Source organism: Sporosarcina koreensis (assembly GCF_000826145.2).
GTDB classification, from domain to species: Bacteria; Bacillota; Bacilli; order Bacillales_A; family Planococcaceae; genus Sporosarcina; species Sporosarcina trichiuri.
The window spans coordinates 1543721-1601391 of sequence record NZ_LN651337.1 but is presented as its reverse complement, the minus strand read 5'-3'; the positions used below and the strand labels follow the sequence as shown (position 1 = coordinate 1601391).

Sequence of the window (57671 nt, the reverse complement as noted above, 5' to 3'; positions counted from 1 at the left end):
CGAGACATTCGCGGAAGACGAAGAATGGAGCCGCATCGAGCCCGGCGACGTGGCTGTCATGAGCGCGAAAGGGACCGATGCGCCGCTGAACGGCTCCGTCGATGCGGTCGACCAGGTGCCGGCGCAGAAGGACGAGTTCCTCGACGCTTACAAGAAACTGGCGGATAAACCCGTCACGAACCCGCTCGCCTACTACAAAGTGCAGCTGAATGCAGGCGGCGAGCAGATTCCCGCACCATTCGGCACGCATGTGAATACCGTCATCACGACGAACGCCGCCCAGAACGCAGCCGCGGTCCCGTCCAAATGGATGATGGGCACCGGAACGGAAGGCGCCTACGTCTGGCGTCTCGATGAAAACGGCTACGCTGCTGCCACGCAAGTGAATGCGCCGTTCGATTATCTGGACCGCACCGTTGTCACGGAAGGGGTCACAGCGGGCGACGTGGTCGTCTATGACAAAGCGATCCGTGACCAGGGAAGCGCTCCGCGCGTCTTCTTCCCGATGCCGGCGGACTTCCCGTCAAAAGCGGAATGGAAAGCGTTCGGCTGGAAAAACTACTTCAGCGTCCTGCTGCTCAAAAAAGAATATACCGGAAAGTGACAAAAGGCAGGGCTGTGGCAGCCCTGTCTTTTGTTATATCCAGTTTGCAAGTTTTATGACTAGCATCCGGAAAACGGGGTATAGAATGAGCAGAATGTACAACGGGTAAGGAAGTGGAACGATGGAAAGGGAACGGAAACAAGTCCAGCTGCTGCTCAACCAGCAGCCGAAACAGAAGAACAACCGGCTGCGCAAACAGACACGCAGCAGTAACTACATAACGACGGATGACTGCCACGATGACTACGTCGTCCTCGACTTCGAGACGACAGGCATGCGGGCAGGAGCTGATAAGATCCTTGAAGTCCTCGCCATCCGCTACCAGGACCATGAGGAGACGGACCGCTTTTCGACACTTGTGAATCCGCAGCGGCACATCCCGCTCGAGGTGACCCAGCGTACTGGGATATCCGCCGCGGACATCCGGACGGCACCAGTCATAGAAGAGATCATTGCAGATCTCGTGGCTTTCATCGGGGAACTGCCGATCGTCATCCATGACAGTTCATTCGAGATGGGGTTCCTCGAGTCACTGGCAGACTTCACCCCTCTGGATCTGCCGAAATACACAGTCGTCGATACGACACGCCTTGCCCGGAAAGTGGCGGCCCAGCTGACAGACCGCAAACAGATGGTGCAGCTGAAGACCCTGCTGACCGACAAACTGAATTCCATGAGCGGCCACACCGACTGCCTCGCCACCGCAGCGATCTACCAATATTGCTGCCGGGTCAATCAGCCTGAAGCCGCCGTCTGATCCCCACGCTTCCGCCAACGAAGCGTTTTTTTGTGGGGTTTTTTGGGGGGAATGGCCGAGCGCTCAAGCAAAGCGAGCACCGCTCAAGCCCAGCTCAGAACTGCTCAAGCAAAGCGAGAACCGCTCAAGCCCCAGCCCCAAACGCTCAAGCATCAGTGTCCTACGCTCAAGCAAGCATCGTCCTCCCCCCCAATCAGCGGATGGTTGCCCCCACCTATATACCTACAATATGGAACACCTACCATCTTCATAAGATCTATCATCTTCCATACAACCAATAGACTACTCCAAATGATCCCCGGCAATGCCGATTGGACGATTTTTCTGAAAAGTGACGTTTATTCCGAAATTCGGAGGAAACTGCCGTTCTCAAATCTACCGTTCTATGATATCTTCGTTCTGTCACTTAATTTCGTTAAGTCTGACAACTAATTCAATATAGGGGGTAGGAATTTGACCAACAAGAAATTCACCAGATTTCTCAGTACGTTCCTGACACTGGTCCTGGTACTCTCGCTTGTCCTGCCGTTTGCAGGCACTGCCGATGCAGCGCTCCTCAAACAGCCGTTCAAGCCGAACCCGCAAGATGAAAGCATTCTGCAGCAGAAAGCGGCGATTGCTCAGCAGACAAGCCTGCTGGAGGGAGATGCCCGTCTCCATAAGGATCTGGAAGGGCTTTCAGGAACCCAGAAAGTGCCTGTCATCATTCATCTGTCCGAAAAGTCGGTGGGCCTCGAGCAGGGGATCCAGAAACTGAACGGCAAGAAGATGACACAGGCGCAGAAGAACACGAAAAAGAAAAAGATCCAAGACCAGCAAGTCAGCGCAAAAAAGAAGATGGCGGTCAAAAACGTCAAATTCGATCAGCAATTCTCATACGATACAGTCCTCAACGGTCTCTCCGGCACTGTACAGGCCAATGACCTCGAGAAACTCCTGGACATCGACGAAGTCAAATACGTCGAGCCTGACACTACTATGTATGCACTCGAAGGCCTCGAAAAAGTCGAGCCATCCGTCGATGCACAAATGGACACCAGCATTCCATTCCTCGGAATCGATAAACTGTGGGCAGAAGGGATTGAAGGACAAGGCATCAAAGTCGCTGTCCTTGACACAGGAATCGATGCAGAACACCCGGATTTGAAAGCAGTCTACAAAGGCGGCAAGAACTTCGTCCCTCACACAGAAGGCGACTATGCACGGCCCCGCGCAGATGACGACGGATCGGAAACGTCTCCGCTCGACCGTCCATCGAACAAGCCTGAATTCAACGACAAAGGCAGCGCATTCTACACATCGCATGGCACGCACGTAGCCGGAACGATTGCCGCACAAGGCAACAATCCATACGGCATCAAAGGGATCGCACCGAAAGTCGACCTCTATTCGTACCGCGTCCTCGGCGCATACGGCAGCGGATCGACCGCCGGAATCATCAAAGCGATCGACACTGCGGTCATCGAAAACATGGATGTCATCAACCTGTCGCTCGGCGGCGGGGCGAACAATGAAGTCGATGGGGCCTCCTTCGCCATCAACAACGCGATGCTCGCAGGCACGATTTCCGTCATCGCAACAGGAAACTCCGGTCCGAACCGCGGTACGATGGGAACTCCGGCAACGTCACGTCTCGGCATCGGTGTCGGCAACACGACAAACCCGGAAACACATTACCAGGCCAGCATCAACATCACAGCCGGCGACTTCACGTACAGCAAAGTGAACGATCTCATGGCGACGACATTCGGCAAGGACGTGAAACAGCAGCTTTCGGGCAGCTACAAACTTGTCGCAGTCCCGGGCGTCGGTAAAGAAGCCGACTATGCCGGACTAGACGTCAAAGGTAAAATCGCACTCGTGTCCCGCGGCGAAATCGCATTTGTGGATAAAATCGAAGCAGCGAAGAAAAACGGTGCTGTCGGCGTCATCGTCCACAACTTCGCAGGCGGCACGAACGCACCTGGCAAATCCCAAACATTCCTAGGGGATGCGTTCGAATTCCTTCCGACATTCGACATGTCCGTCACAGACGGCGAAGCGATCCGCGCAGCACTCGCAGCAGCGGAAGGAACGATCACATTCGATCAGTTCACAAGCACGAAAACGACAGGCGACGACGTCAACGACTCAAGCTCACGCGGTCCATCCGTCCCGAACTTCGACATCAAGCCGGACGTCACTGCACCTGGAACGAACATCATGTCCACCATCCCGCAATACGGCAAAGACTTCCCGGATGCGGACTACAGCGAGTCGTATTCACGCAAAACCGGTACATCGATGGCCACTCCTCACGTTGCGGGTATCGCAGCGCTCGTGAAACAGGCAAACCCTGAGTGGAACGCATTCGATGTGAAAGTCGCACTTTCCAACACGGCAACACTGCTCGATACAAAGAAATATGATGTCTTCACACAAGGCGCAGGCCGTGTGGAAGCGTACAAAGCAGCACACGCTGACGTCCTTGCGTACGGCATCGACACAGCGAACAACGATGGTTCGGATGTCGAGAACCTGAAAGGGACAGTCACATTCGGCCCTCAGAAACTCGACAAAGATATCTCCGTCACGAAGCAGATCAAAGTCAAAGATCTGAAAGGCAAAGGCGGCGACTACACCGTTACCGTCGATATCACGAAGAAATTCGGCGATGCAAATGTAACTGTCGACAAGACAGCCTTCACCCTGAACGGTGAGCAAATGCTCAACGTCACGCTGACCGCTTCAAAAGCGGAGTCAAAAGCCGGCGATGAAATCCTCGGCTACATCCACATCAAAGGGAACGGCAAGGATCTGTCCCTGCCATTCGCAGCGGACTTCGGCGGCGCAGCCGCGGCAGCGGTCACAGATATGGAAATCACGGAAACCGATCTGTCCTTCAACGGTGATGGCGTGAAAGACGAAGCGATGCTTTACTTCACAATCACCGGCGATGTGAACTTCAACACGGTCGAACTGTGGAATATCATGGATCCGACAGGCGGCGAGTACAACGACGGCTACATCGGCTATCTGCATGCGGGCGCATCACTTGCAGCCGGCTCCTACCAGCTGCCGATCAAAGGCGAATACACGCCATGGGGCGGAACAGGCCAGCAGGACATCCCGGATGGCCTTTACACAATCGACTTCACAGGTGAGCCGGTTTCCGGAAATCCGAAAACGATCACAGCTGACGTCGGGCCGGTCGTCGTGAAATCATCTGCCGGCACGATCGAAGGATCGGTCGAAAACGGCAAAGCAGCAGGTAAGGTCATCGACAAGTACGTCGATTACCAGCGAGAACTCGTCAAATACGGCATGGGCTATGACCTCAACACGAAACTGTCTGCTTCGTATGAAGTGACAACTGACGGCAAGGCGGTCAACTCCGGCGCAGTGAAACTCGATCAGGACGGTAACTTCGCGTTCGATGTGCCGAACTTCGACAAGTACAAATCGAACGTTACAGTCAAGTACACGGACGCAGCAGGCAACAAAGCATCACAGGAAATCTACAAAGCGGAAGCACAGCCGGATACAATCTCCGTTTCTGTCGATAAAACCGCAATTGATCTGAAAGCAGGCGACACAGCGCAGATCCTCGTCACAGAAACAACAACGAAGCCGGACGGCACATCGACAGACCGTGACGTCACTGCGGAAGCTGATTTCGCGTCAAGCGATGCAGCAGTCGCAACAGTGGCGAACGGCAAAGTGACAGCAGTCGCAGCCGGCAAAGCGGACATCACCATCACATACGGTGACTTCACGCAGACGATCCCTGTCACCGTGACAGCAGACGCTCCGGCACAGGACGAAGTCACGTATGCACTCAACAAAAAGAACCTGTCCATCGGCGTCGGCCAGCAGGAACAGCTCCTCGTAACGGAAACGACAGTGAAAGCGGACGGTACGACAGTCAAGAAGGACATCACGCCGAACGTGAAATTCAACGTCGTCGATAATTCGATCGCAACCGTATCGAAAGGTCTCGTCACAGGGCACAAAGCAGGCAAAACACAAGTCCGCGTCATGATCCCGGGGCAGGACACACGGTTCGTCTACCTCGAAGTCAACGCAGCGGAACAGGATGTCGTGACGTATTCGGTGGATAAAAACACGCTCAAGCTCGGCGTCGGCCAGCAGGAGCAGATCACCGTCACAAAGACAACCGTGAAGCCGGACGGCACAGTCGTCGAACAGGACTTCACGCCGAACACAAGCTTCAACGTCGTCAACAATAAGATCGCGACTGTCCACAAAGGACTCGTCACAGCGCACAAAGCAGGCAAGACACAAGTCCGCGTCATGATCCCTGAACAGGACACGATCTTCGTCTATCTCGAAGTCGTGGCACCGAAGCAGGACATCGTGACCTACTCGGTCGACAAAACAGAAGTCAAAATGCAGGTGAACCAGCAGAAACAAATCAAAGTCACACAGAAGACGGTCAAGCCGGACGGCCAGATCATCGAGCGTGACGCAACAAACGACGCGAAATTCAGCGTCGTCAACAACAAGATTGCAACAGTCCACAAAGGCCTGATCAGCGCGCACCAGCCGGGCAAGACACAAGTGAAAGTCGACTACCCGAACGGGGAAACGACACTCGTGTACTTGACTGTCAAAGGCGAGCCGGCACCAGTCGTGACGTATGCGTTGGATAAAGACAGCGTGTCCCTGAAAGAAGGGGACACGGCGTCTGTCCAGCTGATCGAAACGACAACGAAAGCAGACGGCACGTCCACAACGAAAAGCGTAACGGATGACGCGGCATACCAGTCGAACAACCCATCCGTCGCCAAAGTTTTCAAAGGCAAGATCACTGCCATCGGTGCTGGAGATGCTGAAATCAGCGTCACACTCGGCGACTTCACGACAACTGTGAACGTCCACGTCGAAAAGCCGGCAGCGAAAGCGATGGTCGTGACAGAAGACACGATCGCAAGCTTCCTGAACGACAAGAAAGCGAAGGAGATCATTTTGGACGTACCGGCAGCTGACGGCACATTCGACGTCGAACTCGATGACAGCGTGCTGAAAGCGATCGAGAAATCCAAGAAATATCTCGTCTTCAAAACAGCGGACGCAGCGTTCACATTCGAAAAGGATGCAGTCGAAGTGCTCCGCAAGAACACGAACGGCAAAGCTGTCGTAACATTTGGCAAATCATCTTCCGCACAAGTGAAAGGTGCGAAGAGTGATATCTACACAATCGGCATCAACCAGGGCACAGCCGCTGCGAAAACAGCCATCAAGAAATTCGGCGAAGACATCCAAGTCGCCATCGCGGTGGATGACAGCGCGGATAAGAAATGGAAAAAAGGCTCCGTCCTCAACCTGGACACGAACAAAACATCCAAGTACAAAGTGAAAAAAGGCCAGGCCGAATTCGAAATCGAATCCGCCGGCAGCTATGTATTGCTGGATAAATAATGCTGGAAAAAGGGTGCCCGCGGGCACCCTTTTTGCATGGCAACCTGCCGACCGCTCCATTTCGCGACCTAAGCGCTCCATTCACTCGGCGAACCGATCAATTCTAATGCCGGACCGCTCCATTCCCCCAGCTGAGCGATCAATCCCGTCGCCGAACCGCTCCATTCGCCCGGTAAACCGCTCCATTCCCGCGGCTGCAATCCCGTCCCACACATCGAAATGGCCGCGACCATTCAAGCCCTCCCATGCGCAAAGACCAACACTAGCTTGTCGGGCTCCGCTGACGCTCCGCCTTTTCTGTCAGGGAGGGGAAGCGCAGTGGACAGCCGGGTTGAGCGACCGCTCCATTCCACTGGCCAAGCGATCAATTCCCCGAGCGAAGCGATCAATTCCACTGCCGAACCGATCCATTCGCCCGGTAAACCGCTCCATTCCACTGCCGAACCGCTCCATTCACCGACGCAACCCGCCCATTTCATCTGCACATTAAGTTAATAAAATCATCCAATGGTTGATTCTCCTCCGCGCAAGTCAACCAAAACGTCATTGAATCAGCCAACAAGTAACTTATACTGGAGATAACGAGAAAAAGGAGGACCCACCATGCTCCACATCAGCACAATCATTCACCGCGAACGGCAAAAACACGGCATCACCCAGGAAACCCTCGCCGCGCACTGCCAGGTTTCCAAAGCGTCGGTCTCCAAATGGGAAAAAGGGCTGAGCTATCCCGACATCACGCTGCTGCCGAAGATCGCCGCCTACTTCAACTTGACCGTCGACGAGCTGCTCGGCTATGAACAGACACTGTCCAAACAGGCGATCCAGACGCTGTACATCGGCTATTCCAAACGATTCGCACACGAGCCATTCGCCGACGTGTACCAGGATGTCCTCGAAGAAGTACGGCACGGCTATCGCGACGCCGGCCTGCTGCTGCAGATGAGCGTCCTCATGCTCAATCACTTCATCCTCACGGAAAACGGTCCTGCCGTCTTGACGACCATCAACACTTGGCTCGACCGCATCCGCACGCTGTCCGAAGACGTCTGGGTGCTGCGCCAGGCGAACTCGCTGCAGGCGACGGTCGCCTCCATGCAGGGTGACCCGGAAACGACACTCCGCCTGCTCGACGGCGTCATCCGGCCGAGCATCGGTGATGAAGCGCTGCTTGCGACCGCCTACGAACAGCTCGGGCAGACGGACGAAGCGATGCGAGCACTTCAGGTGATGATGTATCAGAATCTCCTGCAGCTCGTCGGTGCGGCGCCGCTCTATTTGAGGCTGTCCGCGGATGATCCCACGGTCTCCGCGGAAACGCTCCGCCGCACCGAAGGACTCATCGGCCTGTACGACCTGGAGAAACTGCATCCGAACGTCTGCCTGCAGTTCTACGCAGGCACCGCGCAGCTTGCGGCCATCCACGGCGACCGCCCGCAGATGTATGCGTATCTATCAAAATTTGTCCGCGTCTGCACGAAGTATCTGTTCCCGATCGATCTGCACGGCGACACGTACTTCAACCGGCTCGACAGCTGGCTCGAGGAACTCGACCTCGGCACGAATGCCCTGCGCAGCGACCGGCTCGTCAAACAGTCGCTGTTCGAAATCTTCGACGCCCCCTTCTTCGCGCCGTACCGGGACGACGAAGAAATGAAAGACTTACTCACCGAACTCCGTTTCGGACTGGAGGGAATCCAATGAACACCGATATCGACCTGCTCATCGAGTACTTGCCATTCCTCATCCCGCTCGTCATCCTGCAAGTCGGACTCGCGATCTTCTCGGCCGTCCACGTCATCCGCCACCCGCACTACCGGTTCGGCAATATGGTGATGTGGCTGCTCATCGTCGTCTTCATCCAGTTCCTCGGCCCGCTCGTCTATTTCACGATCGGAAGGGGAGACCAAGATGCTCGTTGAGATCAAGAACGTCACGAAAAAATTCGGCGATAGAACCGTCCTGGACAACATCGATCTCGTAATTCCCGAGCATACGATCTGCGGCTTCGTCGGTGCGAACGGCGCCGGCAAGACGACGCTCATGCACGGCATGCTCGGCCTCACCCCGCTGACATCCGGCACAATCACGATCGCCGGCACACCCGTCACATTCGGCCAGACCGCATCGAACGCCCACGTCGGCTACCTGCCTGACGTCCCGGAATTCTACCCGTACTACAGCGCCCGCGAGTACCTTGAACTGTGCGCCGTCATCACCGAGATGCCAAAACAGGAACGGAACACCCGCATCACCGAGCTGCTGGAACTCGTCGGCCTCGACACGAACAGCCCGATCCGAACCTACTCCCGGGGGATGAAACAACGGCTCGGCATCGCCCAGGCGCTGCTCAACCGGCCGAAGCTGCTCATCTGCGACGAACCGACGTCCGCCCTCGACCCGGCCGGCCGCGCCCAGATCCTGTCGATCCTGCAGGCGGCGAAACAGGACACGACCGTGTTCTTCTCGACGCACATCCTGTCCGACGCCGAGCAGATCTGCGACCGCATCGCCATGCTGCACGGCGGCAAAATCATCTTCGACGATGAACTCGCCCGGCTCGACCGCGAGACGAAGCACGAATTCGCCTTCACATTCGACGGCCCTTCTATAGAAGAGATCCATGCACAGCTCACAGACTTCCCGGCGGAAATGAAGATCGAACACGGTGCACTCATCGTCCGCCTGCCGGACGCAGCTGCCCGGATTTCATTCACAAAAGCGCTCGCAGACCGCGGTATCGCAACCAACACGATGCACCCGCACAAGAAAGCACTCGAAGATGTCGTTATGGAGGTGCTCAAATGACGCCCTGGTTCGGATTTCTGAAAAAAGAATGGACAGAAAGCGTGAAATCATACAAGCTGCTGCTCGTTGCGGTCATTTTCTCGATCCTCGGCGTGCTGAACCCGTTCACAGCGAAGATCATGCCCGCCGTCATGGAAAACCTGCTGCCGGAAGGGGCGGCGCTCGATCTGCCCGATCCGACGGCGCTCGACTCATGGATGCAGTTCTACAAAAACGTGCCGCAGATGGGGCTCGTCCTGTTCATTCTGCTGTTTTCGACGATGATGTCGAAGGAACTCGAGCGCGGCACCCTCACCATCCTGCTGACGAAAGGACTGCGCCGCAGCACCGTCCTCACCGCAAAATGGGTCACCGGCGCGGCGTACTGGACGTTCGGCCTGCTGCTGTCGGCCGGCATTACCTGGGCGTACACCGCCTATTACTGGGATCAATCCATCATCCGGCACCTGGCCCTCGCCATCGGCTGCATCTGGCTGTTCGGCCTGCTCCTGTTCACCGTCACGCTATGGGGCAGCACGCTGTTCGCGACAGGGTATGGCGGCCTGCTGACAGCGGCCGTTGCGGTCATCGTCCTGTTCCTGACGAGGCTGGTCCCCGACAGCGCTGACTGGAGCCCCATCGTGCTCATCAGTGATTCGGCCAGCCTGCTGACAGGGGAGGCCGCGCCCGGTGACTTCACCGGTCCGCTGCTCGTATCAGTCGGCTTGGTTGCCGTGCTGCTGGTGACAGCCGTTCTTCATTTCAATAAAAAAATCTTATAATCTCGAAACAAGCGTGAGACCCGGCATCGCGGGTATACTGAAAACAGTACACATTTCAGAAGGAGCGATGCCCTATGGACATCCACGAAAAAGCGATCCGGCTGCTGCAGCAGAAAGCCGAGCAGCCGAACCGCTCCCGCAAAACGACCTCGGCCAAATACAAGAAAAGCACGAAGACCGTCTCCGACTACGTCGTGCTCGACTTCGAAACGACCGGACTCCGTGCCGGTGCAGATAAAATCATCCAGATCGGTGCCATCCGCTACTTCAACCATTGGAAAGATGAAGAGATGGACGTGCTCATCAATCCGCAGCGCCACATCTCGCCGACCATCACCCGGCTCACCGGCATCTCGAACGAAATGGTCGCAGACGCACCGCTCATCGAAGACAAACTCGCTGACCTCGTCGATTTCATCGGCGACCTGCCCATCATCGCGCACAACGCCTCGTTCGACATGGGCTTCCTGTACGCACTCGACGGCAAAGCCGGCATCACCCTGCCCGCCTACACCGTCATCGACACTGTCAAAATCGCACGCCAGAAAATCAAAGACACGCCCAATCACAAACTCACCACCCTCACCCAATACCTGGAACTCGAACACGACGCCCACAACGCAATCGGCGACTGCCTCGCCACCGCCGCGATCTATCAGTATTGCACGAAATAACCAGAAGGAGTGCCGAACCGCTCAATTCGAGCGGCTAAGCGCTCCTTTCTTCTGCCGAAGCGCTCCATTCCGCGCGCAAACCGCTCCATTCGCCCGGCTAACCGCTCAATTCCAGCGCCGAAGCGATCAATTCCGCCTGCCAACCGCTCCATTCCCGCGGCAACAACCCTGTGCCTACACGCCGAAATGGCCGCGACCAATCCAGCACTCCCATGCGCAAAGACCAAACCAAGACTAGCTTGTCGGGCTCCGCTGGCGCTGCGCCTTTTCTGTTGGGGAAGGGGGGGCAAGAGTGCCGAACCGCTCCATTCCGCGGTCGAAGTGATCCATTCCACTGCCGAACCGCTCCATTCGCCCGGCTAAGCGATCATTTCCGCCGCCGAACCGCTCCATTGCCCTTGCTGACCGATCAATCCCGTCGCCGAACCGCTCCATTCCTCCAGCTAACCGCTCAAATCCAGCGCCACATTTCCCGTCCAATGAATTGGACATTTTTCGTGATAATTCGGATTTGCCACTTTCCATATCTTTTGTCAGGCAGATAGGCTACACTAATAGAAAAATTAAGAGGTGATGAATTGATTTACAAATATCGTTCTGCGTCTTTGCTGCTCAGCGGGCTTCGCGCATTAGAGAGACGGCTGCCAAGACAGCATGAAAAATACCCCTATATCGCTGAAGAATTGTACAACACCCAAGCAGGCTATTATGGTGAACTCGAGTACGATCGCTATATGAAAGAGGTAAGGACCGCCCACCCCCATGCTATCCTTCATGACCTCTACCTGCACCACGACGGCATCCATTTCCAAATCGACTCCCTTTACATCTCCCCTGAATCCATCACCATATCAGAAATTAAAAACAGAGCTGATCAAATCAAAGTTACCGCCAAACCTACACAGTTCCTGCAAGTGGACAAGCAGGGAAGTACAAAAATCATCCGCAGTCCCATTGCGGAGATCGAACGCAAGAAACAATTTTTGGAGAAATGGCTGCACCAGCGCAATTTCCAAATCCCCGTAACCGGCATCGTTGTGTTTGCGTACAACAACCAAATGATCATTGAGGGCGAGCCGTCACTGCCGATCATGAGTTCTTACGACGCACCGACTTATTTCCGTGCACAAATTGTAGAGAACTATTTACTAACAGGGGCCGAAATCCAGAAGCTTGCCAATGCACTGATCGGTGCGCATCGAGAGTTCAATCCGTTTCCTTTGCTGTCCTATTATAAAATTGCACCAGATAACTTGAAGAATGGCGTTTTCTGTTCGGACTGTAAACAACCTTGCGTTATGATGTGGATGAACAGGCGCTGGCAATGCCGCTCGTGTGGCAAGCGGGAATCGTCCAGTCATCTTGCAGCTATCGATGAGTGGTTCATGCTCATGCCGGGGAAGCTGACCAATAAAGCCTTCAGTAAATTTGCCGGAATACCCAATCGTCACACGGCAAAACGAATGCTGGCCCAATCGATGCTCCGTCATCAGGGAATCGGACGGGGAAGCCGCTATGAGCCTCTCTGAATTAAATCATATAAGTTTGTGGGCGCCGCATTCGCTGCGCCTTTTCTGTTGGAGAGGCGGTGGGGCGAGGTGTCGACCGCTCCATTCGGCGGGCGAAGTGATCCATTCCACTGCCGAACCGCTCCATTCGCCCGGCTAAGCGATCATTTCCGCCGCCGAACCGCTCCATTCACCCCGCTGACCGCTCCATACTCCAGCCCAACCGATCAATTCCGCGCCCCACCCCTACCCCCACAACCCAAAATAAGCTATACTCAACAAAACAGCACCACTTCCACAAAAAGGAGGTCATGCACCATGTCCCAGCAGCACAACACCACCCGCCCGAAACAAGACCCGCGCTTTAAAACCGCGCACAAGGAAGCGTGGATCGGCGCCGCGCTCGCCGTGTTCAACTTCGTCTGGTGGTACGGCTTCGCCTACGGGCTCGGCAGCCGGCCAGTCGACGAGTATACCTACATCCTCGGGCTCCCGGCCTGGTTCTTCTGGAGCTGCGTCGCCGGCTTCGTCCTGATGTCCATCATCACCGTCGTGCTCGCAAAATTCGTCCTCACCGACATGCCGCTCGACGATGACCCGAGGTACCAACCCGATGCCCTGCACAGCGGGAACGACACCCCCACCAAGAAAGGACCGAACTCATGAACATCGGCGTACTCATCCCGCTCATCATCTTCCTGATCGCCATCTTCGCCATCGGGTTCATCGCCTCCAAACAAATGGGCAGCGGCGGCGGCTTCCTGCAGGAGTACTTCCTCGGCGGCCGTGAACTCGGCGGCTTCGTCCTCGCAATGACGATGGTCGCGACGTACGGCAGCGCGTCGAGCTTCCTCGGCGGGCCCGGCACGGCGTACACCGTCGGCTTCGGCTGGGCGCTGCTCGCAATGACGCAGGTCGTCACCGGGTACTTCGTCCTGCTCGTGCTCGGCAAGAAGTTCGCGATCCTCAGCCGGCGCTATGACGCCGTCACGATGATCGACTTCCTGAAAGCGCGCTACAACAGCCCGGCGGTCGCGATCCTGTCCGCCATCGCCATCATCGTCTTCCTGTTCTCCGCGATGACCGCGCAGTGGGTCGGCGGCGGTCGGCTCATCGAATCGCTCACCGGCCTCAGTTACACGTCGGCGCTGTTCATCTTCGCCGTCAGCGTCCTCATCTACGTGACGATCGGCGGGTTCCGCGCCGTCGCGCTCACCGACGCCGTCCAGGGCGCCATCATGGTCGTCGGCACGCTCGTCCTGCTGATCGGCGTCATCATCGCAGGCGGCGGCATCCCGGCGATCATGCAGGATCTGGTCAATGAAAACCCGAACCTCGTCACGCCATTCGGGGCCGACCGGAGCCTCACGCCGGCCTACGTCTCGAGCTTCTGGATCCTCGTCGGCGTCGGCGTCGTCGGCCTGCCGCAGATGGTCGTCCGCACGATGAGCTACAAGAGCTCCCGCGCCATGCACCGCGCGCTCGCCATCGGCACGATCGTCACTGGCTTCATCATGCTCAACATGCACCTGATCGGCATCTTCGCGCGCCCGGTCCTGCCCGGCATCGACGTCGGCGACAAAGTCATCCCGCTCATCGCGCTCGACGTCCTGCCGCCGTGGCTCGCAGGCATCGTCCTCGCCGCCCCGATGGCCGCCATCATGTCGACCGTCGACTCGCTGCTGCTGCTCGTCAGCTCAGCGATCGTCAAGGACGTCTACTTGAGCTACGTCAGACCGCAGGCGACCGAGAAACAGGTCAAAACGCTCAGTTTCGGCATCACCGGCGTGCTCGGCGTCATCGTCTTCCTGCTCGCCCTGCAGCCGCCCGACCTGCTCATCTTCCTCAACCTGTTCGCGTTCGGCGGGCTCGAAGCCGCCTTCATCTGGCCGATCGTCCTCGGACTCTATTGGAAGTATGGCAATAAAACCGGCGCTCTCGCGTCCATGGTGACCGGTATGGCATCATACATCGCCATCTACCTGTACAACCAGGCGAACGGCGACCTGCTCGGCGTCCACGCCGTCACGATCCCGGTCGTCCTCTCGCTCGCCGCCTTCGTCATCGGGAGCCTAGCTGCAAAACGCGAACCGTTCCAATTTTAATCCAAGCCTTCCGCACATCCGCGGAGGGCTTTTTTAAGTACATGTAAACTCCGTAAAGACTTATCAAATAACTTCGAAAACAGCTAGCCGGAACTCTCATAAACTGATATGATAGGTCTGCATGTCCAAACTACTAAACTAGGGGGCACAACCGAATGAACAAACACACGAAATTCCTGGCCACTGCCGTTACAGCTGCAGCTGTCGCGTCCGCAATCGCGGTACCGAGCGCTTCTGCAGACACATCGAAATTCACAGACGTCTCCGACCGCTATGCGGACGCCGTCAACTTCCTCTGGGCGAACAATATCACCCAAGGTGTAAGCGCTGACAAGTTCGGCACGGCATCCGACGTCAAACGCGCGGACGCCGCCGTCTTCCTCGCGAAACTCATGGGTCTCGAACCGGGCGGTGTATCCACGGACTCCGGGTTCACCGATGTGCCGAAATCCGCGAAATGGGCCGTCGACGCACTGAAGGACCAAGGCATTGTCAGCGGGAAGAGCGCAACAAAATTCGGCGCGAACGAACAGCTGACACGCGGGGAAGCCGCTGCCATGATCGTCAGAGCAGCGAAACTCCAAGTCGACATGGACAAGACGTCAACCAAATTCACAGATGTCAACAAACGCTTCGCCCCATACGTCCAGGCCCTCGTCGACGAAAAGATCGCAAACGGCAAGACGGACAAGATGTTCGGCACATCCATGCCCGTCACGCGAGGCGAACTCGCGATGCTCCTCAACAACGGCAACGCGAAATTCGGCTACCTCGACCTGTTAGTCATGCACATGAACGACCACCACGCGTACCTCGACAACTTCCCGTACATCGCGAATGTCGTCCAGGATCTGCGCGCAACGCATAAGAACAGCCTGCTTCTCCACGGCGGGGACGTCTTCTCAGGTGATCTTTATTGGAATAAATACAAAGGCCAGGCGGACGTCGTCATAATGAACTACCTCGGCTTCGACGCCGTCACTTTCGGCAACCATGAATTCGACGAAGGCGGCACGCCGGACGGCCACGCGGCACTCCGCAACTACATCCTCGGTGCGCAATTCCCGGTACTCGGCGCAAACCTCGACTTCAAGGATGATGCGAAACTGAAGAGCCTCTACAAAGGCGGCATCGCGGAAAATGCAGGTGGCGGGGAAATCTATGACGGCAACATTGTCATGATGGATGGTCAGAAAGTCGGCATGTTCGGCCTGACGACGGAAGACACGGTCAACATCTCAAGCCCGGCGGACGTCGACGTCCTCAGCTACATCACACGCGCGAAAGAGACAGTCGCAGCACTGGAAGCGCAAGGGGTCGACAAAATCATCGCGATCACCCACGTCGGTGTGGATGAAGCAGCACCGTCAGGCAGCGACCAGACACTCGCGAAAATGGTGCCCGGCATCGACGTCATCGTCGGGGGCCATACGCACACGGCACTGAAAGAACCGATCACCATCACCCATGAGTCAGGTGACAAGACGCTGATCGTCCAGGCAGGCCAGTACGGGGACTACGTCGGCAAGCTCGACGTGAAGTTCAACCCGAAAGGCGAAATCTACTGGAACCACGGCGAACTCATCAAGATCGATCCGAAGACAATGACAGCCGATCCGCAAGCGGCCGCAGTCCTCGCACCCTTCAAAGCAGGGAAGGAAGAGCTGAAGAAGGAATCCATCGGTGTCACAACGGATGTCGACCTGAGCGGTGCGCGTGATTCGAACGCAGAAGGCACATCGAGTGTCCGTCACAACGAGACGAACCTCGGCAACCTGATCGCGGATGCGATGCTGTCGAAAGCGAAGACACTTCCGGGCATGGAGGAAGCAACAGTGGTCGCCATGCAGAACGGCGGCGGAATCCGGACGAGCATCGAAGCCGGTGACATCACGGTCGGCAGCATTGCGCAGGTCCTGCCATTCGGCAACCCGCTCGCCATCGTCAAGTCGAACGGCAAGGAAGTGAAAGAGGCGCTCGAGCGCAGTGTGCGCGGCGCATTGATCGCTGAAGGCAAAGGCCTGAAAGAGGACGGCGGGTTCCTGCATGTCGGCGGCATGAAGTTCACCTATGACAGCACGAAGGAATCCGGTAAGCGCGTCATTGACGTCTTGGTCAAGGAAGGCGACAAGTACGTGCCGCTGGAAGACGACAAGACGGTCTACATCGCAACGAACTCCTTCACAGCACGCGGCGGGGACGACTATGACGTCTTCGAAAGAGCGTCCGCAGAAGGCCGCGTCTCCGACCCTGGCTTCTCCGACACGCAGAACCTGATCGAATACCTCCAGTCACTCGGCAAGGAAATCAGCCCGAAAATCGAGGGACGCATCATCGACGTATCGCTCGAAACGCAGCAAAATGGATACAAAGTTCCAGCTGAAGAACCAGCAGGGAAATAAAAACATCACAAAAACGCCGGATTCTTCTCGAAATGAGAATCCGGCGTTTTCCACGAAACCGCGTGAGCATAACGTCTAAGCAAGCAAGCGTTTGTCGAACGGGTACGAATGACCAGTCGAAAATGGCGGAAACTATTAAACTACCCGAATTTGGGCCGATAGAAACATAGAGAAATACAAAGAATTGTTGTATCCTTTACGGTAACGACAAAAATTTGGAGGATTGTACCATTGAAGAAACTTGCAGCATGCCTCACCCTGTCCCTCGCAGCGCTTGTCCCATTCGGACAAGAGTCCCAGGCAGCCACTACATTCACGGACGTCGGCACGACCCACCGGGCCCAGGCGGAAATCTACTACCTGGTCGATGGAGGCATCACTGGAGGTGTGTCCGCAACACGGTTCGTCCCGGAACAGCAAGTGACACGTGATCAGGCGGCAGCGATGCTCGGCCGCACACTCAACTTGAACGGTGAAATGCGGTCGACGAACTTCAAGGACGTCGGTTCGAACAACTTCGCATCCGGCTACATACAGCAGCTCGTCGACAAAAACATCATCTCCGGCTATCCGGACGGCTCCTTCAAGCCGAAAAACACACTGAGCCGCGGTGAAATGGCGATGCTCATCAGCCGCACTTTCGATTACAAGTCAAGTTCGGTCAGTGCAGCCGCAAGCTCCCTCATGAACAAAGGGATCGCAGCGGGAGTCGCAGACGGCACTTTCGGTGAATCCCAGACCATCAAACGTGCGGACTTCGCCGTGTTCCTCGCGCGTTCCATCAACGCGGACTTCCGGACAGCGAACTCCGAGAAATTCGACACGGACGTCTACGTCAATGTACAAGACGGCACGAAACTCAACATGCGCAAAGGACCGGGCGTCGACTATGCCGCCATCAAAACGATCCCGAGCGGCAAGATCGTCTCCTACGCATATTCCGTCGGTGACTGGGCATACATCACGTCCGACAACGTCAAAGGGTTCGTCCACTCGGCTTACCTCCAGCTGGACAAGCCGACCGACAATCCGGAAGTCGTTCCGCCAACACCGCCAGTGACGAAGCCGGATCCGATTCCGACACCGCCGGGCAAGAAGCCGCTGAAGGATATCGTTGTTGTCATTGATGCCGGACACGGCGGTAAAGACAGCGGGGCACCAGGCAACGGATTCCTGGAGAAGAATATCACGCTGAACGTCGCCAAAAAGATGGAAGCTTACTACAAGAATGTACCAATCCAAGCGAAGATGACCCGATCGGGCGACACATACCCTTCACTTGATGCTCGCGCAGCATATGCGAAAAAAGTGAACGGCAGCATTTTCGTCTCAATCCACACGAACTCGCACACAGGCAGTTCGGCAAACGGAACAGAGACGTTCTATTACAGCCGTTCCGCAGCAGTGAACCCGAACGTGGCCCAGTCAAAAGCTCTCGCACGCTATACGCAGAACCGTATGCTGGAAGCGTGGGGCCTGACCGACCGCGGTATCAAGGTCGGAAACCTGGCTGTCCTCCGTCAGAACACAGTTCCGGCCGTGCTTGCAGAAATGGGCTTCATCACGAACAAAAAAGATATCGGCCTCATGGGAACGGAAGCCGGACGCCAGAAACTCGCAAAAGGCCTGTTCCTCGCAACACTCGATTACTACTATTACTACGAAGGGCGCACAGACGTCCTGCCGCTGTACAAAACAGTCAACGCTACACCAAGCGGCAAGCTCCACTGATGTCCCGTCCCACCCGTTCTCCGGAGCGGGTGGGATTTTTCTATACATACGGCGGGGGACAGACGGTTGCGACCATTCGCGTCCTTCCGCGAATTGCGCGGCCGCCTGGCACCCGATGAACGGGAGAGCCGATGAACAGAGGGATAGCCCCGCAAACCCGGCTCCATCTCTTTTGGCACGTAATCTTCCACTGCATTTGTGCCGCTCGCAGGAGAAAGGAAGCCTCTCACTCCATCCGGGTGTCTGTGCACGCCACAATTCGCGGAAGAACGCGAATGGCTGTCGTGCACAGGCACCCTGGGGGCAGTAGGGATGTACCGCTCTGCACCCCTCGCAAACTTTTTCTCCCCAACCATGTCCAAGGTGGACTCGGACGGGGTATAGAGTCATAATATACATACCAATCCATCAAAGGAGTGATCACGTGAGAAAATTTGGAATGGCGGTCGTGCTCATGCTCGGTCTGCTCGTGCCAATCCACGCGCATGCAGCAGAGCAGACCGACTGGCTGCTGAAAGGGTCCGCAGATGAACTGGACGCCATCGCGCAGGAGATCGGACCGTTCACACAGCAATTCAGGCAGGCACCGCTCGGGCAGATCAGCCTGACGCAAGAGGATATCGCACTCATCCGGCAACAGTATCCGAACGTCGAACTTTATCCGAACCATACCTATGAAGTGGCCGCAGCGACCGAAGCACCTGCCCCTCCTTCACAGATCACCTACCCGAAACGCTTCAGCCTCATCAACACCACACCGGACGTGATCGCTCCCTACACGGGCAAAGGCGTCAAAGTCGGCGTCCTCGACAGCGGCATCGACACGACCCACAGCAAACTGAACGTCAAAGGCGGCTTCTGCGCACTGCCGAAAGCCGAATGCGCGGCAGGGACTATCCCGTATGCCGATGACCTCGGCCACGGCACCCACGTCGCCGGCATCCTCGCCGCCCAGAAAGCGAGCAACGGCACACTCGGTGTCGCACCCGGCATCGACCTGTACGCCATCAAGTCCATCAACCAGTACGACTCCGGCACAACGGCGGACATCATCGCCGGTGTCGAATGGGCCATCAACAACAAGATCGACATTCTCAACATGAGCATCACGACGAACCGCAACGACCTGGCGCTCAAGCTCATGCTGGAGAAAGCATACTCGAAAGGCATGATCCTCATCGCAGCATCGGGCAACGAGGAATTCGGCGACAACAAGGACTCCGTCCAATATCCGGCGAAATACCCGACGATCATCGCTGTCACGGCTGTCGCCAACAATAAAGAACGGTTCCTCGAAGCATCGATGGGACCGGAAGTCGAACTTGCGGCACCCGGCGTGGAGATCTTCAGTACATATCCGCGGGCGCTCGATGACGACGGCAAGAAGGACGGCTACTATGACCTGTCCGGCACATCCATGGCAGCACCGCATGTCTCGGGCATCGCCGCGCTGCTGAAAGAGCGGTTCCCGGACATGACCAACATCCGTATGCGCTCGATCCTCGCGAACGCCGCGGAGGACCTCGGCACCAAAGGGCGCGACCGCCAGTTCGGCTACGGACTCGTCCGCTACCCGGCGAAAGTCGAGGAGATCCCGATGATGACGCAGTACACGCAGAAAGGCAAAGTCATCTTCGAGCTGTCGAACGCCGACAAGACGACCGTGCGCCAGCTCAAGATCGAGGGCCGCGAAATACCCGAGCAGTCCCCGGGCAAGTGGGAGACCTACCTGCTGTCGGGCACGTACCACGGCAAGTACGCCATCATGACGAAAGCCGGCCGCCAGATCCAGGAAGACATCATCCTCAAGATCGACGGCACGAACTACAAGGACGTCAGCGGGCTGAAATGGTACGCCCCGCAGATCGCCTATCTGGCGGATAAACAGATGATCTACGGCTTCAACGACAACACGTTCCGTCCAGACAAGAAGATCACACGCGCGGAAGCCGTCGCGATCATGGGCCGGGCCGCGGGACTCAACGGTGAAAAACGGCAGACGAAGTTCCGCGACGTCAGCCCGAACAGCTTCGCCTCCGGCTACGTCCAGTCCGCGCTTGAGACCGGACTGCTGAGCGGCTTCCCGGACGGTACCTTCCGGCCGAACCAGGCCGTCTCCCGCGGTGAAATGGCGCTCCTCCTGCAGAAAGCGTTCAAGCTGCAGGCCGACACCAGCCTGAAATCGCCGTTCAAGGACATGACCCCGAACGTCGCCAGCTATGACGCCGCATTGGCACTGACCCAGGCAGGCGTCACCAAAGGCTACCCGGACGGCACCTTCAGACCGCAGGAAACGATGACCCGCGCCACCTACAGCGTCTTCCTGGCCAACGCCGAAAACCCAGCGCTATTCAAATGAAACCTCGAAAACCGCGTGCTCCCCGAGGGGAGCCGCGGTTTTTTGCATGCCGCTGCGCCGCCAGGACCGCTCCCTTCCACCGGACAAGCGCTCCATTCCCGCCGCTAAGCGCTCCATTCGCCTGGCCAACCGATCAATTCCACAGCTAACCGCTCCATTACACCGGCCAACCGATCAATTCCACAGCTAACCGCTCCATTCCGCCATCCTAAGCCCGCGGCCGCCGCTGCGCCGTGCAATTCCCCAATCCTCGCGGCCATCCCGCTCCCCAAACCCGTTGAATGGTCGGCTCCGCTGCGCTCCGCTTTTCCTGTCGGAGGAATCGCTCAAATCGCTTGGCCAAGCGCTCCATTCCCACCGCTAACCGCTCCATTCCGCCATCCTAAGCCCGCGGCCGCCGCTGCGCCGTGCAATTCCCCAATCCTCGCGGCCATCCCGCTCCCCAAACCCGTTGAATGGTCGGCTCCGCTGCGCTCCGCTTTTCCTGTCGGAGGAATCACTCAAATCGCTTGGCCAAGCGCTCCATTCCCACCGCTAACGGCTCAATTCCACGGCTAACCGCTCCATTCGCCTGGCCAACCGATCAATTCCACAGCTAACCGCTCCATTACACCGGCCAACCGATCAATTCCACAGCTAACCGCTCCATTCCGCCATCCCAAGCCCGCGGCCGCCGCTGCGCCGTGCAATTCCCCAATCCTCGCGGCCATCCCGCTCCCCAAACCCGTTGAATGGTCGGCTCCGCTGCGCTCCGCATTTCCTGTCGGAGGAATCGCTCAAATCGCTTGGCCAAGCGCTCCATTCCCACCGCTAACCGCTCAATTCCACGGCTAACCGCTCCATTCGCCTGGCCAACCGCTCAATTCCACAGCTAACCGCTCCATTACACCGGCCAACCGCTCTATTCCGTTTCAGGACCGCTCCATTCCGCCATCCTAAGCCCGCGGCCGCCGCTGCGCCGTGCAATTCCCCAATCCTCGCGGCCATCCCGCTCCCCAAACCCGTTGAATGGTCGGCTCCGCTGCGCTCCGCTTTTCCTGTCGGAGGAATCACTCAAATCGCTTGGCCAAGCGCTCCATTCCCACCGCTAACGGCTCAATTCCACGGCTAACCGCTCCATTCGCCTGGCCAACCGATCAATTCCACAGCTAACCGCTCCATTACACCGGCCAACCGATCAATTCCACAGCTAACCGCTCCATTCCGCCATCCCAAGCCCGCGGCCGCCGCTGCGCCGTGCAATTCCCCAATCCTCGCGGCCATCCCGCTCCCCAAACCCGTTGAATGGTCGGCTCCGCTGCGCTCCCCATTTCCTGTCGGGACGTGGGGGAAGGGGAACCGCTCGTTGCGCAGAAGAAGCCCCCAGGGTACCTGTGCACGACACCATTCGCGTCCTTCCGCGAATTGTGACGTGCACCGGTATCCCGGGTAGAACGAACCTGCTGCCCACGCGTTCCGTTCAGCCGAACCCGCCCGTTTCTCGGGAGTACCCGCCCATTCCGCTACGCAACCCCCCGTTTGCAGAGGGAATCCATCATCAAAACCACCAATTATATAGCGGGCTTCATCAAAATAGACACAATTCCGTCACTTGTAATGAAACTGTAATATAAGCATGCAACCTTTTCTGTTACCATAGAAGCAAGTAAACATTACTAGTTTGTAAGGTACATAGAAGCAGTCCAACATCCTAAATCGAGGTGCGAGATGAAAAAGCGAATCGTCGTGTTTTTGGCCTTTGTGCTAGCAATTGCAAGCGTCTTCACTGTCCTGCCGCAGAAGAGCAGCGCGGCCGTCTCGGGAAGCAGCATCGTCGCCTATGCGAAGAAATTCGAAGGGGTGCCATACTTGTTCGGCGGCTCCACACCGGATGCCTTCGACTGTTCGGGCTACATCCTCTACGTCTACAAGCAGTTCGGCATCAGTCTGCCGCGCACATCGGAAACCCAATACAACGTCGGCACAGCCGTACCGCGCAGCGATCTGCGCGCGGGAGATCTCGTATTCTTTGAAAATACATACAAAGAGGGAATCTCGCATACCGGCATCTATATCGGCAACGGAGATTTCCTCTCCGCGAAAACCGGCGGTGTCGGCATCGCGAATCTGGACACGCACCCGTATTGGGCGCCGAAATATGTCGGTGCCAAGCGGGTGACAGGGGTTGCAGCGCCTGCACCTGCAAAGCCGTCGGCACCAGCGCCAGCGAAACCGGCACCGGTAAAACCAGCTCCGGCGCCACAGCCGTCCGCCTCATTCAGCGACGTCGCGGTCAAGCACCCGGCATTCGACGCGATCGAAGCACTGACGAAGCACGAAATCATCAGCGGCTTCAAGGATGGTTCGTTCCAGCCGGACACGCAAGTGACACGGGGACAAGCCGCCACGATGATCAACCGTGTGCTGAAGCTGCGTCCGCGCTTCCCGCTCAGCTACAGCGACGTCCCGGCGAACCACGCGTTCGCGAAAGACATCTCCGCCATGAGCGACGCGGGCATCCTGAGCGGCTACGAAGACGGCATGTTCGGCATGTACGACCCATTGACGAAAGCGCAGCTCGCGATCATCCTCGACCGCGCCTTCAGCATGAGCCAGACAGCGTCGAGCCTGACGACACCGCCGTACATCGATGTACCGGTCACATACCGTGCAGCCGGTGCGATCAGCGCTCTGAAGAAGATGGACAAGACATCCATTTTCCAGACAAAGGAATTCTCGATCCAAGCGAACGCCACACGTGCACAATTCTCCGCCGCGCTCTACAGCGTCGGCAACATCCAGTAAGACAACAAAATGCCGCCCCGGATTCCACATGCAGGGCGGCATTTCTTTGTAAATCACCACCCATCCAGAAGGAGGCACCATCCTATGAAACACACACACATCGCCGCGAAACTCGCAGCCGTGCTCACCGCATGCCTGCTTCTAATCTCCCTGTTCATCCCTGCCACGAAAGCACACGCCGATGAACTCTCAGGCCGCACACTCGAGAAGGAACTCCGTGAAATGATCGACAAAGGGATCCTCTCCGGCTACGATGACGGCACCTACCGCCCGACCGAACAGGTCTCCCGCGGCCAGTTCGCCGCGTTCATAGCCCGCGCCCTGAAACTGCCCGAAGCAGCCGGCAGCTTCCAGGACGTCCCAAAGAACAGCAAACTCGCCAAAGACATCTACCGTGTCCAGCAGGCCGGCATCATGGGCGGCTACAGCGGCGGCATCTTCAAGCCCGATGCGCCGATCACACGCGAGCAAGTCTCCCTGACGATGATGAACGTCCTGAACTACAGTGAAATGGTGCTCCAGGAAACACGCATCGACTTCACCGACGTCAAGGAGTTCCAGTCGTCCGGCAGCATCCGTGCCGCCTACTACAACATCCGCTACGGCATCATCAGCGGAATCCCGAACAAGGACGGCTCCATGCGCTTCGAACCGAAATCGAACGCAACCCGCGAACAGGCCGCAGCTTTCATCAGCCGCTACCTGAAAGCGGTCGACGCCTACGAGCCGCCGTCGCTGCCGTCGATCCCGGAAACACCGGAACAGCCGCCGGTGCCGGAAGACCCGAAGGATCCGGTCCCGCCGACTCCGGAACCGCCGGTCGTCACGAAAGACTACTACCTCGCGACCATTTCGAACGGCAAGCTCGTCAAGCAGTCGAAAGGCTACAAAGAGTACCTGGATGCGGCAAATGAATTCAACAGCGACAAATCCATCCAGGCGATGTACCGCGGCAACGAGATCATCCGCGTCCGCAGCGGCTTCGCATTCGGTGACAACACATCGAAGGCCGGTGCAGTGGAAAACACGATCGTCTATTTCGATAAGGACTTCAAAAAGAAAGCGACCTACATCCAGCAGGGCCGGGAAATGAAGTACCTTGGCTCGAACGACCAGTACATCAACGTCCAGGTCGGCGCGACGGAAGGGTACGTCAAGCACTCGGAAACCGACCTGATCCCGATCCAGCTCGTCACGGACCGCGACCACTACACCGTGAGTCAGTGGGGGACACTGACGCACCATACGTACAACTACATGACGAAGAAATCGGCCAGCTACTACGTCCAGCTCGCCCCGGACTTCCTGAAGAAGAACGGCACGTACTACAGCCCGGACGGCGTCCATTTCTATGACACGAACCAGCGATTCACCGGCACCTTCCTGCCGTACTTCCAATTCCTGTCCGCCCGTTCGACAACAAGCTACACAGGAGCGGAACTTGATACGCTCATCAACAAAGTGCTGAAAGACCGCGAGAAACACGGCGGCCGCTACAAAGACGCAGCGACCAAATCCAAGCTCGTCGGACTCGGCAAGGAATTCAAGAAGCTCGAAGACGACTACAACGTCAATGCACTGCTCATCCTATCCCTCGCCGTGCACGAAGGCGACTACGGCATGAGTCAAACGGCGCAGACGTGCAACAACCTGTTCGGCCTGTACAAATATGACTCGCTGACAAAACTCTGTCCGGACAAAGGGACGTTCAAGAAGCCCGGCGACAGTGCCGTCGCGCTCGTCAAGGACTTCCTGAACCCGAACTACATGGACCCGGCCAACAAACTCGACCGCGCACAAGGCGCAGCCTTCGGCAATAAAACCACAGGCTTCAACGTCAACTACGCGTCCGACCCGACATGGGGCGCGAAAGCCGGCGCGCACATGTATGAGCTGGACAAAGCAGCAGGCGGCAAGGACTACGGCCGCTACAAACAGTTCGCGTTCACAAAGCTGGAGGTCCCGACAAACGTCCGGACCGCCCCAAGCACGAACGCACCGATCCTGTTCAAGTACACAAGCCGCTACAACGGCATCTACCAGAAAACCAGCAACGGCCTGTCCCTCGGCTACCCGCTCACCGTCATTCGCTCTGTCACAGGCGACGACGGCAAAACATGGTACGAAGTCTTCAGCGACGACGCCAAAGCCAAATCCGGCTACATCAGCAGCGACGTCGTCACCATCGTCAATAACTGATCAATCGAAAGCCCCGTGCAGCCGCACGGGGCTTTTCGCGCGGGCAACCCGCCCGTTTTGCATACGACCCCCCCATTCCCGCGGGCAACCCGCCTGTTTCGCAGAGGAACCCGCCCATTCCGCCACGCGACCCGCCCGTTCCCGCGGGCAACCCGCCCATTCCGCATACGAACCCGCCCGTTCCCCAGGGTGCCTGCTGCACGACACCCGGGTAGAGTGGGAAAGCCCCTCGCTGACAGCTCCATTCCCCAAGCCAACTACATTCCCGCGGCCGCCGCTGTGCCCCGCATCTTCCCAATCCTCGCGGCCATTCCGCTCGTCAACCCCGCTGAATGGTCGGCTCCGCTGCCGCTCCGCATTTCCTGTGGGGTGGTGGGGGAAGGGAGTAACCTCGCTGACCGCTCAAATCTCGTGCTTCAACGCTCAAACAGGGGGCGAAAAGCTCAAGCAAGTGACCGCTCAATACTGCTTCCATACCGCTCCATTCCTCAAGTCCCCTTTCTGTGAGAGGCCACGTGAAAACTTTAAAACAACGCGGCTTCCTGCAGTGTTTTCCTCCCGAGTTTTACAGCACCTTCCGCTATGATAGGATAAGAGAAAGGCCGCCAGCAAGCAGGCGGCCGTACATACTGAAAATCCAGCCAGGGGTGACAATGCAGATGGTGAAAATCGCAGTATTCGGCTCTTCTGAAACAATTCAGCTCATTACAACGTTCGAAGCGGCAATGAAGAGCGTCCAACTAGAAAAATTCAGATACACCTCCGTCGATGATTTGGAAACACTCCTTCCACAAGCGGAAGCATGCGACGTGTATCTGTTCTCGGGCATTCTCCCCTACCGCCATGCGGAATGTTTGCTCGATAAATTCGATAAGCCAGCGGTCTACATGGAGGATAATGAGCTGAACGTATCTCTTACACTCCTTCATATTCTGTCGCAGAATCTATGTCCGCTAGACAAGCTGTCCATCGATTTACCTGACCGCCGCTACGTGGATGACATCGTACGCCAGCTGCGCCTGGACCCGGCCCCCGTCCACATTATGGATTTCGACTGGCTCAAAACGACCAAATGCCCGCAATTCGACGCAGACCCAATCCTCACATTCCATTCGGACCTGTGGAACACCGGAGAGACCTCATTGGCGGTCACCAGCATCCACTCCGTCTATGATCGTCTGGTGGAACGGGGGATTCCCTGCTTGCGTTTCATTGATGCGGACAGCACGGTGAGAGATGTCCTCCTGCGTGCCGAACAGGCAGGGGTCTTACAGAAAACACGACTCGCCCAGGTGGCTGTCTGTCTAATCACGGTCTCTGGGGACACACTGCAGGAAGATGCGACAGCCAAGCTAACGCCCATCCGGAAAGCCATGCAGACAGCTTCCCGGCAGGTAAATGCTGAAATCCAACAGGTCGGTCCCTTGTCGTTCGAATACTTCGGAACGAAAGGGAGCATCCAGTTTCTGCTGAACCAATCCAGTCTGCTGCAGCCGGTCATCTCCGCTGCGGACAATCTGTCTGCTACCCTTCAGGCGGGAGCCGGGTTCGGGATGACAATCACGGAAGCGAAGAAGAATGCAACAATTGCGTTATCGCATTGCAAGCCTGGCCACCACGCCTTCTTCCTGATGACCGAAAACCATGAAGTGATCGATCCGTTGGAAAGGCAGCAGGTCCGGACTCTTTCCACCACGGACAGTCATATCCGCTTTTTGGCGAACACGGCGAAAGTCAGTATCCCGAATCTCGTCAAGATGCAGCGGTTCCTGCAAGCGCGAGCCGACAGCCATTTCACGTCGGACGATATAGCGGACTACTTCCAGCTGACGAAACGGAGTGCCGAAAGGATGCTGAAAAAATACATGGACGTCGGCTGGCTGCACATCGTGGGAGAGGAACAGCCCCATCGGAACGGACGTCCGCGTGCGGTCTATCAACTGGAATTCCCTTCGGGCGGGTAATCTGCACACCCTCCGAAGGGACTGCGATCCAAAGTCTTGTCTAACGTTATTTTTAAAATAATCTAAAAATATATTGACATTTGATTTCTCCTTCTTTAGTATAATAAACAAAGTTAGCGTCCATATACCGACGTCTAGAAGCTGAAAGGGAGGGAATCAAATGAAACAGGATCAGTCAGCTAAAAAGAAATGGAAGTTCCACGTGCCTCACGTCTTTGTCATTCTATTCATCGTCATCATCTTAGCGGCAATAGCCACCTACATCGTGCCGGCAGGACAATATGACACGTTGGTGGACGACAGTGACCGGACCATCGTAATAGACGGGACCTATCATCAGGTCGAATCGACGCCAACCGGGTTCTTGGCAATCTTCCAGTCGATCCACAAAGGGATGCAGAATACGGCTGGAATCATCTTCTATATCTTCATCGTCGGCGGATCGTTCGGAATCCTGCATGCAACCGGTGCAATTTCCGCGGCTGTCGGAACGATATCGAAAAAGATGGCGGGCCGCGAGTATTGGATGATTCCGATACTCATGACATTCTTTGCACTGTCGGGAGCTATGCTGGGCCTGGCAGAAGAGACAATCCCCTATATTACAATCCTCGTTCCGCTCATGGTGCTGATCGGTTTCGACTCCATCGTGGGGGCGGCCATTGTCCTGCTGGGGACGTCAGCCGGCTTCACGGCGGCATTCATGAACCCGTTCACGGTGGGGGTGGCCCAAGGGATTGCAGGGCTGCCCATTTTCTCCGGCCTCTGGCTGCGGATCATTTTCTGGGTGATCTTCTTATCGATCAGTATCTGGTATGTCATGCGGTATGCCTTGAAAGTCAAAAAGGACCCGACGAAGAGTCTCGTGTATGGAATCGGTGAACCGATCGAGCCGGCAGGCAGTATCGAGGAAATGACCGGGCGGCATAAGATCATTTTCCTAATCCTTCTCGCGTCCCTGGTCGGTCTGGCAATCGGAGTCATCCAGTTCGGCTGGTACCTGACGGAAATCTCGGGGCTGTTCCTGCTGATGGGGATTTCGATGGGACTTGTCGGACGCATGAAGCTCGACGAAATTGCAGAGGCGTTCATCGAAGGGTGTAAAGTGCTCGTGATGGGGGCGCTGGTCGTCGGCGTTGCCAATGCCATCCTCGTCATCCTGCAGGAAGGCGGGATAATGGACACGATTTTGTATGCGTTTTCATCGACCATCGGTGAGATGCCGTCGACCTTGGCGGCAGTGGGCATGTATGCGATCCAGTGTCTGCTGAACTTCATCATCCCTTCAGGGAGCGGGCAGGCAGCACTGACGATGCCGATCATGGCACCGCTTTCCGATCTTGTCGGCGTCACACGCCAGACGGCTGTTCTTGCCTTCCAGTTCGGTGACGGGATCTCCAATATCTTCACGCCGACATCGGGATACTTCATGGCAGGACTTGCCCTTGCACGGATCCCTTGGTCGAAATGGCTGAAGTGGATCTTTCCGCTCATCCTGATCCATTACACGCTCGGTGCGATATTTGTAACTATCGCCCATCTGATCAACTACTCATAACCAATACGGAGGTGCTTCCAGAATGACGATACAGCAAGAAACAGCCGAATGGATTGTACAGCAGCGGCGATATCTGCATGCCCATCCGGAGCTTTCCCACCAAGAAACTGAAACAAAAGAATACGTGAAGCAGCAGCTCGAAAACATGGGACTCGACACATACAGCATGACCGGCAAGGATATCATTGGTATTCTGCGCGGCAAATCGGAAGGAAAGACCGTCATCATCCGGGCGGACATGGATGCCCTGCCGATCCAGGAACAGACCGGCCTGCCTTTTGCATCCAAGCATGAACACGTCATGCATGCGTGCGGGCACGACGGGCACATGGCCATCCTGCTCGGCGTGGCCCAACAGCTCGTAAACCGCACCGATGACCTGGCAGGCACGATCTTGTTCCTATTCCAGCATGCCGAGGAGGAACTGCCAGGCGGTGCAACTCAATTGGTCGAGGCCGGCCTGCTTGATGGCATCGATGCCATATTCGGTTACCATCTGTGGCAGCCGATCCCCGCCGGCATCATCGGTGTGCGCGAAGGCGCGACAATGGCGGGCGCTGACCGGTTCTCCTTCACAATACAAGGCAAGGGTGGGCATGGGTCCATGCCGCAGGATACGATCGATCCGACGCTCGCCATGTCGGCCGTGATCCTGCAGATCCAGTCGATAATCAGTAGAAGCCTCAGTCCGAGCGAAGAAGCCGTCCTTAGTATCGGCGAATTACGCGCAGGGTCAAATTACAATATCATCCCGGATAGTGCGTATGCGTCCGGGACAGTGCGCTATTTCCATAAAGAAGCCTCCCAGCATATCAGAGAACGGCTGCACACTATCATCGACGGGGTCTGCCAGGCGTATGGAGCCACCTTCGAGCTCAACTACCAGCACGGCGACCCGCCACTCGACAACGATCCCGGTCTCATCGCGTTCATGGAACAGCAGGCGAAACAGCTGTTCGGGGAAGGGCAGGTCACACGTATTGATGGCATCATGGGCAGCGAGGACTTTGCCTATTATTCAACTGAAATCCCGGCTTCCTATATCTTCCTTGGAATCGGACAGGCGGATCGCCCATACGGACACCACCATCCGAAATTCGATATTGATGAAAGCATGCTTGCCATCGGCGTCGAACTGTTCACTGAAAGTATGCTGGCGTACATGGGGGGGCAGTCATGAAAATCACATCGATCGAAGTGTTCGCCGTCCGCCTGCCGCTGAAGACACCGTTCATCATCAGTTACCATACGTATAAGGATATGCCGTCCATCTTTGTGAAATTGCATACGGACACAGGCCTGACGGGCTACGGGGAAGGGACACCGGATGAGCATGTCACCGGTGAAACGTGGGAAGGGGTCCGGGCGATCCTGGTGAATACGATCACTCCATCCGTGATTGGCATGAACCCGTTCGACCTGGAACGGATCCACGACCGGATGGACAAGGCCATCTACGGCGCCACGACTGCCAAGGCCGCCATCGACATCGCCTGCTACGACCTGATGGGCAAAGCGTCCGGGCAACCGGTATTCAACCTGCTCGGTGGGCGATATCATGACCAGCTGGAGTTCCCGAAAGTGATCAGCATCCTTCCGCCTGAGGAAATGGCGGCCGAAGCGAAAGCAGCGGTGAACGAAGGGTATCGGATCCTCAAGCTGAAAGTGGGCACCGACAGCCAGCTGGACATCGAGCGCATCCGGGCAGTACGGCAAGCCGTCGGCGACCAGATCGCCATCAAAGTCGACGCAAACCAAGGTTGGGAAACGAGCGCAGCCTCCATGCAAGTGCTAGACCAGATCAAAGACTGCCGGATCGACTGGATTGAACAGCCGGTCATCGCCTCCGACATGCACGGCCTGAAGGAAATCAAACAAAAAACGGCCATTCCGGTCATGATCGACGAAGGGCTCCACGGTCAAAAGGAAATGTACGAACTGACGGCCACACGTTCCGCCGACATGATGAACATCAAGCTCATGAAATGCGGAGGGCTGTACCGCGCCATGCAGCTCGTCCACCAGGCGGAGCTCGCCGGCTTCACGTGCCAGATCGGCTCGATGGTCGAATCCGCCGTCGCCTCAGCTGCCGGCCTGCACCTCGCGACCGCCAAAAAACGTATCCAGACAAACGAACTCGTCGGACCGCTCATGTTCAGCAAAGACATCGCCCGCTTGGACATCGACCTGCCATTCGTCCGGCTGAGCGAAACCCCGGGCTTGGGCCTCAACATCGATGAAGCGACGTTGACCGAGTTGACATACACCCACGACGTCATTGAACAATAACGAAAAGAAGTCGTGCTGCCCCTCCTGTGAACCTGACAGGAGGGGTTTACGGAATGGGGAAGGGGAGCCACATCACTGACCGCTCCATTCCCACGCAGAACCGCTCAATTCCCGCGCTAACTGATCCATTCCAACGTCAGACCGCTCCATTCTCCCGCTAACCGCTCAATACCACTGCCAAAGCGATCCATTCCACTGCCGAACCGCTCCATTCCGCCCACCAACCGCCACATCCCCCAAAAATTTCCACAAAAAAACAGGGGCGCCATCACCCCTGCTTCAAATGCTTCGTCACCTTCTCGATCAATTCCTCACCCTGCGACCGCAAATAACTGATCTTCGAATCGATCAGCGTATCGAAATACGCATTGCGCCCGAGCTCCATCTCCTCCAGCAGCGACTGCGTCTCCACCAGATCCACCAGCGTCAGCTGCGGATAATCATCGCCCGAGAACGTGCCATCCGGCCGCGCCTGGTACCACAGGTCGCCATTCTCACGGATCCAGCCGCCCTCAGACGCGCCGAACCCTTCGATGCCCGCCATCACCGACTTCGCGGCCTCCAGATACTTCCTATCCGCCGTCTGCCCATACGCCGTCAGCAGGATCTTCAGCCCGCCGAGCTCATGGTTCAGCGACGCGTGCGGCAGCTTCGTCTCCGGATCCTCATCGAAATAATCCACGATCAAAAACCCGTCGCCCGCCTCGATCGTCTCGCCTTTCTCGATCCGCGACAGCAGATAGTCCGCATACACCGGCACATACTGGCGCATATCACTGCCGTCCGCATCGAACTTCGCCGCCGTCTTCTCGAGGAAGAACGCGACATACTCGTTATACCGCGTATCCACATACGGCGCTTTGATGCCGTAGGCGTTGTTCAGCCACGCACTCGTATACTCCGTCGGCCAGCGCGTGCCGCCGAACTCCGCGATGTAGTTCAGCAAGTTCACCCGCGAGTTCAGCACCATATCCTCGAAGAACTTCGACTCCGACTTGCCGTACCACTCGAGCGCCACATCATCCTCCATCCGCCCGATGACGCGGCCGTAGCCCATCTTCGTCGCCGGATCGATCGAGAACGGCAGCTTCGTATACGGCCCGTCCTTCGTCAGCCAGTTCAGCTGCGAAAACTGGTTCTCGAGCGCAAAGTCGATCCACTCATTCTCTTCTTCAGGACCCCCGAAAAGAGGGGAGTCCGACAGCAGCAGCCACGACTCGCCGATTCCGACGCCGCCCGCCTTCAGCCCGCGCGCAAACCCGTCCGGCAGCATCGTCACATCCTGCACTTCCGACCCGAGCTCCCGCAGCTTACTCTCGCCGACATCGTACTTCTTCAGCAATTCCTTCGAGGTGAATGAATACCCGACAACCGCCTCCGCAATTGCATTGTCCTTGATCGTCAGCCGGCCATACGGATTCACCGTCGGATCCGTCCCGAACGTATCATGGTGCGGATGCTCCACCTTGCGCGGATTCCACTCCGTCGCCGTCACATCATCCGACCCATTGAAATGATACGCCGTCGTCAGCGTCACCCCGAACCGGCTGTCGTTCGCCAGACGCTCGAATACGAACTGCGTCCCGTTGCCGAGCGTCCGCTCCGTCAGCTCATACGTCCCGATCCGCTTGCCGAACCGGTGCACGGAATACACATGCGTCACTTCCTCCGCATCCTCCGTCGTCCGCTCCGTATCCTTCTCATACGACAGCGTTACCAGCCGCGGCATCTCCACCGCCACCCGGATCGCCTCCGTCGACAGCACCTGCTCCGTCTTCGTCCCCTTCACGAACACCGAGGCCGCCCCAGCCAGCACCAGCAGCGCCAGCACCACCGCAACCATCCACTTCTTCACTGAACACCCACTCCTTTATGAAAACCAAATTATATGTAATAAAACCCGGGGAAACAAAAGCGGGGAGAAACAAGCATGTCCTCTTGCCCGTGTACTTCACCCCCGCCCCCAGGGTGCCTGCTGCGCGACACCATTCGCGCCCCTCAGCGAATTGTGACGCGCACAGACACCCGGGTCCAATGGACGTACCCGCCCGCTTCGCAGGGGAACCAGCCCATTCCACGTGAGAACCCGCCCGTTCCTGGGTTCAGAAAAACCCTGAATGGTGGGCTCCGCTGCCGCTTCGCCATTCCTGTCAGATCCGTAGGGAAGGGGGACAGACACGCTCCCCAGGGTACCTGTGCGCGACACCATTCGCGTCCTTCCGCGAATGGTGACGTGCACCGGTATCCCGGGTCCAGCGAACCGCTCAATTACTGCAGAGAAGCGCTCCATTCCCCGGAGAACCGCTCAATTCTGCCGAATGACCGCTCCATTCCTCGGGCAAACCGCTCCATTCGCCGTCCGAACCGCTCCATTCCGCCAGCCAACCGCTCAATTCCCCGGCCCCCGGCGGGCGCAAACTCACCCCCGCCGCAACAACCCAACAAACCGCCTGAACCCAGCGCGATAGAACACAAACACACCCACCACATACACCACAGCACCAATCGGCACCAATATCACAAGCTGCGGAATCGGCCCAAGCGACCCCACACCGACAAACACCTTCACCGCCCACACAACCGCGCCCATCAGCACAGTCGGCACGAGCACCCGCGGCACCATCCGGCCGAACCGCGCAAGCTCAACAGAACCGAGATCGCGGTACACGACAACCATCGACACCGCGAAGAAGTACACACTCACCACAGACGTCGCAATCGCGAGCGCCGGGTAGCCGTACTTATCCACGAGCAGCCAGTTGCTCAGGAAGTTGATCAGGATCGTCGTCACACTGATCCGGAATACAACCGCCGTCTTGCCGCGCGCGTACATCGACTTCGACAGCATGAGCTGCATGCCCTGGAACACGACGACCGGCAAGTACAGCATGAGCGCAATATGCGTCTTATGCGTATCGGACGCCGTGAACTTCCCGTGCTCGTAGATGAGCGCAATGACCGAATCCCCGACGACGAACAGCCCTGCTGCAATCGGCAGCAGCGTCACGAGCGAGATCTCCATTCCGCGTAAGAACGTCTCCTTGAACTTCGCCCGGTCCTCCGTCTGCTCGCTCATGAGTGTGAAGATGATCGTCGCGAGCGTCGTCGCATAGATCGCATTCGGGATGCTGATGATCAGCGACGCATTGTTCAAATACGTCACCCCGCCATAGATCCCGGACGCAAACGCCTTGTTCACGAAGAAATTTACCTGGCCGACAACCGAGTTCAGCAGCGACGGCACAATCAGCAGCAGGAACGCGTTCCGGAACTTGATATCCATCCGGAACTCGAGCCGGTACCTGTAATCCGACTTGAACAGGTAATACAGCTGTACGATAACGCCGAGGATCGTCCCGAAGATGAACCCATACGCCAAGGAGAAGATGCCCCACTGCTCATTGAACAGCACCGCGAAGATCACCGAGAACAGTGTCGCGAGCAGCTTCGACATCTGCGACGGCACAAAGATCCGCCGCGACTGCAAATACGAATCCAGAAGCCCGCTCAAAGCGATCACCGTCATGAACGCGAAGAACACCTGCGTCATCGGCACCGCGAGCGCCGCAATCTCATCCGACATGTTGACGTACAAGATCGGCAGGAAGTACGGAGCGCCGAACCAGCCGACAAAACTGATGCCGACGAACAGGATCATCGTCCAGTTCAGCAGCGCATTCGCATTATGATCGCCCGTATCGCCGGACTTCCGGTTCTTGATATACATCGGTAAAAAGACGTTGTTGAAGCCCGTCGAAATCATCGCAACGACGAGGGTGATGAACGGGAATGCGAGGAAATACGCATCCGTCTCGTGCGACACCCCGAATTTCGTACTGACGATCGATTCCCGGAACAATCCCGACAGCTTCAGCACGAGTGCGAGCACCGCCGTCCACAGCGCCGCCTGTTTTAACTTGCCCATAGTAGTCCTCCCACATCTCGGATCATAAACTGCGAAAAGCTCCCTGACAAAACACCAGGGAGCTTCGCGGTCAATGTTTCAGTGCTTTCAAATAGATCGCTTCATATTTCTCAGCAGCCGCGAAGTGCGAGTACTCCTCGACAATCTTCGCGCGGCCCGCCGCAGCCAGCTGTTCGCCGTACGCCGGGTCTTCCAGCAGCTTGATCATCGCGTCACTCAGCTGTTCGACGTTCTGCTCCTCAACGAGCAGGCCGTCCTTGCCGCTGTCGACGATTTCCTTCAAGCCCCCGACCGCACACGCGATCAGCGGCACGCCGGAGCCCATCGCTTCCAGTGCCGAGATCGACGTCGCTTCCTCGACACCTGCCGAGTAGATCGACGGCACGAGCGCGACATTCGCAAGTGCGTAATACTGCATCATGACGGAGTGATCGACCGCGCCTAACATCGTCACGTGATCGGCAACCCCGAGCTCTGCCGCTTTCTGCTTCATCGGCTCCATCATCTCGCCCGTCCCCGCGAACACGACGCGCGCGTTCGGGAACTTTTCGACGACTGCCGGCAGCGACAGGATCGGGTAGATGACCCCGTTCTTCTTCGTCAGGCGGCGCGGCACGAAAAAGATCAGCTCGTCCTGCGAGAAGCCGTATGTATCCCGGAACTCCGCACGCCGCTCGACTTCCGGCTTGAACGATTCCACGTCGATGAAGTTCTTGATCATGTTGCCCGTCACGCCGGTCTCTTTCAGGATGTACTCCTTGATGCGCGTATCGACGGTGATCACTTCACGCGTCGCCTTGTAGCCTCTGCGCTCCGCTTCCTGCAGCTCCTTCGCTTCCGGTGACCCTTCGATGAGCGTCCCTTTCGAGATGCCCTCGAACGTCAAGTAGCCGTGCACCGTGCTCACGACGGGCACATTCGTCTCGAGCGCCGCGAACGTCGTGAAGACGTCCTGGGCGTTGATGACGTCGTAGTCCTTCTTCGAAACCGCATCCTTGATCAGGATCGCGAGCTCGTCCTGGCGCCGCTTCAGCGTCCAGACGTAGCCTTTGCCCTGTTTCATTTTGTTCAATAAAAACGCGGGTCCGCGCACGATGCCGTCGCGCTTCCATTTCGGCACGTCGGAGAACGACACGACGTCGACCTCATGGCTGCGTGATTCGAGCCCCGCCTTCAATGTCGTCAGGTGGGTCGACAGCCCGCCCAGGTGTGGATAATCATAGACTGTTGCAAGTAAAATTTTCACCGCTTAACGGCCTCCATTCAAAAACTGTTCCCGCAGCAGATCGACGTTGCGGATCGCCTCACGTCGCAACACATCGACGTGAGGCGCCATCATCTCTTTCAGTTCCTCGCTGTGATCGAGCGCATACAGCGCACTTTCGAGCAGGTCTTCCTTCGCGAAGGAACCAAGATCATACGAGTGCTCCCACATGCCCGAGCGCTTCAGGAAGCTCTCGACTTTGCGGTCATAGCTCAAGCCGACGTGCGGCACGTTCGACAGCGCCGCAAAGATCAGCGCATGCAAGCGGAGTGCGATCATCAGGTCCGTCTGCTGGATGAAGTTGTAGAACTGGTTCGGCGAGAACTGCTCGCCGAGGATCTTCGTTGCCTCCGCATGCTTCATACGATCCTGTACCTTCTTCGATACGTTCGTATCGTACGGCGGCTCCATCGGCACGAACACCGGCGTCACACCGCGCTGCTCGATCAGTTCATCGAGCGTCCACGCGAGCTTCTCGATGTATTCGTCTTCGTGATCAAACCAAGGGCGCGGCGCAACGGCCACCAGCCGTTCATCACCAGTCAGATCGAGCGAGTCATACGCCGACGTATCCTCATCCGGCTTGAACGCGAAGACGATATCCGCCGTCACGACCGTCTCCGGTTTCGTTACGCCGAGGTTATGCAAGTACTCTTTCGAATACTCGTCGCGCACCGTCACGAAGTCGGCCTTGTTCGCGAGCCCCTGCATGAGCGTCTTGCCCCACTTGCTCGTGACTGGGCCGATGCCTTGTGAGAAGAACATGACCTTCGTGCCACACAGTTTTGCGAGCAGCACGATGAGCAGGTAGTAGGGGAGGGGGCCGAACAGGAACTTCGTCGGGTACGTGTCCTGCAGCAGCCCGCCGCCGCCCGAGATCAGCAGGTCCGCCTTCCGCAGCGCCTTGATCTTCTCCTTGTTGCCATGGCGCCAGCCGCGGTACACCGCCGACACACTGTGATCCGACGCCGTCTTCTCCGGCGACAGCGAGAACACCGTGATTTCGGGGTTGTCCAGCTCCGCCCGCAAGTTATCGATGATCGCCTTCAAAATCGCCTCATCACCTGTATTTCCTAATCCGTAAAACCCGGACAATACAATCTTCAATCGAACTTCCTCCTTGGGTGGTAATTAAATATGTATAGCATGTTGATCTGCGCTGCAGACGGACGCGGGCCTGCAGGATGCAGGTCATGCAACCGTTGCGGCAGGACGCCGCGTACTTAGGTTGCTTCCTTGACTGATCCCGCAGGAGTCGCCGCCCTGCACTCCGATCAACGGATCTCCTTATAATAGAACGACGTCCGTTCAAGAAGGATGCCTTGCGCAACAGTTAGGGCTGGAGAAGCGTTCGTCCGACTCCTGCGGGAATAGCATGAGCTGAAGACCCTGGACTGAGCGAAGCGAGGGAAGCGGCTGAAGCCATGCCCGCGGAAAGCGGACGATAAGCTTCAGAAGGCCGTGCCCGATGGGCTGTTATTTTTAAGATCAAAACCCGCTCCAGTGAGCAGACTGTCGGGGTAATTTTAGCACTGTTCGAACAGGCTGTGCAAGCTGTTCCCGTTTCTGCTATACTAAGACAATTGAAAGTACAGCAAGAAGTGGGGGCACCCAGGAATGAAAGAGAGCTACTTAGGCGTGAACGTCTCGCCTCTGACATATGAAGGCATCATCGAACAGATCCGCGAGCGGATGAATGCCTGCGAGCAGTCGACGATCATCGCCGTCAACCCCGAGAAGGTCATGACCGCGCAGAAAGACGCGCAGGTCAAGGACCTCATCAACGGCGCGACGTTCCAGATCGCGGACGGCGTCGGCATCCTGCTCGCATCAAAACTGAAAAAAGGAACGATTACGTCCCGCGTCACGGGGGTAGACATGATGGCGCGGCTCCTGCAGTTCGCGGCCAGCGACCAGCAGCCTGTCTACCTGTACGGCGCGAAACGCGAAGTGATCGAAAAAGCCGTGGCCAACATCCAGCGCGACTACCCCGGCATCCCGATCGCCGGCATGACCGACGGCTACGAACAGGACGAGGAAGCGCTCGTGCAGCGCATCCAGGACAGCGGTGCGAAAATCCTCTTTGTCGCGCTCGGCTCCCCGAAGCAGGAATTGTGGATCCGGCGCAACATGGACCGACTCCGTGACGTCCTAGTCTTTCAAGGTGTCGGCGGCAGTTTCGACGTGTTCTCCGGAACCGTCAAACGCGCACCGGCCTTGTTCCGCAAAACCGGTACCGAATGGTTCTACCGGCTGTGCAGCGACCCGAAGCGGCTGAAACGGCAGATGAACCTGCCGCGTTTCCTCATGCGCGTCCTAGCGGATAAATCCAAATAAGAGCAATGACATTTTCTATAGAAGGAAAGAGGCAGAATCCCATGAAAAAGAGCATTTGTATTGTCGGACTCGGCTACATCGGCCTCCCGACGGCAGTCATGTTCGCGACCCACGGCCACAAAGTGCACGGCGTCGACATCAACGAAGCAGCAGTCGAGATGATCGGCAACAAACAGCTGCATATCGAAGAGAACGGGCTGCAGGAGAAACTGAACGAAGCGATCGACAGCGGCAATCTGACCGTGTCGACGACACCAGAGAAAGCGGACGTCTTCATCCTGGCAGTGCCATCGCCAATCAAAGACGACAAGACCGCGAACCTGGAATACATCCGGTCCGCGTCGAAATCCATTGCACCATTTGTCGAAAAAGGCAACCTCGTCATCCTGGAATCGACCGTTCCGCCGAAGACGGTGCAGGATATCGTCATTCCGGAACTCGAGCCGACCGGGCTTGAAATCGGCAAAGACATCCTCGTGTCCCACTCACCGGAGCGCGTCATCCCGGGCAAAGTGTTCGAGGAACTCGTGTCGAACGACCGCATCATCGGCGGGGTGAACGAAGAATCCGCACGCGCCACATCCGAACTGTACCGTTCATTCGTCAAAGGGGAACTGCACGAGACCGACGATACGACAGCGGAACTCGTCAAGGTGATGGAGAACACGTACCGCGACGTCAACATCGCGTTTGCGAATGAACTCGCGAAGATCGCGGAGACGATCGACGTCGATATCTGGGAAGCGATCCGTCTGGCGAACTTCCACCCGCGCGTCAACATCCACCAGCCGGGACCGGGCGTCGGCGGTCACTGTATCGCGGTCGATCCATGGTTCCTCGTCGAGCTGAATCCTGAGCTTGCCAAGCTGATCCACCTGTCACGTAAAACGAATGACGGGATGCCGGAGTATACGGCGCAGCTGACAGCGGACCTGCTGGCGGCCCTGAACGCCGAGCAGCCGAAAGTGGCAGTATTGGGTCTTGCGTTCAAAGGCAACATCGACGACATGCGCGAAAGCCCGTCACTCGACGTCATCGAGCAGATGACACAGAAAGGCATGATCGTGTCGGCGTACGACCCGCACATCAAGCAAAACCAACTCGCCCTGCAGACGCAGAACCTGGAAGACGCCGTCAAGGACGCGTCGGCGATCGTCATTCTGACCAGCCATAACAGCTTCAAGGAACTCGACCCATCGGCAGTCAGCGGCCTCATGAAGGACAAGCTCCTCATCGACGCCAAAAACTGCATCGACCGCACCAAATGGGAAGACGCCGGCTTCCGCACCCACGTCCTCGGCAACTCGAAGAACTGACGGGGATAGGGGGAGTAGACGGCAACCCGTGGGATCGCGCACACTCCAGGGTACCTGTGCACGACACCATTCGCGCACCAAAGCGAATTGTGGCGTGCACCGGTATCCCGGGTAAGGTGAACCCGCCACCCAAGCGCACCATCCGGCCGAACCCAACCGTGCCAAAACCACGGAGCCATGTTTGCAGGGCTATCTCTCTGTCCAAGGGCTCTCCCATTCATAGGAACCCAGCCTGTCACACAATTCGCGGAGGAACGCGAATGGTGTGACAGACTAGTTTCCGACGCAGGAAAGCAGAATCGGAACTCCAGGGTGCCTGTGTGGGACACCATTCGCGCACCAAAGCGAATTGTGGCGCACACAGGCACCCGGGTTCCACCAATATCCCAAACGCGAACCACCAAACCAATAAACGAAAGAGGAACCTGCCCCAATGGAACTTAACCGACACAACATCATGCTAGCGCTGGTGGCGTTTGTCATGATCCAGCCGATCATCGATGTCCTCACCACGGCGTCGCTCTTGTTCATCGACCTTCCGTTGACGCTCGGCGTCATCATTCGTCTCGCATACCTCGCCGTCATGGCCGTCTGGATACTCAACGAGTCACGGAAAAGCAAACGGGCCCGGCTGTACTTGCTCTATCTGGCGGGGCTGGCCGTATTCGTCATCATCAACTTCATCGTCGGATATACCGTCAAAGAACCGTTCTATATCGTGCAGGAACTTACATACTATACGAAGGTCGTTTACTTCCACGTCCTGTTCTTCGGTTTCCTGTTAATCTTGGAAGCTATGAAAAAAGAGGACGGCTCCGACACGGCGCGTCAGCTCGTAAACTACTTCCTGATTGCGTCTCTGACAATCAGCGTTGTGTTCATCATCGCGCACCTGACCGGCACGAGCATGTCCAATTACGCACGCTCGAAGGAAGGCTGGACCGGCTGGTTCTATGCCGGTAATGAGATCGGCGCATCCATGTCGATCCTTCTGCCGATCACCGCACTGTTCGCCGTCTACAAACAGACGACGACGCGCAAGTTCCTGCACTGGCTGCCGTTCGTCCTGCTGTCGATCTCGATGCTTGCGCTCGGCACGAAGGTCGGCTATGGCGGCATCTTGATCGTGCTGCTGAGCATCTTCTTCGGCAGTCTGCTTCTGCTGCTGACGACAAAAGAGTATCCGGCACGCCAGCGGGTGAAGGCGAACTCGTTCGTCTCACTCCTTCTATTGATTGCACTCGTCGTCTCGACACCGTTCACACCGGTGTTCGGCAATATGTATGCACACCTCGACATCCTCGGCATCTCACTCGAGAAACCGCAGAAACCTGTCGATGAGGACGGCAACGAACTGCCGCCGGACGGGGAGGAAGAACCGGAAGAGCCGCTCATCAACGCCGAGCAGTTCGAGAACCTCGTCTTCAGCAGCCGGGAGACATACAAGGCGGATTATGTCGATCAGTTCAAGGATGCACCGATCTCCCAGAAGCTGTTCGGCATGGGCTTCGCCGGGAACTACGATGCACCGGCGCCGCATAAGCCGCTCAAGATGATCGAGATGGACTTCCATGACTGGTTCTTCTCGTTCGGAATACTCGGCTTCATCTATATGGTCGCTCCGATCGTCTGGTTCGCAGGTAAATTCATAGTGAAACTCGTAACCAACCTGAAAGAGAACTTCACCTACTTCAGCATCCTGGCGGGTGTCGCATTCCTCATAGGGATCGGTATCGCCTATACGGCTGGGCACACGTTGACGGCTCCATCCGCGTCCGTCTGGCTCGCGTTCCTGCTCGCAGCGGTGACGGTCGTGTCGAAAGACGGAGCTATCAAACCGGAATTGGAATAATATAGACTCCATGGAAAACCCATGAACGATTATGACAATCGTTCGTGGGTTTTTAAATGGAAGAAAATAAAGCTAAATACTAGACGAAATCAACCGATAGTAAAGGGACGGAACCTGCCCGGTATGGTTGTCAAACCGCAGTAATACTGCTGTAACAGGGGTTCCGGAATGTTTTGAAAAAGAAATGTTTGGCTGCACATGAAAATGGTTGCAATGGAAAATCGCATGTGTATAATAGAATAAGAGTTTAGATACTGCAATTTCTCTGTAATCCTTGAAATCTTTTTGAAGATTTGTAGATTTACAGAGAAATCGGTGGTATAGTTAAACTGTATTTCATGACCGGTGGCAACATCGGTGAAATAGGATTACCTAAAACAGGGAGGAATACTACACAATGGCTCAACAACCAAAATCGTACAAAAAGTTTGTAGCAACAGCTGCAACAGCTACTTTGGTCGCATCAGCGATCGTACCAGTAGCATCTGCGAATGTATCGACTTCTGCGTTCACGGACGTACCTGCTTCTTATAAGGATGCAGTGAACTTTGTTGTAGAAAACAACATCGCAAAGGGTATGACTGAAAAGCAATTCGGCATCAGCATGCAGATCAAACGTGGCGACGTTGCAATCATGATCGCGAACGCTGCGGGCCTGAACAACGAGAAAGCACCTTCAGCTGGGTTCACTGATGTGCCTAAGCGTGGCGCGCTTGCTATCAACTCTTTGAAAGAAGCTGGAGTTATCAGCGGTAAAACGACTACAAAGTTCGGTTTCGAAGATAACGTGACACGCGGAGAAGCTGCACTTATGCTTCAAAAAGCTTTCGATTTGAAAGCTGGCGACACTAATAATGAATTCACAGACGTTTCCGAGCGTTATAAGAACGCTGTAAACGCATTGGTCGCTCACAAAGTAACAAATGGTATCAACGATACTCAATTTGGTACTGGTAACCCGATCAAGCGTGGCGACTTCGCGAAGTTCTTGTATGCTCTGAAAGACCGCATCAATATCGAAAACCCTGAAGAGCCACCAGTAGTAGTAGAAGGTACTACATTGAAGCTCGAAGCGAAGAGCTCTACGATCACTGCAAACGGTGCAGACAACACTGTCATCACTGCACAGATCATTGATACAAAAACTGGCGAAGTAAATAAAGACGCTGACGATCTCGTACTTGCATTCACTACAACTTATGGTCAGCTTGCACACTCCCGTGTAACTGTTCAAGATGGTGTAGCAACAGTTGTCCTCACTTCTGAATTCAGCAAGAAGGACATCGAAGCAATCGTTACAGCTCGTCTGATCGAAGCTGCGGATGAGTCCAAGTGGAACGACGAAATCGGTAATCTTGTCGGCGAAACAAAAGTTAAATTCAAGCCTGTTTCTGACGAAGTAGGTCAAAAAGCACCGACAATCACAGCTACTGAGTCTAACTCTGCTGATCGTTTGACAGTATTCTTCGATCAAAATGTAAACCCAGCTACTTTCTTGAAGATGGATGGAGATACTTTCGTAACTGATGCTAACGGCAATGTAGTATTCAAGCCGAACGCTCAGCTTGCAATCGCTCAGGCAAACGAGCCAGGATTCAAAATCCGCGGACTGAAAGCAGTCGCTAACAATCCGAAAGCGATCGAAGTTATCCTGACTGAAGATCATGTGTTGACTGATAACAAAGAAGTGAAAGTTTATTCTTCATTCTTTGCAAACGGCAACCAGCAGAACAGCGAACGTTCATTCATCCTTACTGATGCTCGTACACCTGAATTGACGTCTGTTGACTACATCGACGGTCGCACAATCGATCTTATTTTCTCTGAGCCAGTTGATACGTACAAAGACCTTTCAATTGATGGCGGAACAGTTAAACTTGCTAAAGCAGGCGAGTTCGGTGAATACCACCAGAACGGTAAAGATCGCCGTCATGTTGTACGTGTTACAACTGACAAGTACATGAAAGATGGCAAGCACAGCGTTCAGGTAACTAAAGTAGGCGACTACGCATCACGCACTGACAACAACAACTTCTCGTCTAACCAGACACTTGACTTCGTTGTTCCAGTGAACAATGTAATCCCTGCAGCTGCTGTTTCTGTTGAATCGCCAGAGCAACTCCGTGTGACATTCAACACACCGGTATCTGGTTTCGATGCATCTGATCTTGAATTCCAAGTTCAAGACGAGGATGGCAACTGGGTTACTAAGAACAACTTCGACGGCTTCATTGATAAGAACTTCGACTGGAAAGTGACAACTGTCGTTCCAGGCATGGAGTACAAGCTTGAGCTGGATAAAGACTGGACACGTATCTATGATACGAAGAACACTAATGAAAACTACTACAACCATAAATATCGTGTAGTTCTCAAAGAACAGACTGTTATGAACGATGCAAATGGTAAGAAGAACGAGAAGCAGGAATTGAGCTTGAACGTATCGAATTCTGCTTTGAATTCACCTGACACAACAAGCCCAGTATTCGCAAGCGCACCAATGAAGATCACTTCCGGTGTGGATAAAGACAAGTGGGTTGTTGAATTCAACAAACCAATCAAAGTTGCTGGACTTGATTCTGTAGGAGATACACCTTCACAACTTCAGGGAACTACTATTCCACAAACTATCGTTGAATTCATCGGTACTGACAAAGACGGTAAGAAGGTAACAGTTCCAGGTAAGATCGAAAGCTACTATAACGAAGATCTGAAAGATACGAAGATCCTCGTTAAGCCTGACAAGGAACTTCAAGGTCTTGTGGACCAGAACAGCTATGAAGAAAACTGGCAGATTGTTGTACGTAACGCATCTGATGATGTGGGCAACGCGGCAGCTACACTGACTAAAGACTTCACAGTCGTTAAGTCCCCTGCTTCGTTCATGGTTAAGTCACTGGACAACGGTGCAACTTATGACGGTCTTTCATTCTATCTGTCTGATGATCAGAAAGACGAAATCGTCCTTACGTTCACATCACCTGTACGCTATACAGGAAATGTTGACAATGCATTGAACCTTGCGAACTACACAGTAAACGGATTGAAACTTCCTGAAGGCTCTATCGCCAAGCTTGAAGACAGCAAGCCGGCTGATGGTAAGGATGCATACGATCAGGTACGTATTGTTCTTCCGAACAACACTCTGAAGACAACTGAAAACACAATCAACATCTCGAAGAGCTTGTTGTCTGCAGGCGGAATCCAGATTTCCGGTATGACTGAGATCTCTGAGCTTCCAGCAGACCTGAACCCAGGATCAGTTGATAAGACTGCATTGAACGCTGCAATTACGGCTGCTAATGCTCTTAACGAGTCAGAGTACACTGCAGGAACTTGGGCAAACTTCCAGACAGCCTTGACTGCTGCGAAGAACACAGCTGCTAATGCAACTGCAACAGCTGCACAAGTTACTAAAGCTACTAGCGATTTGAATGCTGCTAAGGCTGCTTTGGTTAAGAAAGGTGAGACTGCTGTGACTCTTGGATCATTGAATGCAGACGTAACAATCAAAACTAACCCAGCTGGAATGAAAGTTGTTGGTTTCAACAAGACTAAATTGCCTGCTGAAATGCAAGCAAATGCTTACACATTGACTGTTGGAACTAAAGTTTATAACTTCACAGTTAACGAGTTCAATGCAGAGCGTTACCTGACTGAAATCGATGGTACTGTTTCTGATGCGGACATCAACGCTGGAGTACTGAAAGCAGTTAAGTAATTGAAAAAGGGAGATAGCGTACTGTCTCCCTTTTTTCTTAAGTTACGCATGCAATGTGAAAATACAATATGAGGTGAACTATATAATGACTAAAAAACCATTCAAAGTGTTGTCTGCATCTGCACTAGCTGCAGTTATGGCTTCTTCTGCAATCATCCCTGTTGCATCAGCTGCCACTCCAAAAGCAGATTACAAAGTTGATCAATTCGTTGTAACTGTTAATGGCCAGAACCTGAGCCTGACAAACAGCCAATTCAACTCTGCATTCGACAGCGATCTTGTTAAAAGCTCTGATGTAACTCTTCTTAAGTCAACTGACGGAGAATATTACACAATCGCTTCTTTCAATGCTGCTCTCGATAATGCGGCTAATACAACTGAAGCATTTGCACTTCTTGCTCAATCTGACAAGCAAGTGAAAAATGCTAATGTTGTAGAAGGTACTATTGTTGATGGCAAGATCGTTCCTGCTACACCTGCAGCTGGAGAGTTGAAGGTTGAGTCGGTAAGTGCGATTAACAGCACAAAGATTCAGGTTAACTTCACTGGTAAAGTCGATAAAGAATCAGCTGAAAATTTGGATAATTACTATGCTGCATTGACAGATGCTGATGTTGAAAACTCGCTTGGAGCATTAAATCCAGTAGTTACAACAGAAGGTGTTCCTGTAACTGAGGGATACAAGGCAACCCTCTCAAAAGATGGTAAGTCTGTAACGATTGAAGCAACATACCCATCTCATGTGATTTGGGCTGATAAAAATGCAGAAGCTACTGCAGATGCTCTTGTTATTGATAACGAAGGAAACACAGTAGTAAAAGGTAAAACAACAAAGCTTCAGGTACGTAATGTAAAGACAGCTGACGGCAAATTGTTGGATACTCAGGAAAGTTCATTTGTAGCTAAAGATGAAGTTGCTGCTACATTGTATGGTACAGACAAAGATGGCAACATCAAATCAAACAATGTTACTGATTTTGGTGTAACAGGTGATGGAGATGTTGTCTTTAAATTTAATGAGCCTGTTGATATCGATGGGGCTGAATTCTATCTTGACAGTAAGAATGTTACAGCTAATGTAACACTTAATACTGCTGGAGATAATACTGAACTTACAATTGCAAACGCAGCTGGTCTTGGTGACCTTGCACTTGGTCAATTTGCATTTGAAGCAGTTGGTGTGCATGACCTTGCAGGAAATGCTGTGTCAGGAAATATTCAAACAGCAATCGTTAATGTTGTAGATCCACAGGAAGCAACTGAGGATTATGTAGCTCCAGCTGTTACAAATATTGACCAAACAGAAGAAGGTAAGTTTGTTGTAAAATTTGCAGCTGCTCCTAAGGCTGATACTAAAGTTGTAGTCAAAAATTCTGAAGGAAATACAGTCTATAGTGGAACAGCGGATGCAGCAACTTCTACAACTGTTGATGTTTCAACTGACATTGAGTATGGTACTTCAACCGAAATTCTTTATACAGTAGAAGTTACAGGCGCTGATGGTGGTAAGATTGAAGCGGCTGCTGCTGAAAACACTAAAAAAGCCAACAAGTTTACTAAAGTACAGAAGTTTGTAAAAGATCTTACAGCTCCTGTTGTAGTAAAAGAAACTAAGAACACAGATGAAGATGGTAAGACAACTATCACAAAGACTAAGTTTACAGATGGTACAAAACTTGTGATTCCATTCTACGATGGTCCGTTTGATTCAGATGTATTAGCTACTCCAGATACAGCTACTAAGGACATTGTCTTGAAGCTTACAGTTGGTGAAGAGACTAAGACTCTTACAATTCCTAAAGCTGATATTGGCACGATTGCTGACAACAAGGCAACTATTGATATTGCTACACTTGGAACTGTTGATTCTGCAGGGGGGATAAATGCGGATGTAGCAGCTGCAGCAGAAGCTTTCTTGAACGAAGCTGGCGATGCTTTGCTTGCAGGTGACTACGTATTGACATTGCCTAAAGGTATCGTATCTGACCAAGCTGAAGCAGCTGGTAAGAAACTCGTTGGAAATGAAACTGTAAATCCGTTTGCGGGAGATACAGTAAACTTCTCAGTAAGCAAGGATGAAGAAGAAGGTATTGCTCCGTCTGTTCCACAGACAGCTCAAGGTCTTGTTACTTTCGATGAGAACGAAGAAGCAATCGTTGTAGGATTCAAAGGAAAAGACATTGATGCTAAGACAGCTAAAAATCCTGCAAACTACACATTTGCTGGGGTACCATTGGCTTCTAATACAAAGATTGAGTATGAAACAGTTAAAGACGGTACAGAGGTTGTTGGTGGCGTAGCACGTATCTACTTGAACGAAGACACTGTTAAGCGTGATGGTAACTATTCATTGACAGTAGCTAACGTAGCAACTACTGGCGGAGCGAAGATGCTTCCAACAGCAGTTACAGTTAACGGTCTTAAAGACAACACATTGCCTGTATTGTCTACAGCAGTTATTACTGGTAATGCGAAAATTGAATTGACATTCTCTGAGTCTATTGACATCACTGACGCTACAAAAGCTGCTGGCAACTTCGAAGTTCTTGTAAACGGTGCGAAGTATAACGCTTCTACAACAGCTGTTTCTGATACAAACGATAAAGTTGTCATTCTAACTTTGAATGATACAATCGATTACGCTGGTAAAACTGTTCAGCTTAGAACAAAGCTTGATCAGAACGGCGACCGTTTCCTAACGGACCTTGGTGGTAACCCACTTAAGGCTAATACAGTCGTTACTGCTACTGTAAAAAAGTAACAAAGTATGCGGTGACCTGTGCATCACACAAATCAGACACAATTCTGTAAATTGATGAATGAGTGAAAGAGAGATCGTTGTCCCTTTCGGGGATGGCGGTCTCTTTTTCTGTTGCTGGAGGACAGCGTGCGAATTGTCGTAACTCTGCAAAATGCTTAAAATCCCGTTTTGCTCCTGTTTCTGTTGCCAAAGTTCAATAGTGTGTGGTGACCTGTGCATCACACAACTCAGATACAATGTAAGCCCCCAATCAAACAACGCATATTTTCACCAAGCATCTCCTTAGCAACCGGTGCCTGTGCGCCACACAATTCAGACACAATTCTGTGAATTGTATGCTGAGTCGAAAAGAGAGATCACTGTCCCTCCGGGGATGGTGGTCTCTTTTTCTGTTGCTGGAGGTCAGCGTAAATTCCTATTCGCAGCAATCTGTCCGCCGCCTGACAAACTGAGATGAGAAGACGCAATAAAACCGCTATCGCAAAAGAATAGCGGTCGGTTGGAGGTTATAGTGGTCATCTCAATACCTATTCATGTCATCTCCTTCATCCACACGGCCATCTCCTCTTCGTCCTGCTCTCCCAGTTCCTGCAGGCAGTACAGACAATAACCGTTCGCGTTCCGCTCATAGGAAGTCGGCAGGCAGTCCAGGAGCCGCTCGGTGTCGAGATAGTCTGGCATGGGCTGGTCCGGTGATGCGTAGAAGTTGAATGAGCTGTGCTGGTAGTCGGTCAATTCCTTGACCATGGGGATTCTGGTTTCGATCGGGTTTCGGTGGATATAGCGGCTGACGATGAGGAGGCCGGCGGGCGTGTTGACAGCCTTTGCGTAATAGCGACGCTGGTAGATGCGGCCGACGTGCCGGTACCGCTTCGAGTAGTAATCGCTGTAGCGCCGGTTGATGAGGCCCATGATCTTGCTGAGCTCGTCGTCCGAGGTGATGAGAATGTGGTAATGATTCGACATGACACAGTAGGCGAGGATCCGGAAGCGGAACCGTTCATGCGCATCGGCGAGGCAGCGCATGAGGTGGTATTTGTCCTGGTCATCATTGTAGACGTTCGCCCGGTTGTTACCCCGCATGATGACATGATAATAAGCGCCTGGCCGCCAATTGCGTTTCCGCGGTGGCATGGATGGCTTCACTCCTTTCCTGGTTGCTGGGTGATGGGTGGCTGCTGTGCAATTGCCGCCTGCCGTTTCCAGCGGACAGCTTCTTGGATGGCTTCCTCGGAGACCGTGTCGATGCCGGCCAGGTCGGCGATGGTGCGGGCGAGCCGGATCAGTTTCACTTGCGTCCGGTTGCTCCATTTCTCTTCGAAACAGAGAGTGCCGATCCGTTCGAGCTGGGAGTCGGTCAGACCGCTTGTCGCAAGCAGCCGGCTGCCGGGGACAGTGCCGTTCAGCCCGTCGCCTCCATAGCGCGCCTGCTGCTTGCCGTGTGCCCGTGTTACGCGCTCCCGGATGGCAACTGATGTCTCGGCAGGCGTGTCTTCCTTCAGACCCACACTCTTCAGCGTCAGCACGAAATCGAGACGGTCGAGCAGTGGTCCGGACGCTTTCAGCTGGTAGGCGCGGATCTGCTGTGGGGTACACGTACAATACCGCTCGGACGACCCATAATAACCGCACGGGCATGGGTTCGTCGCTGCGAGCAGCAGGAATGACGCCGGATAGGTCACCGATTGGCGGACGCGGCTGATTGTCACTTCACCACTCTCCATCGGCTGCCGCAGCATGTCGAGCGTCTTCCGGGAGAATTCGCCGAGCTCATCCAGGAACAGCACGCCGCGGTGGGCAAGCGAAATCTCTCCCGGCTTCGGATACGTCCCGCCGCCGACAAGCGATATCGCGGATGCCGAATGATGCGGCGATCGGTACGGCGGTCGGACCGAGAACCCGCGGCTTTCCTTCGCCAGATGATAGACACTGTAGACTTCGAGCATCTCATCATTCGGCAAATCCGGCAAAATGCCCGGGAATGCATCCGCCAGCATACTCTTCCCACAGCCTGGCGGTCCCGTCATCAGCACATGATGGCCGCCTGCCGCGGCAACCTCGAGCGCCCGCTTGACGTCGTGATGTCCCCTGACAGAGGAGAAGTCCGTCGATGGCTCGTCTGTACGCGCCGTGTCACTCCGGTCCTCCATCACCTGCACGTCCGCCGTCTCCATGACAAGTTGTCCCCGCAAGTAGTCCAGCAGCTGCCGGGTGTCCGACAGCGTCACAAGCTCCGCAGGCAGGCTGTCACCGAGCTGCCTGACATCCACAGGCGGCAGGAGGATCCGCTTGAACCCGAGCTGCACCGCCTGCTGGATCGCCGGAATGAGCCCATGGAACGGCTCCAGCCGACCATCAAGCGACAGGGACGCGAGGATGCACGTCCGGTCATCGAACGGGATCGGTTCATCCAGCACCTCTCGCAGCACAGCCACCAGCATCGCCGCATCATACCCCGTACCGGTCTTCCGCTTGTCCGCTGGCGACAGATGCACCGTCACCTTCTTCATATCCAGGTCGGCATCAAGTGCATGCAGGCAGCTCAGCACCCGCTCCTTCGACTCCTTGATGGATGCATCCGGCAGCCCGACAATCACGAACTGTTCCTTGTCCGACCGTACCTTCGCCTCCACCCGCACCATATGCCCTTTCATCCCTTCCAATCCGACACTCAGCACATCCATTCGTCTCATCCCTTCTCTGTATAATGAGTATAGCGGAGAGAGGGGACTGGGACAAAAGCGCATATTGGAAGTGTGTGACAATTCAAGTTCAAAGAAATCCACTCGACAAGCGGTTTTGCACGCATCCATGGATTCGGTTCACTGCCAAACTTGAGATTTGGCACCAGAAACAGAGGCAAAACCGGAGTTTGGTCATTTTCTAAGTTCATATGACTTTTCATGTTGTCCTTTAGCAACAAAAAAGAGACCGCTATCCCAAGTGGGACAGCGATCTCTCTCTTAATTCATTCTCGAATTCACAGAACTGTGTCTGAGTTGTGTGGTGCATAGGCACGCGATACATACTGAACAGACCTGAACGCTCAAACACTCACCTCATAACGTGCAATCCCTTTCGCATTCGCATACAGCGCAGCATGTGTCCGGTCTGCAAGACCAAGTTTGGCCAGCACCTGGCTGACATGCTTTTTGACGGTGAATTCCGTGACAAACAGGTCTCCTGCAATTTGACGATTTGACAACCCTTGTCCGAGTGCCTGGAGGACTTCGAGTTCTTTGTTGGTTAACTGATCATGTGGAGGGTTCTCCGGTTTCTTGTCTGCTGGATTGGCAAGGAGGTTTACCAGCAGCTGAGAATCATAGTAAGTCCTTCCCAGGCGTATGAGATTCAGTGCACACATGAATTCCTCCTCCGTTGCAGTGCTGGCGAGCAGCCCGTCCACCTTAGATGTTTTCACCTGGTAAAATTCCTGCTGGGTGACGGACTCCGCCAGCAATAAGGACTTTCCGCAATACCCATCCGTTCTCACCTCTTGTATGAGCTCAATCCCACTCAGAGTACCGAGATGCCAATTAGCAATCAGAAGGTCGGGCGGGCTCTTTTTCATGAAGGAGATCGCCTCCTCCTTCGATACGGCTTCCCCGCAGATATGAAAGCCAGGAAAATCCGAAAGCAGAGACCGCAGTCCGTTTCGGACAATTGGTCTGTGATCAATGATCAGTATTTCCATCCTGCACCTCATCCCTTTACTGGTTTTGACACAAAAAAGACCTGCAGACAGACGGATATCCCCGTCATCCCAGGTCGGTTGCACCACTCACTCCATGCATTCCAGGTGCCCACATACGGAATGCACTTCCTCGTTTCCTTCTCTCTATTCTGTTTGCCCTGCATCTACTATATCTCAGCTGCCGAAAGGATTTTGTCAGACGGCGTTCCGCAAATCCACTAGTTTTGTCTGCCGTTGCAGAAAGCGCAGACAACTAGTCGATGAGGTGAACAAAAGTGGAAGATTGGAGTAGACGTCCGCTCCTGAAAGAGTAGACGAAGGAGGGGAGAATGGCAGACGATAGCCCTCTATACTGAAGATAGTTCCACAGACACAACAAAACGGTTGCTGCAAAGGAGGACAAGCCAAGGAAAGCTCGCATATCGATCGTGAGGTGGGAAATGAGAAAGAAACGGATCATCGTCATCGCTCTCCTGTTTCTTATAATGAGTTCATCTGCCAGTGCGGGAACGGGGAAGCACCCGTTACAGGATTGGTACGATGGTGAATTCAAGCCGAGGAGTGAAAGTCTGGGAGCCGCCACTGCGGACGGTCTGTTCCAAGTGTTCCGGATGACCCGGAAAATCAGCCAGCAGAGCGAAAACCTATTCAGTCTGGCTATGCTTGAATTGAGCGATACGAACACCCGGGAAGTGGTGTTCGCTATCAAAGACTACAAGCGGCAGATGGAAAATGAAATCAATACAGCAAAGAGTCAACTGGAAAAAGAAGACTTCGAAGCATACAAAGAACAGCTGGCCATCGAGCGGACTGTAGCCGCAGAAGTGGATGCTGTTCTCGCAGATGTGCTCGGTCAAGAATAACCACTACTATACTAGAAAAGAGGAATTCATATGTTGAAAACAATGAAAAGCAAAGTGATTGCAGGCGCAGTAGCTGTAGGAGTTCTGTCGGGCGGCGGAGCTGTACTGGGGGCAACAGATGCAGGTCTTGCGTTAAAGGGCTGGTATGACGCCAAGTTCACTACTGCTTCCGACAAAGTATCCGCGGACTCGGCGGCATATGCCAGCTCGCTGGCACCTGGTCTGGCTGCGGAGTATCAGGGTGTGAAAGACAACACGACAAGTAAGTTGAAGGAAAAAGGTGACTTTGTAACAGAGACGACTATCGATGGTATTGATAAGCACAGCCAGGAGTATATTGACCAGATCAACACCCAAAAAGCACATATCGAGTCCTATATGTCTACTCAATTCGGTGAGCTGTCCACATTTGCCAAAGGAATGATTGAATCATCAGGCAATGAAGCGCTGGCATATGCGAATAGTGACTTGAAAGCCCATTCATCTGCAGAAGGTGCAAAAGTTATTGCAGACGTGAATGTAAAAGTGAAAGATGCGACTGCCGAGGCAGCAAGTGCACTACAAAAAGCGATTGATGATGCGAAGACCTCTTTGCAAAACCAGCTGAATACCCAGCAAGCTAACACAACAGCAGATATTAAAAAGATGATCGACAGCGAAATCACCAAACTGCGTACAAGCATTACAGCGGCCAACAATGCATTGATCAAAGAGCATGAGAGTACAATTACATTTGCAGCCAAATCCTTGCTGGTTAAAGGACAAAATCAATTAGACAGCATCGTCGGTTCCATCAACAAGTGATATCAGTCCGCTATTGAGTCGGTGCAGGACGAGAAAGGAGGAAACCAATGCTGAACCAAGACGGAGTCTCCCGCAAAGTGTTCATTTTCCTGTTCGCCGTCCTGTTGATGTGGACTGCGGGAACCAGCGGAAGCCATGCACTTGCGGACACTAGTATCCAAGGTCGTTTGATCGGTTGGTTCGATAAGCAGAAAAACCAATCGATCCAGGAAATGGACCAGGCGATCACCGCGGAAAAGAACCGCCTGATGGACAGGCTGCGAGTTGAACTGCAGCTGGAGACCCAGCGGGCACAAGCACAGCTGGCACAACATACAGCAGCAGAAACTGCCGGCAGCATTCAGGAATTGCAGAAATATGCCGATGCTCTTTCGGCAAAAATCCATGTCAGTAATGATTCGCAGAAAGCCGCAGTGTCATCTGCAGTCGATGATGCGCTGAAGCGTGCGAAAGCGATCATACAGGGAGCTGCAGTTGTGCCGGAGGTTCCTCCTGTCGTCCAGCCGGAACCGGCACCATCAAAAGACGAGACTGCGAAACAGCCTGAAGAGGCAGCTACAGCTGAAGAAGCAGCCCCAGCACCAGAAGCCGTCACACCGTCTGCGCCGAACACTGAGGTAGAGCCGCCTCAGACAGAACCGGCAGCAGCGGGTGAATGACGACAGGAAGGTACAAAAGGGAACGAAACAAAAAGAGAGATGGCAGCAGCACTGGCCATCTCTCTTTTTTAATGCAGCAGAGTAATCCTGGAAACTGTAAATAAAAGAGTTAGAAAACTTCTTAAACGTCAGAATTGCAAGCGACTGGACTGCCGAGTGAGCAAGTTAAAAGTTTCCTGACGTTCTACTGGGAAAATTGAAACGTTTCATCAGTAAGTCACTTTATCCACAACCGGAGCTTTCCAGTCAATGGTTCCGGTGTTCTCCGGTTCCTCAGGAGTTTCCTCGGTTTGGACGGCACATTTTTTGCTGAATTCCTCGGGTGCTAGCTGAATGATATTTTTGCTGGAATGGTTCGGGGTGCTCGTTTGCGTCTGATAGTAGATTTTGCTGTTTCCATCCATCTTCAAGTCCCTGACCTTCAGGTTGCCGGCACATACTTTTGCGTTTTCGAGTCGCAGGACGTCGGAGTCCAGTGAACCGGTGGCCATCGTGGAGTTGTTCAGCTTTAATGGAGTGGAAGAAGCGATACTGGCGGCGGTCAGCACGCTGTTCTCCAAATTCCCGCCGTTTGTGAGCGACAGTCCGCTGCTGATGATGAGCCTCGAATTGTCCAGCTTGAAGTTCACATTTGCCGTATACTTTCCTTTGACGAGCATCTTTACATGCTCCAGGTCTGTACCGTTTGTTGCCTTAACTTCGCCGCCGATGGATATATCAGAGTTCTTGCTGAGGAGCTGCGTTGAGGTGTGCGTCAGATTTCCGCCAATCTGGACCTTTGAATTATAGATTTTCGACCCGTTCGCTGCCGTTACATCCTTAGCAATTTTCACATCGGAGCCTTCTGCGTAAAAGAGTCCGCCTCCGAAGTTCATAGTATCGCCTATCTCAATTCGGGAGTTATAAAACTCGGCTCCCCCTGATTGGTATGTGGTCGTCACCTTCAAATCGGTGTTCTTGAAAGTTGCGCTATTATTCGCCTTGTAGGTTTTTGCAGCGATGATCGAATTCTCGATTTCCGATTGCTGGAATGTCAATGTGTCATTGATCGTCAGATGGGAGTTGGAGATGTTCGCTTTCCCTCCGCTGTTATTCAAATTAGTCGTCTGTAGCTTTGTCTTATTGATGGTGATGGACTGGTAGGCTGTAATATTGCCGCCGACCGTCAGTTGAGTGTCTTCCATGAAAAAGCTGGCAGGCGTGAAATTCCCGCGTATGTTGAGGGACGAATTCTCGACATGGACATTCCCCCAGGAATCCAGCTTACCTGTCAGATAGACTCCTGACTTATTGATTGTATAATTGGGTTCGCTGATTTCCTGCTGCGCACACTGTTGGTTTTCCAGCAGACGTCCCTTGGGTTGACATGCAGAAGCCGGCTTACTGATTGCGGCCGGTTTCTCGGGAGTCGCCGGCGGTGCAGGTGCTTTCAAAACAGGCATCCCGATCAGGCTTCCTGTGCTGTCGTTTTTATCATCAGGATTCTCAGGCTTTCCTCCGTTCACTGTGAGGACTTGCGGAAAGATGAACCGGAGTTCGAAATCCAGGTCTTTCGTTTTCGGCTTATCCTCCTGTGGCAGCTTTCCTTCCACTGTACCTTTTACAATCAGATAGGCAGTGCTGCCGTCCTGTTCTGTGTCTATATCAGCAGCTGTCAGGTGATGGGTATACGTACTGAAAAGGTCGGTTTCAGGACTGTCCTTCAATTTCTTCAGCTCTTGTATTTTTGTCTCTAGCTTGTTTCTGAAATTTCCTACCATCTTTAGCTGAATGGCTGTGTAGTTGATCGGTTTTTTATCAGCGATATAGCTGCTCACCAGGCTGTTGAACTCAGCCTCCAGCTGCTGTTCATCATACAGCTGCTTCAGATGCCACGCGTAGTAATCGACACCGGCTTCAGCAGAAACAACGACCAGATTGTTCTGATCGAGCGTCTGCCCCTGGGTGGCATTGCTGATCGCCCCGCGCATGAAGACAGCGGTGATGACGGTGATGAAGACGATGGCGAACAAGACGATCAGCAGTGCATACCCTTGTTCTTTTTTCACCTGGCGCATAGTATCGGTCCCTCCGTCCATTTAAGGTTTCTGTCTGTCCTTTGTCCGGTACCGTGAAATCGTCGTCGGCACCGTGACCGCCTTCTCATGACCCGGCCGCACCATCGTATCCAGCACAGTGAACCCCGGCAGTTCCAGGTTTTCCTTCGTGGGTGAGTAGGTCCGGTCTACATACTTGTTGCCCGCACTGTCTCCGGCACGATATTGGAAAGCGTCGCTGATCACTTTATTATACTCACCAAGACTTTGACCGTCCGAGTCTCTGCACGATTCGACCTGGACTTTTTCCTCCGAGATGATCAAACGGTAAGTGTCACAGTGACGATGGACTTGCTGGAGGTCGGTGATGACGAGATTGGCCTCCTGCTGCAGACGTAGAGTTGAGGTTTCCGTTAGATTGAACTGCGATGCAATGGAGATGACAGACCATATGATGCCGGACACTAACGCGACCAGCACGAGGGCGGCCAGCACTTCGACCAGTGTCATTCCTT

Annotated in this window: 38 protein-coding genes and 1 riboswitch (2 of these 39 running past the window's edge); of the genes, 29 read left to right on the top strand and 9 right to left on the bottom strand. The window is 54.6% G+C overall.

The genetic code is table 11. The features are described 5' to 3' along the window. The 21 genes from BN1190_RS13525 to BN1190_RS13415 all read left to right on the top strand — a co-directional run. Nucleotides 1-604, top strand: partial view of an efflux RND transporter periplasmic adaptor subunit gene (locus BN1190_RS13525; protein WP_040287525.1) — the final stretch only. The gene continues 692 nt to the left of window position 1, outside the view; 604 of the gene's 1296 nt are visible here — the last part of the coding sequence; the start codon falls outside the window, past its left edge; it ends in the stop codon at nucleotides 602-604. Between the two features lie 121 nt (nucleotides 605-725). Further along, nucleotides 726-1361: an exonuclease domain-containing protein gene (locus BN1190_RS13520; protein WP_052461891.1), complete on the top strand. Its 636-nt coding sequence runs from the start codon at nucleotides 726-728 to the stop codon at nucleotides 1359-1361. Between the two features lie 453 nt (nucleotides 1362-1814). Next, a complete protein-coding gene (locus tag BN1190_RS13510; protein WP_098060139.1) occupies nucleotides 1815-6782 on the top strand; it encodes a S8 family serine peptidase in 4968 nt (1655 codons plus the stop codon). A gap of 318 nt (nucleotides 6783-7100) precedes the next feature. After that, nucleotides 7101-7277, top strand: coding sequence for a hypothetical protein (locus BN1190_RS15105; RefSeq protein WP_179860797.1), 177 nt, complete (start codon nucleotides 7101-7103; stop codon nucleotides 7275-7277). Nucleotides 7278-7385: 108 nt separating this feature from the next. Next, the gene (locus tag BN1190_RS13500; protein WP_040287522.1) at nucleotides 7386-8486 is read left to right on the top strand and encodes a helix-turn-helix domain-containing protein; all 1101 of its coding nucleotides are present in this window, start codon (nucleotides 7386-7388) and stop codon (nucleotides 8484-8486) included. Then, on the top strand, nucleotides 8483-8704 hold the full coding sequence (locus BN1190_RS13495) for a PLDc N-terminal domain-containing protein (protein ID WP_040287521.1): 222 nt from the start codon (nucleotides 8483-8485) through the stop codon (nucleotides 8702-8704). Before BN1190_RS13500 ends, BN1190_RS13495 begins: the two co-directional genes overlap by 4 nt. Then, complete coding sequence (locus tag BN1190_RS13490; RefSeq protein WP_040287520.1) at nucleotides 8694-9590, top strand: ABC transporter ATP-binding protein; 897 nt, start codon at nucleotides 8694-8696, stop codon at nucleotides 9588-9590. Before BN1190_RS13495 ends, BN1190_RS13490 begins: the two co-directional genes overlap by 11 nt. Next, a complete protein-coding gene (locus BN1190_RS13485; RefSeq protein WP_040287519.1) occupies nucleotides 9587-10351 on the top strand; it encodes an ABC transporter permease in 765 nt (254 codons plus the stop codon). Before BN1190_RS13490 ends, BN1190_RS13485 begins: the two co-directional genes overlap by 4 nt. A 74-nt stretch (nucleotides 10352-10425) precedes the next feature. Continuing rightward, nucleotides 10426-11025: a 3'-5' exonuclease gene (locus tag BN1190_RS13480; RefSeq protein WP_040287518.1), complete on the top strand. Its 600-nt coding sequence runs from the start codon at nucleotides 10426-10428 to the stop codon at nucleotides 11023-11025. A 578-nt stretch (nucleotides 11026-11603) separates the two neighbouring features. Beyond that, a complete protein-coding gene (locus BN1190_RS13470) occupies nucleotides 11604-12554 on the top strand; it encodes a nuclease-related domain-containing protein (protein ID WP_040287516.1) in 951 nt (316 codons plus the stop codon). A 297-nt stretch (nucleotides 12555-12851) separates the two neighbouring features. After that, on the top strand, nucleotides 12852-13199 hold the full coding sequence (locus BN1190_RS13465; RefSeq protein ID WP_052461890.1) for a YhdT family protein: 348 nt from the start codon (nucleotides 12852-12854) through the stop codon (nucleotides 13197-13199). Beyond that, a complete protein-coding gene (panF, locus tag BN1190_RS13460) occupies nucleotides 13196-14638 on the top strand; it encodes a sodium/pantothenate symporter (RefSeq protein ID WP_040287515.1) in 1443 nt (480 codons plus the stop codon). Before BN1190_RS13465 ends, panF begins: the two co-directional genes overlap by 4 nt. A 155-nt stretch (nucleotides 14639-14793) precedes the next feature. Next, nucleotides 14794-17040 carry a 5'-nucleotidase C-terminal domain-containing protein gene (locus BN1190_RS13455; RefSeq protein WP_052461889.1) on the top strand — a complete coding sequence of 749 codons (2247 nt, stop codon included), beginning with the start codon at nucleotides 14794-14796 and terminating at the stop codon, nucleotides 17038-17040. 231 nt (nucleotides 17041-17271) lie between these two features. Next, complete coding sequence (locus BN1190_RS13450; protein WP_040287514.1) at nucleotides 17272-18771, top strand: N-acetylmuramoyl-L-alanine amidase; 1500 nt, start codon at nucleotides 17272-17274, stop codon at nucleotides 18769-18771. A gap of 424 nt (nucleotides 18772-19195) precedes the next feature. After that, nucleotides 19196-21130 carry a S8 family peptidase gene (locus BN1190_RS13445; protein ID WP_144036116.1) on the top strand — a complete coding sequence of 645 codons (1935 nt, stop codon included), beginning with the start codon at nucleotides 19196-19198 and terminating at the stop codon, nucleotides 21128-21130. Nucleotides 21131-22837: 1707 nt separating this feature from the next. Next, on the top strand, nucleotides 22838-23914 hold the full coding sequence (locus tag BN1190_RS13440) for a C40 family peptidase (protein WP_040287513.1): 1077 nt from the start codon (nucleotides 22838-22840) through the stop codon (nucleotides 23912-23914). Nucleotides 23915-23998: 84 nt separating this feature from the next. Next, nucleotides 23999-26113, top strand: coding sequence for an S-layer homology domain-containing protein (locus BN1190_RS13435; protein ID WP_040287512.1), 2115 nt, complete (start codon nucleotides 23999-24001; stop codon nucleotides 26111-26113). Nucleotides 26114-26772: 659 nt separating this feature from the next. Then, nucleotides 26773-28077 (top strand): hypothetical protein, encoded by a 1305-nt coding sequence (locus BN1190_RS13430; RefSeq protein ID WP_040287511.1) that lies wholly within the window; start codon nucleotides 26773-26775, stop codon nucleotides 28075-28077. A 160-nt stretch (nucleotides 28078-28237) separates the two neighbouring features. Further along, nucleotides 28238-29635 carry a YfcC family protein gene (locus tag BN1190_RS13425; protein ID WP_040287510.1) on the top strand — a complete coding sequence of 466 codons (1398 nt, stop codon included), beginning with the start codon at nucleotides 28238-28240 and terminating at the stop codon, nucleotides 29633-29635. 22 nt (nucleotides 29636-29657) lie between these two features. Then, nucleotides 29658-30815 (top strand): M20 metallopeptidase family protein, encoded by a 1158-nt coding sequence (locus BN1190_RS13420; protein WP_040287509.1) that lies wholly within the window; start codon nucleotides 29658-29660, stop codon nucleotides 30813-30815. Further along, nucleotides 30812-31924 carry a mandelate racemase/muconate lactonizing enzyme family protein gene (locus tag BN1190_RS13415; protein WP_040287508.1) on the top strand — a complete coding sequence of 371 codons (1113 nt, stop codon included), beginning with the start codon at nucleotides 30812-30814 and terminating at the stop codon, nucleotides 31922-31924. The genes BN1190_RS13420 and BN1190_RS13415 overlap by 4 nt, the downstream gene beginning before the upstream one ends. A 268-nt stretch (nucleotides 31925-32192) precedes the next feature. Here BN1190_RS13415 and BN1190_RS13410 read toward each other — a convergent pair whose 3' ends face one another. The 4 genes from BN1190_RS13410 to csaB form a co-directional block, all read right to left on the bottom strand. After that, nucleotides 32193-33779: a hypothetical protein gene (locus BN1190_RS13410; RefSeq protein ID WP_040287507.1), complete on the bottom strand. Its 1587-nt coding sequence runs from the start codon at nucleotides 33777-33779 to the stop codon at nucleotides 32193-32195. Nucleotides 33780-34343: 564 nt separating this feature from the next. Beyond that, entirely contained in the window at nucleotides 34344-35849 is a 1506-nt protein-coding gene (gene murJ, locus BN1190_RS13405; RefSeq protein ID WP_040287506.1) for a murein biosynthesis integral membrane protein MurJ, read from the bottom strand. A gap of 70 nt (nucleotides 35850-35919) precedes the next feature. Beyond that, on the bottom strand, nucleotides 35920-37095 hold the full coding sequence (locus BN1190_RS13400; RefSeq protein ID WP_040287505.1) for a glycosyltransferase family 4 protein: 1176 nt from the start codon (nucleotides 37093-37095) through the stop codon (nucleotides 35920-35922). Between the two features lie 3 nt (nucleotides 37096-37098). After that, the gene (gene csaB / locus BN1190_RS13395; RefSeq protein WP_040287504.1) at nucleotides 37099-38220 is read right to left on the bottom strand and encodes a polysaccharide pyruvyl transferase CsaB; all 1122 of its coding nucleotides are present in this window, start codon (nucleotides 38218-38220) and stop codon (nucleotides 37099-37101) included. A gap of 510 nt (nucleotides 38221-38730) precedes the next feature. On the opposite strand from csaB, the gene BN1190_RS13390 reads away from it, so the two are divergent. The 5 genes from BN1190_RS13390 to BN1190_RS13370 all read left to right on the top strand — a co-directional run bounded on the left by BN1190_RS13390 (nucleotide 38731) and on the right by BN1190_RS13370 (nucleotide 49100). Then, the gene (locus BN1190_RS13390; RefSeq protein WP_040287503.1) at nucleotides 38731-39450 is read left to right on the top strand and encodes a WecB/TagA/CpsF family glycosyltransferase; all 720 of its coding nucleotides are present in this window, start codon (nucleotides 38731-38733) and stop codon (nucleotides 39448-39450) included. Nucleotides 39451-39491: 41 nt separating this feature from the next. After that, nucleotides 39492-40766: a nucleotide sugar dehydrogenase gene (locus BN1190_RS13385; protein ID WP_040287502.1), complete on the top strand. Its 1275-nt coding sequence runs from the start codon at nucleotides 39492-39494 to the stop codon at nucleotides 40764-40766. A 433-nt stretch (nucleotides 40767-41199) separates the two neighbouring features. Then, nucleotides 41200-42618, top strand: coding sequence for an O-antigen ligase family protein (locus tag BN1190_RS13380; RefSeq protein WP_052461887.1), 1419 nt, complete (start codon nucleotides 41200-41202; stop codon nucleotides 42616-42618). A gap of 397 nt (nucleotides 42619-43015) precedes the next feature. Continuing rightward, nucleotides 43016-46339 carry an S-layer homology domain-containing protein gene (locus BN1190_RS13375; RefSeq protein ID WP_052461886.1) on the top strand — a complete coding sequence of 1108 codons (3324 nt, stop codon included), beginning with the start codon at nucleotides 43016-43018 and terminating at the stop codon, nucleotides 46337-46339. Nucleotides 46340-46424: 85 nt separating this feature from the next. After that, the gene (locus BN1190_RS13370) at nucleotides 46425-49100 is read left to right on the top strand and encodes a SwmB domain-containing protein (RefSeq protein WP_040287501.1); all 2676 of its coding nucleotides are present in this window, start codon (nucleotides 46425-46427) and stop codon (nucleotides 49098-49100) included. Between the two features lie 531 nt (nucleotides 49101-49631). Here BN1190_RS13370 and BN1190_RS13365 read toward each other — a convergent pair. From BN1190_RS13365 to BN1190_RS13355, 3 genes are all read right to left on the bottom strand, one after another. Beyond that, nucleotides 49632-50234 (bottom strand): transposase, encoded by a 603-nt coding sequence (locus tag BN1190_RS13365; protein ID WP_040287500.1) that lies wholly within the window; start codon nucleotides 50232-50234, stop codon nucleotides 49632-49634. Between the two features lie 8 nt (nucleotides 50235-50242). Next, nucleotides 50243-51793 carry a YifB family Mg chelatase-like AAA ATPase gene (locus tag BN1190_RS13360; RefSeq protein WP_244898719.1) on the bottom strand — a complete coding sequence of 517 codons (1551 nt, stop codon included), beginning with the start codon at nucleotides 51791-51793 and terminating at the stop codon, nucleotides 50243-50245. Nucleotides 51794-52146: 353 nt separating this feature from the next. Further along, nucleotides 52147-52794: a response regulator transcription factor gene (locus BN1190_RS13355; protein WP_040287498.1), complete on the bottom strand. Its 648-nt coding sequence runs from the start codon at nucleotides 52792-52794 to the stop codon at nucleotides 52147-52149. A gap of 71 nt (nucleotides 52795-52865) precedes the next feature. Continuing rightward, a riboswitch (cyclic di-GMP riboswitch) is annotated at nucleotides 52866-52933 on the bottom strand. A 301-nt stretch (nucleotides 52934-53234) separates the two neighbouring features. Between BN1190_RS13355 and BN1190_RS13350 the strand changes: the two genes are divergently transcribed. Genes BN1190_RS13350 through BN1190_RS13340 form a run of 3 tightly spaced genes read left to right on the top strand, consistent with a single transcriptional unit; the run spans nucleotide 53235 to nucleotide 55120 of the window. Beyond that, a complete protein-coding gene (locus BN1190_RS13350; protein WP_040287497.1) occupies nucleotides 53235-53657 on the top strand; it encodes a hypothetical protein in 423 nt (140 codons plus the stop codon). A gap of 30 nt (nucleotides 53658-53687) precedes the next feature. After that, nucleotides 53688-54461, top strand: a complete 774-nt coding sequence (locus BN1190_RS13345) for a hypothetical protein (protein ID WP_040287496.1) — start codon at nucleotides 53688-53690, stop codon at nucleotides 54459-54461. A 47-nt stretch (nucleotides 54462-54508) separates the two neighbouring features. After that, nucleotides 54509-55120 carry a hypothetical protein gene (locus tag BN1190_RS13340; protein ID WP_040287495.1) on the top strand — a complete coding sequence of 204 codons (612 nt, stop codon included), beginning with the start codon at nucleotides 54509-54511 and terminating at the stop codon, nucleotides 55118-55120. 209 nt (nucleotides 55121-55329) lie between these two features. Here the strand turns inward: BN1190_RS13340 and BN1190_RS13335 are convergent, their stop codons facing one another. Together BN1190_RS13335 and BN1190_RS13330 are read right to left on the bottom strand one after the other, a co-directional pair. Beyond that, a complete protein-coding gene (locus BN1190_RS13335) occupies nucleotides 55330-57177 on the bottom strand; it encodes a hypothetical protein (RefSeq protein WP_040287494.1) in 1848 nt (615 codons plus the stop codon). 21 nt (nucleotides 57178-57198) lie between these two features. Then, a protein-coding gene (locus BN1190_RS13330; RefSeq protein ID WP_040287493.1) for a prepilin-type N-terminal cleavage/methylation domain-containing protein crosses the window boundary here: on the bottom strand, nucleotides 57199-57671 show its 3' portion. Its footprint extends 16 nt past the window's final position; 473 of the gene's 489 nt are visible here — the last part of the coding sequence; its start codon lies beyond the right edge, outside the window; it ends in the stop codon at nucleotides 57199-57201.

Bases quoted from the DNA above. Each gene is read 5' to 3' on its own strand.
- BN1190_RS13415 (WP_040287508.1), top strand. From the start codon at position 30,812: ATGAAAATCACATCGATCGAAGTGTTCGCCGTCCGCCTGCCGCTGAAG.
- BN1190_RS13480 (WP_040287518.1), top strand. From the start codon at position 10,426: ATGGACATCCACGAAAAAGCGATCCGGCTGCTGCAGCAGAAAGCCGAG.
- BN1190_RS13435 (WP_040287512.1), top strand. From the start codon at position 23,999: ATGAAACACACACACATCGCCGCGAAACTCGCAGCCGTGCTCACCGCA.
- BN1190_RS13425 (WP_040287510.1), top strand. From the start codon at position 28,238: ATGAAACAGGATCAGTCAGCTAAAAAGAAATGGAAGTTCCACGTGCCT.
- BN1190_RS13370 (WP_040287501.1), top strand. From the start codon at position 46,425: ATGACTAAAAAACCATTCAAAGTGTTGTCTGCATCTGCACTAGCTGCA.
- BN1190_RS13520 (WP_052461891.1), top strand. From the start codon at position 726: ATGGAAAGGGAACGGAAACAAGTCCAGCTGCTGCTCAACCAGCAGCCG.
- BN1190_RS13345 (WP_040287496.1), top strand. From the start codon at position 53,688: ATGTTGAAAACAATGAAAAGCAAAGTGATTGCAGGCGCAGTAGCTGTA.
- BN1190_RS13440 (WP_040287513.1), top strand. From the start codon at position 22,838: ATGAAAAAGCGAATCGTCGTGTTTTTGGCCTTTGTGCTAGCAATTGCA.
- BN1190_RS13335 (WP_040287494.1), bottom strand. From the start codon at position 57,177: ATGCGCCAGGTGAAAAAAGAACAAGGGTATGCACTGCTGATCGTCTTG.
- BN1190_RS13465 (WP_052461890.1), top strand. From the start codon at position 12,852: ATGTCCCAGCAGCACAACACCACCCGCCCGAAACAAGACCCGCGCTTT.
- BN1190_RS13360 (WP_244898719.1), bottom strand. From the start codon at position 51,793: ATGAGACGAATGGATGTGCTGAGTGTCGGATTGGAAGGGATGAAAGGG.
- panF (WP_040287515.1), top strand. From the start codon at position 13,196: ATGAACATCGGCGTACTCATCCCGCTCATCATCTTCCTGATCGCCATC.
- BN1190_RS13340 (WP_040287495.1), top strand. From the start codon at position 54,509: ATGCTGAACCAAGACGGAGTCTCCCGCAAAGTGTTCATTTTCCTGTTC.
- BN1190_RS13430 (WP_040287511.1), top strand. From the start codon at position 26,773: ATGGTGAAAATCGCAGTATTCGGCTCTTCTGAAACAATTCAGCTCATT.
- BN1190_RS13350 (WP_040287497.1), top strand. From the start codon at position 53,235: ATGAGAAAGAAACGGATCATCGTCATCGCTCTCCTGTTTCTTATAATG.
- BN1190_RS13420 (WP_040287509.1), top strand. From the start codon at position 29,658: ATGACGATACAGCAAGAAACAGCCGAATGGATTGTACAGCAGCGGCGA.
- BN1190_RS13500 (WP_040287522.1), top strand. From the start codon at position 7,386: ATGCTCCACATCAGCACAATCATTCACCGCGAACGGCAAAAACACGGC.
- BN1190_RS13390 (WP_040287503.1), top strand. From the start codon at position 38,731: ATGAAAGAGAGCTACTTAGGCGTGAACGTCTCGCCTCTGACATATGAA.
- BN1190_RS13495 (WP_040287521.1), top strand. From the start codon at position 8,483: ATGAACACCGATATCGACCTGCTCATCGAGTACTTGCCATTCCTCATC.
- BN1190_RS13355 (WP_040287498.1), bottom strand. From the start codon at position 52,794: ATGGAAATACTGATCATTGATCACAGACCAATTGTCCGAAACGGACTG.
- BN1190_RS13375 (WP_052461886.1), top strand. From the start codon at position 43,016: ATGGCTCAACAACCAAAATCGTACAAAAAGTTTGTAGCAACAGCTGCA.
- BN1190_RS13380 (WP_052461887.1), top strand. From the start codon at position 41,200: ATGGAACTTAACCGACACAACATCATGCTAGCGCTGGTGGCGTTTGTC.
- BN1190_RS13485 (WP_040287519.1), top strand. From the start codon at position 9,587: ATGACGCCCTGGTTCGGATTTCTGAAAAAAGAATGGACAGAAAGCGTG.
- BN1190_RS13385 (WP_040287502.1), top strand. From the start codon at position 39,492: ATGAAAAAGAGCATTTGTATTGTCGGACTCGGCTACATCGGCCTCCCG.
- BN1190_RS13490 (WP_040287520.1), top strand. From the start codon at position 8,694: ATGCTCGTTGAGATCAAGAACGTCACGAAAAAATTCGGCGATAGAACC.
- murJ (WP_040287506.1), bottom strand. From the start codon at position 35,849: ATGGGCAAGTTAAAACAGGCGGCGCTGTGGACGGCGGTGCTCGCACTC.
- BN1190_RS13365 (WP_040287500.1), bottom strand. From the start codon at position 50,234: ATGCCACCGCGGAAACGCAATTGGCGGCCAGGCGCTTATTATCATGTC.
- BN1190_RS13455 (WP_052461889.1), top strand. From the start codon at position 14,794: ATGAACAAACACACGAAATTCCTGGCCACTGCCGTTACAGCTGCAGCT.